This is a genomic window from Jannaschia seosinensis (genome assembly GCF_001408515.1).
Lineage (GTDB): Bacteria > Pseudomonadota > Alphaproteobacteria > Rhodobacterales > Rhodobacteraceae > Jannaschia > Jannaschia seosinensis.
In genome coordinates, this window is record NZ_CYPR01000001.1 from 1 (window position 1) to 43458 (window position 43458).

At 65.7% G+C, this 43458-nt stretch carries 37 protein-coding genes, 1 other RNA gene and 1 pseudogene; 23 read left to right on the forward strand and 16 right to left on the reverse strand.

The window, feature by feature from the left end:
- The first annotated feature begins 71 nt into the window (after positions 1 to 71).
- The 7 genes from gatC (at position 72) to rpmG (ending at position 4523) form a co-directional block, all read left to right on the forward strand.
- On the forward strand, positions 72 to 359 hold the full coding sequence (gene gatC / locus JSE7799_RS00005; RefSeq protein WP_055661762.1) for an Asp-tRNA(Asn)/Glu-tRNA(Gln) amidotransferase subunit GatC: 288 nt from the start codon (positions 72 to 74) through the stop codon (positions 357 to 359).
- Complete coding sequence (gatA, locus tag JSE7799_RS00010; RefSeq protein WP_055661763.1) at positions 356 to 1840, forward strand: Asp-tRNA(Asn)/Glu-tRNA(Gln) amidotransferase subunit GatA; 1485 nt, start codon at positions 356 to 358, stop codon at positions 1838 to 1840. Before gatC ends, gatA begins: the two co-directional genes overlap by 4 nt.
- 26 nt (positions 1841 to 1866) lie before the next feature.
- Positions 1867 to 2604 carry a hypothetical protein gene (locus tag JSE7799_RS00015; RefSeq protein ID WP_055661764.1) on the forward strand — a complete coding sequence of 246 codons (738 nt, stop codon included), beginning with the start codon at positions 1867 to 1869 and terminating at the stop codon, positions 2602 to 2604.
- A 3-nt stretch (positions 2605 to 2607) separates the two neighbouring features.
- Positions 2608 to 3273, forward strand: coding sequence for an N-acetylmuramoyl-L-alanine amidase (locus JSE7799_RS00020; protein ID WP_144431491.1), 666 nt, complete (start codon positions 2608 to 2610; stop codon positions 3271 to 3273).
- Between the two features lie 100 nt (positions 3274 to 3373).
- Positions 3374 to 3751: RNase P RNA component class A (rnpB, locus tag JSE7799_RS00195), an RNA gene on the forward strand.
- Between the two features lie 106 nt (positions 3752 to 3857).
- Positions 3858 to 4241 carry a hypothetical protein gene (locus JSE7799_RS00025; RefSeq protein ID WP_055661765.1) on the forward strand — a complete coding sequence of 128 codons (384 nt, stop codon included), beginning with the start codon at positions 3858 to 3860 and terminating at the stop codon, positions 4239 to 4241.
- A gap of 114 nt (positions 4242 to 4355) precedes the next feature.
- Positions 4356 to 4523 carry a 50S ribosomal protein L33 gene (gene rpmG / locus JSE7799_RS00030; RefSeq protein WP_055661766.1) on the forward strand — a complete coding sequence of 56 codons (168 nt, stop codon included), beginning with the start codon at positions 4356 to 4358 and terminating at the stop codon, positions 4521 to 4523.
- A gap of 119 nt (positions 4524 to 4642) precedes the next feature.
- Here the strand turns inward: rpmG and JSE7799_RS00035 are convergent, their stop codons facing one another.
- Positions 4643 to 5794, reverse strand: a complete 1152-nt coding sequence (locus JSE7799_RS00035) for a DUF1501 domain-containing protein (RefSeq protein WP_055661767.1) — start codon at positions 5792 to 5794, stop codon at positions 4643 to 4645.
- Positions 5795 to 5797: 3 nt separating this feature from the next.
- Positions 5798 to 7144, reverse strand: a complete 1347-nt coding sequence (locus JSE7799_RS00040) for a DUF1800 domain-containing protein (protein ID WP_055661768.1) — start codon at positions 7142 to 7144, stop codon at positions 5798 to 5800.
- 128 nt (positions 7145 to 7272) lie between these two features.
- Here JSE7799_RS00040 and JSE7799_RS00045 point away from each other — a divergent pair, with 128 nt between their 5' ends.
- The gene (locus JSE7799_RS00045) at positions 7273 to 7899 is read left to right on the forward strand and encodes an MT-A70 family methyltransferase (protein ID WP_055661769.1); all 627 of its coding nucleotides are present in this window, start codon (positions 7273 to 7275) and stop codon (positions 7897 to 7899) included.
- A gap of 198 nt (positions 7900 to 8097) precedes the next feature.
- Here JSE7799_RS00045 and aspS read toward each other — a convergent pair whose 3' ends face one another.
- Together aspS and JSE7799_RS00055 are read right to left on the reverse strand one after the other, a co-directional pair.
- Complete coding sequence (aspS, locus tag JSE7799_RS00050) at positions 8098 to 9870, reverse strand: aspartate--tRNA ligase (protein ID WP_055661770.1); 1773 nt, start codon at positions 9868 to 9870, stop codon at positions 8098 to 8100.
- A gap of 75 nt (positions 9871 to 9945) precedes the next feature.
- Complete coding sequence (locus JSE7799_RS00055; RefSeq protein ID WP_055661771.1) at positions 9946 to 10626, reverse strand: HAD family hydrolase; 681 nt, start codon at positions 10624 to 10626, stop codon at positions 9946 to 9948.
- A 166-nt stretch (positions 10627 to 10792) separates the two neighbouring features.
- On the opposite strand from JSE7799_RS00055, the gene carB reads away from it, so the two are divergent.
- The 4 genes from carB (at position 10793) to JSE7799_RS00075 (ending at position 16984) form a co-directional block, all read left to right on the forward strand.
- Complete coding sequence (carB, locus tag JSE7799_RS00060) at positions 10793 to 14128, forward strand: carbamoyl-phosphate synthase large subunit (protein WP_055661772.1); 3336 nt, start codon at positions 10793 to 10795, stop codon at positions 14126 to 14128.
- A gap of 535 nt (positions 14129 to 14663) precedes the next feature.
- Entirely contained in the window at positions 14664 to 15194 is a 531-nt protein-coding gene (locus tag JSE7799_RS00065; RefSeq protein WP_055661773.1) for a DUF2726 domain-containing protein, read from the forward strand.
- Between the two features lie 69 nt (positions 15195 to 15263).
- Entirely contained in the window at positions 15264 to 16382 is a 1119-nt protein-coding gene (locus JSE7799_RS00070; RefSeq protein ID WP_055661774.1) for a beta-ketoacyl-ACP synthase III, read from the forward strand.
- Positions 16382 to 16984, forward strand: a complete 603-nt coding sequence (locus JSE7799_RS00075) for a thymidine kinase (RefSeq protein ID WP_055661775.1) — start codon at positions 16382 to 16384, stop codon at positions 16982 to 16984. The genes JSE7799_RS00070 and JSE7799_RS00075 overlap by 1 nt, the downstream gene beginning before the upstream one ends.
- 137 nt (positions 16985 to 17121) lie before the next feature.
- Here JSE7799_RS00075 and hisN read toward each other — a convergent pair whose 3' ends face one another.
- Both hisN and JSE7799_RS00085 read right to left on the reverse strand, forming a co-directional pair.
- Complete coding sequence (hisN, locus tag JSE7799_RS00080) at positions 17122 to 17910, reverse strand: histidinol-phosphatase (RefSeq protein ID WP_055661776.1); 789 nt, start codon at positions 17908 to 17910, stop codon at positions 17122 to 17124.
- Between the two features lie 43 nt (positions 17911 to 17953).
- Positions 17954 to 18313, reverse strand: coding sequence for a helix-turn-helix domain-containing protein (locus JSE7799_RS00085; protein WP_055661777.1), 360 nt, complete (start codon positions 18311 to 18313; stop codon positions 17954 to 17956).
- A gap of 346 nt (positions 18314 to 18659) precedes the next feature.
- Between JSE7799_RS00085 and JSE7799_RS00090 the strand changes: the two genes are divergently transcribed.
- A complete protein-coding gene (locus tag JSE7799_RS00090; protein WP_055661778.1) occupies positions 18660 to 19436 on the forward strand; it encodes a Bax inhibitor-1/YccA family protein in 777 nt (258 codons plus the stop codon).
- Positions 19437 to 19494: 58 nt separating this feature from the next.
- Here JSE7799_RS00090 and JSE7799_RS00095 read toward each other — a convergent pair whose 3' ends face one another.
- The 8 genes from JSE7799_RS00095 to JSE7799_RS00130 all read right to left on the reverse strand — a co-directional run bounded on the left by JSE7799_RS00095 (position 19495) and on the right by JSE7799_RS00130 (position 28561).
- Positions 19495 to 19899 carry a hypothetical protein gene (locus tag JSE7799_RS00095; RefSeq protein WP_222101681.1) on the reverse strand — a complete coding sequence of 135 codons (405 nt, stop codon included), beginning with the start codon at positions 19897 to 19899 and terminating at the stop codon, positions 19495 to 19497.
- Between the two features lie 153 nt (positions 19900 to 20052).
- Positions 20053 to 21219 carry a rod shape-determining protein RodA gene (gene rodA, locus JSE7799_RS00100; protein ID WP_055661780.1) on the reverse strand — a complete coding sequence of 389 codons (1167 nt, stop codon included), beginning with the start codon at positions 21217 to 21219 and terminating at the stop codon, positions 20053 to 20055.
- Complete coding sequence (gene mrdA, locus JSE7799_RS00105; protein ID WP_083480103.1) at positions 21216 to 23156, reverse strand: penicillin-binding protein 2; 1941 nt, start codon at positions 23154 to 23156, stop codon at positions 21216 to 21218. The genes rodA and mrdA overlap by 4 nt, the downstream gene beginning before the upstream one ends.
- Before the next feature lie 28 nt (positions 23157 to 23184).
- Positions 23185 to 23712, reverse strand: a complete 528-nt coding sequence (locus tag JSE7799_RS00110; RefSeq protein WP_055661781.1) for a hypothetical protein — start codon at positions 23710 to 23712, stop codon at positions 23185 to 23187.
- 1 nt (position 23713) lies between these two features.
- Positions 23714 to 24640 carry a rod shape-determining protein MreC gene (gene mreC, locus JSE7799_RS00115; RefSeq protein WP_055661782.1) on the reverse strand — a complete coding sequence of 309 codons (927 nt, stop codon included), beginning with the start codon at positions 24638 to 24640 and terminating at the stop codon, positions 23714 to 23716.
- A gap of 4 nt (positions 24641 to 24644) precedes the next feature.
- Positions 24645 to 25682, reverse strand: coding sequence for a rod shape-determining protein (locus JSE7799_RS00120; RefSeq protein WP_055661783.1), 1038 nt, complete (start codon positions 25680 to 25682; stop codon positions 24645 to 24647).
- Between the two features lie 175 nt (positions 25683 to 25857).
- On the reverse strand, positions 25858 to 26850 hold the full coding sequence (locus tag JSE7799_RS00125) for a polysaccharide pyruvyl transferase family protein (protein ID WP_055661784.1): 993 nt from the start codon (positions 26848 to 26850) through the stop codon (positions 25858 to 25860).
- Positions 26851 to 26989: 139 nt separating this feature from the next.
- Positions 26990 to 28561 carry a 2-isopropylmalate synthase gene (locus tag JSE7799_RS00130; protein ID WP_055661785.1) on the reverse strand — a complete coding sequence of 524 codons (1572 nt, stop codon included), beginning with the start codon at positions 28559 to 28561 and terminating at the stop codon, positions 26990 to 26992.
- A gap of 428 nt (positions 28562 to 28989) precedes the next feature.
- On the opposite strand from JSE7799_RS00130, the gene JSE7799_RS00135 reads away from it, so the two are divergent.
- The 10 genes from JSE7799_RS00135 (at position 28990) to JSE7799_RS00180 (ending at position 41658) form a co-directional block, all read left to right on the forward strand.
- Entirely contained in the window at positions 28990 to 30084 is a 1095-nt protein-coding gene (locus JSE7799_RS00135; protein ID WP_055661786.1) for an IS4 family transposase, read from the forward strand.
- Positions 30085 to 30097: 13 nt separating this feature from the next.
- Entirely contained in the window at positions 30098 to 30448 is a 351-nt protein-coding gene (locus JSE7799_RS00140) for a MerR family DNA-binding protein (protein ID WP_055661787.1), read from the forward strand.
- Positions 30449 to 30591: 143 nt separating this feature from the next.
- Positions 30592 to 31296, forward strand: coding sequence for an IS6 family transposase (locus JSE7799_RS00145; protein WP_055661788.1), 705 nt, complete (start codon positions 30592 to 30594; stop codon positions 31294 to 31296).
- 346 nt (positions 31297 to 31642) lie between these two features.
- Positions 31643 to 34990: a DEAD/DEAH box helicase gene (locus tag JSE7799_RS00150; protein WP_055661789.1), complete on the forward strand. Its 3348-nt coding sequence runs from the start codon at positions 31643 to 31645 to the stop codon at positions 34988 to 34990.
- A 62-nt stretch (positions 34991 to 35052) separates the two neighbouring features.
- Positions 35053 to 35757, forward strand: a complete 705-nt coding sequence (locus JSE7799_RS00155; protein WP_055661790.1) for an IS6 family transposase — start codon at positions 35053 to 35055, stop codon at positions 35755 to 35757.
- A gap of 375 nt (positions 35758 to 36132) precedes the next feature.
- Complete coding sequence (locus tag JSE7799_RS00160; RefSeq protein WP_055661791.1) at positions 36133 to 37746, forward strand: peptide ABC transporter substrate-binding protein; 1614 nt, start codon at positions 36133 to 36135, stop codon at positions 37744 to 37746.
- Positions 37747 to 37852: 106 nt separating this feature from the next.
- Positions 37853 to 38770, forward strand: coding sequence for an oligopeptide ABC transporter permease OppB (gene oppB / locus JSE7799_RS00165; RefSeq protein ID WP_055661792.1), 918 nt, complete (start codon positions 37853 to 37855; stop codon positions 38768 to 38770).
- Between the two features lies 1 nt (position 38771).
- Positions 38772 to 39686 (forward strand): ABC transporter permease subunit, encoded by a 915-nt coding sequence (locus JSE7799_RS00170; RefSeq protein ID WP_055661793.1) that lies wholly within the window; start codon positions 38772 to 38774, stop codon positions 39684 to 39686.
- Entirely contained in the window at positions 39686 to 40654 is a 969-nt protein-coding gene (locus JSE7799_RS00175) for an oligopeptide/dipeptide ABC transporter ATP-binding protein (RefSeq protein WP_055661794.1), read from the forward strand. The genes JSE7799_RS00170 and JSE7799_RS00175 overlap by 1 nt, the downstream gene beginning before the upstream one ends.
- Complete coding sequence (locus tag JSE7799_RS00180; protein WP_055661795.1) at positions 40651 to 41658, forward strand: oligopeptide/dipeptide ABC transporter ATP-binding protein; 1008 nt, start codon at positions 40651 to 40653, stop codon at positions 41656 to 41658. Before JSE7799_RS00175 ends, JSE7799_RS00180 begins: the two co-directional genes overlap by 4 nt.
- Before the next feature lie 67 nt (positions 41659 to 41725).
- On the opposite strand, the pseudogene JSE7799_RS20235 reads toward JSE7799_RS00180, so the two are convergent.
- Together JSE7799_RS20235 and JSE7799_RS00190 are read right to left on the reverse strand one after the other, a co-directional pair.
- Positions 41726 to 41881, reverse strand: a pseudogene (locus JSE7799_RS20235) (IS5/IS1182 family transposase); the annotation flags it as partial.
- 249 nt (positions 41882 to 42130) lie between these two features.
- Positions 42131 to 43159, reverse strand: a complete 1029-nt coding sequence (locus JSE7799_RS00190; protein ID WP_055661798.1) for an IS110 family RNA-guided transposase — start codon at positions 43157 to 43159, stop codon at positions 42131 to 42133.
- Positions 43160 to 43458 lie beyond the last annotated feature (299 nt).

The following is a 43458-nucleotide window of genomic DNA, read 5'->3' on the forward strand; positions in this document are numbered from 1 at the left end:
CGAGGGTGCGGCCCGTATTGAACCCGCCCGCACCGGACTATAGACCCCGCGGGAACCGCGACGGAGGCCCCATGTCCATCGATCTCGAAACCGCGCGCCGGGTGGCAAAGCTCGCCCGGATCGCCGTGCCCGACGACCGCCTCGAAGGGCTCGCGGGTGAGTTCAACGCCATTCTCGGCTTCATCGAGCAGCTCGGCGAGGTCGATGTCGAAGGCGTCGAACCCATGGTCTCCGTCACGCCGCAGCGGCTGAAGCGGCGCGAGGATGTGGTCGCCGACGGCAATCAGCAGAAAGCCGTTCTCGCCAATGCGCCCGATGCGCGCGAGGGATTTTTCGCCGTTCCGAAGGTGGTCGAATGAGCCTTACAGATTTGACTATTGCCGAAGCCCGCGACGCGCTGCGCTCTGGCGAAACCACGGCGCAGGCCCTGACCGAGGCGCACCTGCAGGCGGCCGAAGCCTCCGGTGCGCTCAACGCCTTCGTGCACCACACGCCCGACATCGCCCGCGCACAGGCCAAGGCCGCCGACGACCGGATCGCCCGCGGCGACGCGCCCGCGATGTGCGGCATTCCGATCGGCGTGAAGGATCTGTTCTGCACCCGGGGCGTGCCGAGCCAGGCCGGATCGCGCATCCTTCAGGGGTTTCGCCCCGAATATGAGAGCACCGTCACCGACAAGCTCTTCGGCGCCGGGGCGGTCATGCTGGGCAAGCTCAACATGGACGAATTCGCCATGGGCTCGTCGAACGAGACGTCGACCTATGGCGACGTGGTGAACCCGTGGCGCGCGCAGGGTTCCGATGCGAAGCTCACGCCCGGCGGCTCCTCCGGGGGCTCGGCGGCGGCGGTCGCGGCGCGGCTCTGCCTCGGGGCGCTCGGCACCGATACCGGCGGCTCCATCCGGCAGCCGGCGGCCTTCACGGGCACCACGGGGATCAAGCCAACCTACGGACGCTGCTCGCGCTGGGGCATCGTAGCCTTCGCCTCCTCCCTCGACCAGGCGGGGCCGATGACGCGCTCGGTGCGCGACGCGGCGATCATGCTTCAGGCAATGTCCGGCCACGACCCGAAGGATTCGACCTCCGCCGACCTGCCGGTTCCGGACTTCGAGGCGATGCTTACCGGTGACGTGCGCGGCAAGGTCATCGGCATCCCGCGTGAATATCGCATGGACGGCATGCCGGAGGAAATCGACACGCTCTGGCAGCAGGGCATCGATATGCTGCGCGATGCGGGGGCGGAAATCCGCGATATCTCTCTGCCCCACACGAAATACGCCCTGCCCGCCTATTACGTCATCGCGCCCGCCGAGGCGTCGAGCAATCTGGCCCGCTACGACGGGGTCCGGTTCGGCCACCGCGCGAAGTTGAGCCAAGGCGACGGCATAACCGAGATGTACGAGAAGACGCGCGCCGAAGGCTTCGGCGACGAGGTCCAGCGCCGCGTCATGGTCGGCACCTACGTCTTGTCCGCCGGCTTCTACGACGCCTATTACAACCGCGCCCGCAAGGTGCGCACGCTGATCAAGCGCGACTTCGAGACGGTGTTCGCCGAGGGCGTGGACGCAATCCTGACCCCGGCCACGCCCTCCGCCGCCTTCGAACTTGGCGAAATGGCCGATGCCGATCCGATCAAGATGTATCTCAACGACGTCTTCACCGTGACGGTGAACCTCGCCGGCCTGCCCGGCGTTGCCGTTCCGACAGGACAGAACGACGCGGGCCTGCCGATGGGGCTGCAACTTATCGGACGTCCGTTCGAAGAGGGCGCCTTGCTCGACGTTGCACAATCTCTTGAAGAACGCGCGGGCTTCGTGGCCCGGCCGGAGAAATGGTGGTAGGTTCGTCTAAAACGGGTGAGGCTGCGATGCGAACGATGCGAACGATCCTGGCCGCTACGGCGGCGCTCTCCCTCGCCGCCTGCGAACCGCCACTGCCCAACAGCACCATGGCCGGTCCCGTCGTCACGACGCCCGCTCAGGCCGCCGCCGCCCGCGAGGCGCAATTGACCGGCCGCATGACGGAGTTGGAGAATGGGGCGATGCCGCGGCCGAGACCGATCGACACCTCCGGCCCCTCCAGCACGCAGAACGAGGCCGAACGGCTTGCGGAGGAAACCCGCGCCGCCTTGGGCATAGGCGGCACCCCTCCCCCCCTGCCGACCCCGCTCGAAACCAGCCCACCGGAGCTTGACCGCAACAACCCGTCGATCAGTCAGGAACAGGACTTCGCCGCGGTTTCGGCCGAACGCGACATCGAGGCCGATGCCGAGCGCCTGCGCGCCGCACGCGAGCGCTACCGCGTTGTGCGCCCCGAGGAGCTGGAACTGGAGCGTCCGGCGGATACCGGTCCCAACATCTTCGCCTACGCCCTCAACGACGCGCGCCCCGTGGGAACCGAGGGCGCGTTCCGCCGGGGCTTCGGCGCCTCCGCCGGGCGCGCGGAGCAACGTTGCGCCGCCTACACGAGCGAGGACAAGGCGCAGGAGGCCTTCCTCGGCGGCGGCGGCCCCGAGCGCGACCGTCTGGGCCTCGACCCGGATGGCGACGGAAATGCCTGCGGCTGGGATCCGGCGGTGGTGCGAAATTTGGTCCGAAGCCAGTAAATCATGCGGATCACCGAGCGGCCGAGCCCCAATCACGGGCCGCGCAGGGACGGGACCACCCGGCCCGACCTGATCGTCCTGCATTACACCGCGATGCGTGGCGGGCCGGGCCCCGCGATCAAGCGGCTCTGCGATCCCGCAACCGAGGTTTCGTGCCACTACGTCATCGGCGAGGCGGGTGATGTCACGCGGCTCGTCCCCGACCATTTGCGCGCATGGCATGCGGGCGCGGGGCGGTGGCGCGGCCGGGATGACGTAAACTCCCGCTCCATCGGAATCGAATTGTCGAACGATGGGGCCTCGCCCTTTCCCGCACCGCAAATGGATGCGCTGGAAACGCTGCTGGCTGACCTGATCGCGCGCCATGGGATCCTGCCCGTGAACGTTATCGGCCATTCCGACTGCGCCCCCGGCCGCAAGATCGATCCTGGCCCGCGGTTCGATTGGTGCCGCCTCGCACGGGGCGGCCTGTCCGTCTGGCCCGAACGGCGCGCGGGGGACCCGGCCGCATTCCACGATCATGCCCGATCCTTCGGCTACGACGCGGCGGTATCCGACGAGACCCGCCTCGCCGCGTTCCGCCTCCGCTTCCGCCCCGGCGCGGACGGGCCGCCGGACGCCACGGATGCCGCGCTCGCCGCCGATCTCGCCGCACGCTTCCCGGCCTGAAGGTCACGCGGGTAAGGGCGCCGCATCGCGGGCCGCCTTTTGGTCCGACGACATCGCCCGACATTGACGCCCCTGCCCGCGCCGCATACCTCGGCGCTGTGCGGGGGGCCGGGCGGCCGCGGAAGGCGACTTCCGAGGAAAGTCCGGACTCCACGAAGCGACGGTGCCGGGTAACGCCCGGACGGCGAAAGCCGATGGAAAGCGCCACAGAAAACAAACCACCGGGGATCCGTCCCCGGCCAGGGTGAAACGGTGGGGTAAGAGCCCACCGGGGAGGCGGCAACGTCTCCCGCACGGCAAGCCCCACCGGGAGCAATGCCGAATAGGGACCGCGCGCGTCTGCGACGGCGCAGGGACGCTTCGTCCCGGCGGTCCGGGTTGGCAGCTCGAGGCCGCGAAGCAATTCGCGGTCCAGATGAATGGTCGCCACCGAAGGGAACCTTCGGGACAAAATCCGGCTTACAGGCCCCCCGCACATCTCTGAGACGGAACCATTCGGCCCGTAAGGGCTTGTTCTTCTGTACGACTGGTCTCCCGATCGGGTTCGGACGACCGATGTCGAACTGACCGAGGGGGAATCCACGATGCGCGATACGCCGCCGCCACTGACATCCAGCAACCAATCGAAGGCGCTGCCGATGCTCGCCCGCGAGGCGATGGAAGATGGGCTTGGCCGACGGGGGCTCATATTCGACGACGGACGCGTCGCGGCCATGGGCGAGCCGCTTCTGGATCTTCTGGGCTTCGACCGCGACACGGATCTGACGGGCCTGCACATCACGCAACTGTGGAGGCACTGCAACCGTGCCAAGGTGACCGCAGCGGTGCAGGAGGCGCGTCGGCATGGCCGCGCGGAACTCACCCTCGACATGGGCTATATCGACGGCGCGCGGGGTCTGGCTTGCGTGATCCTGACACGGGCCCCGGCCGGCGACCTGCTCTTGCTGCGCGTACGCCCCGCAAACTGACCCGCGATCGACCGAAGCGCGGTTGACACCCGCCCCGCACCGGCTAGAAGGCAACTTCCCGGATTTCACGGGAGGCGCACCCCTCGCGCCCCCGACCGACGCAGGAGACACCCGATGGCGAAGCCCACCACGATCAAGATCCGGCTGAACAGCTCCGCCGGGACCGGCCATTTCTATGTGACCAAGAAGAACGCGCGCACCATGACCGAAAAGATGGTCGTACGGAAGTTCGATCCCGTTGCGCGCAAGCACGTCGAATACAAGGAAGGCAAGATCAAGTAACGATCGCCGACCGCCAGGTTTTTGAAGGGCCGCGCCGGGACATCCCCGCCGCGGCCCTTTCCCGTCAGAGGATGAGAAAGCGTGCTCCTGTCGCTCCCTCCGCCGGAGTTTTCGCAACGTCAGGCCAGCAGCCCCGGATTGGCCCCCATCTCCAGCCCCGGAAACACCACCGACGCGAGAGCCGCGTGCGGCGTCCCGAACAGGCCGTGCAAGGCCCAGGCTGCATAAGCGCGCACATCGCGCGTCGGCATCAGGTCACGCCGATCGAGCAGCGCCGCCTCGCCCAAGCCGGGCCAGTCGCCCCAGACGCGCCCACCCCTCAAGGCTCCGCCCGCCAGGATCATCGTCCCGCCCGTGCCGTGATCCGTTCCCGCCGTGCCATTCTGCGCCGCCGTGCGCCCGAACTCCGTCAGGCAAAGCACCGTCGTCCGGTCCCAGGCAGGCCCCAGATCGGTGCGCAGCCGCAGCAGCCCCTCCGACAGCGATTGGAGACTGCGGGCGATCTGGCGGGGCTGGTTGCGGTGCGAATCCCAGCCGCCGAGCGAAAGCGCCGCGATCCGCGCATCGGCTCGCAATTGCGCGGCGGCAAAGGCGAAAAGCGGCTCCGCCCGCCGCCCTCCCACACCTTCCGTCGACGCAGCGAGACCCAGCGCCACCTCCGCCGCATTCCGGAACAGCGGGTCGTCGTGATAGGCGTGCAGGAGCAGATCCGCCGTCGCCGGGGCAAGGTCGAGCCGCGCATCGGGCGCCCATGCGGCGTGATCGGCGGCACCGCGCAGGATCAGCATCTCATCGCGCCCGACGGCAAAGGCCGTCCTTCCATGCGCCCCCGGCAGCAGCGGCAGCAGCCGGTTCAGCCAGCCGTCGCGACGCGCCAGTGGCGGCACCTCGCCGGCCGTGCCCGCCTCGAGGATGTCCTGCCCGTCGAAATGGCTGCGCTTGCCGCGATAGGGCGTGCTGACCGCCTGCGCAAATCCAAGCTGCCCCGCACGCCAAAGCGGCAGGAGAGGCGCCAGCGCCGGGTGCAGCGCATGAAACCCCGTCAGGTCGATCGCCTCGCCGCCCGCCGGCCCCGCACCGAAGTCAGGGCGCAGACGCGCGAGATTCGGATCGCCGTAAGGGCGCAGCGCGTCAAGCCCGTCCATCGCGCCGCGCAAAATCACGACGACCAGCCGGTTCTCGCCGCCCGTTGCGGCGAAAGTCATCGGCGTCATTGCGGGAAAGGCCGCGGCGGAACAGCCCAGGAGTGACAGAACGCGGCGGCGATCCATGGCCTACCTCCTCTGAAATTCGGGCGCGGAGAGGATCAGGCCGAGCCCCGCCTGCCGGTCCTCGGCCGCCTGCGCGGCGAACCGCGTGCGCGGTCCCGCAAGATCCCCGAGAGCGACGTCGACGAAATCGCGCGGGTCGGGCGCAGGGTCGAGACCGCCGACCCACTGCGCGATCCATTCGAGCCGCGCGGCCAGACCATGCGGCGTGATCCAGGCATCCGCCTCCTCCGGCCAGCCATGCGGCCCCGGCGGGCGCAGCCAGACCTGCCCCATCCGTGCAAGCGGCGTTGTCAGACGGTCGCTCAGAACCTGCGGGCGCGCCTCGATCAATGCCGCCCCCGCACCTGACACGCGCAGGGCGGCCGCCATGAAATCGATCGGCCGGCGCACCTTGCGCAATTCGGGCGACGCGGCGTCGGGGTGGTCGAGCATGGCCGCGTAGACCTTCATCAGGTCGCCGTCACTGCATCTCCACACTTCGATCATCGCGTCGATCATCGACGGCTCGGGCGTATCGGCCACGAAATGCGTCGCAAGCTTCCGGCTGACATGCCGGGCGGTGGCCGGATGAACCGCCAGATCGTCGAGCACCGCGCGGATCGCGTGCCGGTTGGGCCGCGCCCCGCCATAGCTCCGCCCCAGCACCACCTCCGCACCTGGCTCGACGAAACGAGGGCGGAACGCGAAAGCGCCCTTTCTGTCCACGCCGAGCCCGGTGAGAAGCTCCGCCAGTTCCCGAATGTCCGTCTGACCGTAAGGCGCCCCGATCCCGAGCGTGTGCAATTCCAGCACCTCGCGGGCCAGATTCTCGTTCAAACCCACACCGCCATTGCGCCCGCGCGGAGAATTCGGCCCGGCGGAACGGTCCTGATCGAGAAAGTTCAGCATCGCCGGATGCGCCACCGCCGCATGGAGCAGATCGGCAAAACGTCCCGTCATATGCGGGCGAATCGCATCCTCGTGATAGGCCGTAATCGTGCGTCGCCGAATCCCGTTCGCATCGACGACCGAAAAATGGTCCGCCCAGAACCAGTGCAGCCGCTCCCGCATCCCGTCCCGCGTAACCGCCGCACGGATCAGCGTGCGGGCGAGATCGCGGTGATACTCCGCGTTCAGGCGGTCCCTCAACCGGCGAAACGGCGCTTTTCCGCCCGACTCATCCCGGGCGCGGCGCAGGGCGCGGAACCGTAGCGCACGCGCGACGGCGGCCTCCCACCCATCGATCGGGATCCGGGCCGCGGCCTCGTCGGGACCGGCAAGGCGGGCCAAGACCTCCGCCCCGTCGGCCGGTGGCGAGATCTCGGGCGCGAGGCCCGTGCCGAAGCGAATGGCCGCAAGGGTCGGTGTCATGATCCCCTCATAAGAGATCCCGCGCGCCACTCACAGGGGCACGGGCGATGGCCAGCGAAGATTGCCGGAGGAACGCAGCGCGGCAGGATTTTCGTGACGCTCCGCCTTCCCCTCGCTAGACATGGTCCATGATCAAGGATCCCGCCCAAGACCTGACGCAATTTCTCGGCCGGGACCGCTTCGGCTGCGTGCTGGCCGATCCGCCTTGGCGGTTTACCAACCGAACGGGCAAGGTCGCGCCCGAACACAAGCGGCTGGCGCGGTACCCGACCATGACGCTTGGGGAAATCTGCGCCCTGCCGGTCGCGGATCACCTTGCGGACCGGTCGCATTGCTACATGTGGGTTCCGAACGCGCTTCTGCCTGAAGGGCTTCAGGTTCTGTCGGCTTGGGGGTTCGAGTACAGATCGAACATCGTCTGGCACAAAATCCGAAGGGATGGCGGCTCCGACGGGCGGGGTGTCGGATTCTACTTCCGCAACGTGACGGAGCTTCTGCTGTTCGGCATCCGCGGCAAGAATGTCCGGACCGAGGCGCCCGGCCGGTCACAGGTCAACATGATCCAGACCCGAAAGCGCGAACATTCCCGCAAACCCGACGAGCAATACGACCTGATCGAATCCTGCTCCTGGGGCCCGTATCTGGAGATGTTCGGCCGTGGCGTGCGGCAAGGCTGGACGGTCTGGGGCAATCAGGCGGATGCGGACTGGAAGCCTGACTGGAAGACCTATGCGTATAATTCCGCAGCGGAATGACCGGCCGAGATTGCCCGATGCAGACCCGGACAAACCCGCCCCGGAAATGAAAGCGGGCGGCCAACACGCCGCCCGCACATGACCGTCACCGACGGCGAAGCTTCTTGAACATTTTCCAGATCGCGAAATACTTGATGAGCTTGCGCATGTGAGCCTCCGTTTGGATGATCTGACTCAACGCGCACGCCCGGGCCTGGTTCACTCCTTGGGCATGAGCCGCAGCCCCAATTCCCCCAATTGTCCCGGCAGCGGATCGGACGGGGCGCCCATCATCAAATCCTCGGCACGCTGGTTCATCGGGAACAGGATGACCTCGCGGATGTTCGCCTCATCCGCCAAGAGCATCACGATCCGGTCGATCCCGGCCGCGCAGCCACCATGCGGCGGGGCGCCGTACTGGAACGCCTTGACCATGCCGCCGAACCGCTTGCGCACCTCGCTCTCGTCATAGCCGGCCAGCTCGAATGCCTTGAACATGATCTCGGGGCGGTGGTTCCGGATCGCGCCGGAGACCAGCTCATAGCCGTTGCAGGCGAGGTCGTACTGATAGCCCAGCACATCGAGTGGATCCCCGTCCAGCGCCTCCATCCCGCCCTGCGGCATCGAGAAGGGGTTGTGCGAGAAGTCGATCTTCCCGTCATCGTCACGCTCGTACATCGGGAAATCGACGATCCAGGCGAAGGCGAACCGGTCCTTGTCGGTCAGGCCCAGCTCATCGCCGATGACGACCCGCGCCCGGCCCGCGACGGCCTCGAATTCCGACGCGCGGCCGCCAAGGAAGAACGCCGCATCGCCCATCCCGAGGCCAAGCTGCTGACGGATCGCCTCGGTCCGCTCGGGCCCGATATTCTTGGCGAGGGGGCCTGCGGCTTCCAGACCGTCGTCGCCCTTTCGCCAGAAGATGTATCCCATCCCCGGCAGACCCTGCTCCTGCGCGAACTTGTTCATCCGGTCGCAGAACTTGCGCGAGCCCCCCGTCTGCGCGGGGATGGCACGGATTTCCGTCCCGTCCTTCTCCAGCATGGAGGCGAAGATCGCGAAGCCGGACCCGCGGAAATGCTCCGACACGTCCTCCATCTCGATCGGGTTGCGCAGATCGGGCTTGTCCGTCCCGTATTTCAGCGCCGCATCCCGGTAGGAGATCTGCGGCCAGACGGTATCGACCGCGCGGCCGTCGCCGAATTCCTCGAACAGGCCCGCGACCACCGGCTGGATGGTTTCGAAGACGTCTTCCTGCGAAACGAAGCTCATCTCCATGTCGAGTTGGTAGAAGTCGGTCGGGCTGCGGTCGGCGCGCGGATCCTCGTCGCGGAAGCAGGGCGCGATCTGGAAATACTTGTCGAAGCCCGACACCATAAGAAGCTGCTTGAACTGCTGCGGCGCCTGCGGCAGCGCATAGACCTTGCCGGGATGCAGGCGCGACGGCACGATGAAGTCGCGGGCGCCCTCAGGGCTGCTGGCGGTGATGATCGGGGTCTGGAACTCGTTGAAGCTTTTGGCCCACATCCGCTCGCGGATCGACTTCACCACGTTGGAGCGCAGCACCATGTTGCGCTGCATCGCCTCGCGCCGCAGGTCGAGGAAGCGATAGCGCAGGCGCGTCTCCTCGGGATATTCCTGATCGCCGAATACCATCAGCGGCAACTCGTCCGCCTTCCCGAGAACCTCGATGTCGCGCACGAACACCTCCACCTCGCCGGTGGGGATCTTGGGGTTCACCAATTCCGGATCGCGCGCCTTCACCACACCGTCGATGCGAATGCACCATTCGGCGCGGACCTTCTCGACCTCGGCGAAGACCGGGCTGTCCGGGTCGGCCAGAACCTGCGTCATCCCGTAATGGTCGCGCAGGTCGATGAAGAGGATGCCGCCGTGGTCGCGGATGCGGTGGACCCAGCCGGAAAGGCGGACGGTTTCGCCCACGTCCGCTTTGGTCAAACCGGCGCAGGTATGGGTGCGATAGGCGTGCATGGATGGTCTCCGGGCGGGGTTGTCACGGGTCGGCCCCATGGACACGCCCCCCCGCCCGGTGTCAACCGGATGCCCCTATTCGGCGGCTTGTGACGCGACGCCGCCCTCGAGCAGGGTTCTCGGCTCCAGCCGCTCCACGAGGGGGACGCCCTTTGGGAAGGACCGGTCCCGCGCCGCCGCGCCGGGAAATCCGACCGTCGGCAGACCGGCGGCCAAGGCGGCGGCCGCGCTGTCGGGCGTGTCCTCGATGGCAACCACCTCCGATGCATCCAGCCCGAGGTCGCGCAGCGCGGCGAGGTGGAGATCCGGCGACGGCTTCGCGGGCGCATCCTCCTCCGGACTGCCGACCCAGTCGAAATCCTCCACCCGCAGGTCGAGACCTTGCAGGATCGTGTCGATCTGCCTCTGCCCGGTGCCGGTCACGAAAACGACCGCGACATCCCGCGCACGCGCCTCGTCCATCAATTCCCGCACGCCGGGACGCGCCTCGACCCCCTCGCGGGTGACGATGGCGTCGAAGGCCCGTTCCTGCGAGGCGTCGACGGCGCGCGCGTCGACATCCTCGCCCGCCGCCTCGGCGTAGCGGCGCACGCGCGCCTCCTTGCCCGGATGCCGCAGCATCCGCAGATAGCTCTCCCGGTCCCAGATCCATTCCAGATCGTGTTCCGCGAAAGCTATATTGAAGGCCCGGCGCTGGATTTCGGACGTCTCGGCAAGCGTTCCGATCGTGCCGAAAAAGACGGCTTTGACGGTCATCTGGATACTCCCTTGTCCGTCACCAATCCGGATGCAACGGAAAGACGCGGGCGGGCGTTCCATGGATTCGGTCGATCTTTTCCCATCCGGCGGATCACCGCCACCTTGCGCCCTCCGCCCCCCTTCCCTAGACGACGGCGACTTTGCCGCATGAGGGGGACCGGCCATGCCCAGGCGCACCGACATCAAGTCAATCATGATCATTGGCGCGGGGCCCATCGTCATCGGCCAGGCCTGCGAATTCGACTATTCCGGCGCACAGGCCTGCAAGGCCCTGCGCGAGGAAGGCTACCGCGTCGTCCTGGTCAATTCGAATCCGGCCACGATCATGACCGATCCGGGCCTGGCGGACGCAACCTATATCGAGCCGATCACGCCGGACGTCGTCGCCCGGATCATCGAGAAGGAGCGGCCGGACGCGCTGCTGCCGACGATGGGCGGCCAGACGGGTCTGAACACCGCGCTCGCCCTCGACGATCTGGGCGTCTTGGAGAAATACGGGGTCGAACTGATCGGTGCCAAGCGTGCCGCCATCGAGATGGCGGAAGACCGCAAGCTGTTCCGCGAGGCGATGGACCGGCTGGGCATCGAAAACCCGAAGGCCACGATCGTAGCCGCTCCCAAGCGCGAAAACGGCAAGTTCGACATTGCCGAGGGCATGAAAAGCGCGATGGACGCGCTGGAGCATGTCGGCCTGCCGGCGATCATCCGCCCCGCCTTCACGCTGGGCGGCACCGGCGGCGGCGTGGCCTATAACCGCGCCGATTACGAACGCATCTGCCGCAGTGGCCTCGAAGCCTCTCCCGTGGCCCAGATCCTCGTCGACGAATCTCTTCTGGGCTGGAAGGAGTTCGAGATGGAGGTCGTGCGCGACCGCGCAGACAACGCCATCATCGTCTGCGCCATCGAGAACGTGGACCCGATGGGCGTCCATACCGGTGATTCGATCACCGTCGCGCCGGCGCTGACGCTGACCGACAAGGAATACCAGATCATGCGCACGCACAGCATCAACGTGCTGCGCGAGATCGGCGTCGAGACCGGCGGATCGAACGTGCAATGGGCGGTGAACCCCGAAGACGGCCGCATGGTCGTGATCGAGATGAACCCCCGGGTGTCGCGCTCCTCCGCGCTGGCATCCAAGGCGACGGGCTTCCCGATCGCCAAGATCGCCGCGAAACTGGCCGTGGGCTATACGCTCGACGAGCTCGACAACGACATCACCCGCGTCACCCCGGCCTCGTTCGAGCCCTCCATCGATTACGTCGTCACCAAGATCCCCCGCTTTGCCTTCGAGAAGTTCCCGGGCGCGGAGCCCGATCTGACCACCGCGATGAAATCGGTGGGCGAGGTGATGGCCATCGGCCGGACCTTCCAGGAATCGATGCAGAAGGCGCTCGCGGGTCTCGAGACCGGCCTGACCGGCTTCGACGAGATCGACCTGCCCGACGACCCCGCCGCCATCCGCGCGGCCCTCGGACGCCAGACGCCCGACCGGATCCGCGTCATCGCGCAGGCCATGCGCCAAGGCCTGTCGGATGACGACATCAACGCCATCACCCATTTCGATCCGTGGTTCCTGTCGCGCATCCGCGAGGTCGTCATCCTCGAGAACGAGATCCGCGAAAGCGGCCTGCCCGACGATGCCGAAGGTCTGCGCCGCCTGAAGTCCCACGGCTTCACCGATGCCCGCCTCGCGCACCTGACCGGCCGGACCGAGGATAACGTTCGCCGCACCCGCCTCAACCTCGGCGTGATCGCCCAGTTCAAGCGCATCGACACCTGCGCCGCCGAGTTCGAGGCGCAGACGCCGTACATGTACTCGACCTACGAGACGCCGATCATGATGGACGAGGCGGAATGCGAGAGCCGCCCGACCGATGCGAAGAAGGTCGTGATCCTCGGCGGCGGCCCCAACCGCATCGGCCAGGGGATCGAGTTCGATTATTGCTGCTGTCACGCCTGCTTCGCGCTCAGCGATCAGGGCTACGAGACCATCATGATCAACTGCAATCCGGAGACGGTCTCCACCGATTACGACACCTCCGACCGCCTCTACTTCGAGCCGCTGACCTACGAGCATGTGATGGAGATCCTGCGCGTCGAGCAGGAGAACGGCACGCTCCACGGCGTGATCGTCCAGTTCGGCGGCCAGACGCCGCTCAAGCTCGCCAACGCGCTGCACGATGCAGGGATCCCGATCCTCGGGACCACGCCCGATGCCATCGACCTCGCCGAGGACCGGGAGCGATTCTCGGCGCTCGTCCGCCGGCTCGGCCTGAAGCAGCCCGAAAACGCCATCGCCCATAGCGACGAGGAGGCGCGGCTGCGCGCGGAGGAACTCGGCTTTCCCCTCGTCATCCGCCCCTCCTACGTCCTCGGCGGCCGCGCGATGGAAGTCGTGCGCGATGCCGGTCAGCTCGAGCGCTACATCCGCGACGCCGTCGTCGTGTCGGGCGATTCGCCGGTCCTTCTCGACAGCTACCTGTCGGGCGCGATCGAAGTGGATGTCGATGCGCTGTCCGATGGCGAAGCGGTCCATGTCGCCGGCATCATGCAACATATCGAGGAGGCGGGCGTGCATTCGGGCGATTCCGCCTGCTGCCTGCCGCCGCACACCCTGCCCCGCACGGTCATCGACACGATCCACGAACAGACCGAGGCGCTGGCCCGCGCGCTCGGCGTCGTCGGCCTGATGAACATCCAGTTCGCGGTGAAGGACGGCCCCGACGGGCCGGACGTATACCTGATCGAGGTGAACCCCCGCGCCTCCCGGACCGTGCCGTTCGTCGCCAAGGCCGTCGATTCGGCCATTGCCGCCATCGCCGCGCGCCTGATGGCGGGCGAGAAGCTGTCGACCTTCCCGCTCCGCGAACCCTACGCGGATGACGCCGACGCCGACCACATCCCGATCGGCGACCTGATGACGCTGGGCTCCCCCGACACGCCGTGGTTCTCGGTCAAGGAAGCCGTGCTGCCCTTCGCCCGCTTTCCCGGCGTCGACACGCTGCTCGGCCCCGAGATGCGCTCCACCGGAGAGGTCATGGGCTGGGACCGGTCCTTCGCGCGCGCCTTCCTCAAGGCGCAGATGGGCGCCGGCACCGTCCTGCCCGACGAGGGACAGGTCTTCCTGTCGATCAAGGATACTGACAAGAACGATCAGCTTGTCGAAACGGCCAAGCTCCTCAAGGAGATGGGCTTTGGCATCCTCGCCACTGCCGGCACGGCGCGCTTCCTCGCCGGACACGACGTCGAGACGACGCCCGTGGCCAAGGCCTATGAGGGCGGGCGCACGGTCGTGGACGTGATGAAGGATGGCGGCGTGGCCCTGGTGATGAACACCACCGAGGGCGCGCAGACGGTCGAGGACAGCCGCTCGCTGCGTCGCGTGGCCCTGGCGGATCGCATCCCCTACTTCACCACGCTGGCGGGCGCGCATGCTGCCGCACTGGCCATGAAGGCGCGCGGCGAGGGACCGGTGGAGGTCCGTTCGCTGCAATAGCGCTGCCCGGTCCCGGGTCATGTTTCCGGTCGGCCGGGAACATGACCCGGGATGTTCGCTAGCCCGCGCGACCGCCGCCGGAACCGGATGCCTCCCCGGCCCGCATCCCGGCCAGTGGGTGTTGTGACGCCAAACGTCGCTACTCGGGGGATCGGGATGAGTACAGGTATGGCGGACGCCAACTCTCCCCGCCCTCGCGCCCCCCGGATCTGACCATGAGGTCCGGGAAGCCTTCAGGCCACCGCCACACCTTAAGCCATGACTGAGCGCGATGATCTGCGCACGCCACGGCACGCCCTTTCTCGAAATGGCCCGCGCGGGTCCGGAAGGGGCACCAACAGGAAACGCAGTCGACAGGCCGAACTGCGGATGACGTGACGATATGGCAAATGAACATGCTGATGATTTCCGCATCCGAGACCCAAAAGACCGCAAGTCTTCTTTTGCAAAAGCGCTTTTCAACCGCTACGCCCGATTGCCGCCCCATTTGGCGCACATATCTCGAAGGACTTCCCGCCGCCGAGAGACCTACCAGATGTTCTCCTTTCCAGCTCTCCTCCACCGCGCATTCGGCCGTGCCCGAACCTATCCCGCGCACCGGATCGAGGGGCTCGACGCGCTCGAGGCTTCAACGCTCGCCACGCGCCCGATCCTGGAATCCACACGGCAATACATGTTTCTCCGCCTCCGCGAGATCGCGCACCGCCACGAGCTGCACGTGGCGCCCGAGGTCTCCCTCGCCGCGATCTTCACCGTTTGCGCCGATGCTCCCGAACTGGGCGCCGAGGCGGTGCGCGCCCTGCGCAACAAACGGGTGGATTTCCTCCTGATCGACGGGGCGGCGAATGCCGTACTTGCCATCGATTGCCCTGCCACGGGCATGACCGGCGCCCGCGCGATGCGCGACGGCATCAAGCTCCGCGCCTTCGAGAAGGCCTGCCTGCCGCTCCTCGAGTTGATGGGCGGCCCGACGCTCGATGCCGACATGGCGCGCGTGGAGGACGTGTTGGCTTCTCGCGCGTTGCACGCCTCCGCCGGTGGCACCGCCGACCGCCGCGCGGCCTGACGTCGTGTCCCGCCCTTGACCCGCGCGCGCGGCGGGGCCAAACCCGTGCAGCCAAACGGGAGAGGCCGCATGTCCAGCGTCGCAATCACCGGATCGGGCGTCTTCACCCCCGGTGAGGTCATCACCAACGACGAGCTGGTGGCGGCTTTCAACGAATATGCCGACCGCCAGAACGCGCGGCACGCCGCCGCCATCGGCGCCGGCGAACGCCCGCCCGTCCCTCATTCCAGCTCCGAATTCATCCTGTCGGCCAGTGGGATCGAGCGGCGCTACGTGCTCGACAAATCCGGCGTGCTCGACCCCGACCGGCTCTATCCCCGCCTCGCGCCCCGCCCCGACGACGCCCCCGGCCAGATGGCCGAGATGGCGATCGCCGCCTGCACCGACGCGTTGGCGCAGGCCGGCATCGAACCGGGCGAGGTGGACACCGTGATCTGCGCCGCCTCCAACCACGAGCGCGCCTACCCGGCCGTCGCCATCGAGATCCAGCAATTGCTCGGCACCGGCGGCTTCGCCTTCGACATGAACGTCGCCTGCTCCTCGGCGACCTTTGGGATCCAGGCCGCGGCCGACATGATCCGCGCCGGGTCCATCGCCCGCGCCTTGGTGGTGAACCCGGAGATCTGTTCCGCGCACCTCGAATGGCGCGACCGCGACTGCCACTTCATCTTCGGCGATGTCTGCACCGCCGTTCTGCTGGAGCGTGAGGACTTGGCGAAGGGCGACCGCTTCGTCATCGAATCGACCCGCTGCGCGACGCAATTCTCCAACAACATCCGCAACAACGACGGTTTCCTGCGCCGCACCCGCGACCAGATGGAGGATCGGCGGGACATGCAGTTCATGCAGAACGGCCGCAAGGTCTTCAAGGAGGTCCTGCCGCTGGTTTCGCAGCACATCGCCGACCACATGGCCGATGCGGGCGTCGCGCCCGACGACCTCAAGCGCCTGTGGCTGCATCAGGCGAACAAGTCGATGAACGATTACATCGGCCGCAAGGTTCTGGGCCGCACGCCCGCGCCGGAGGAACAGCCGAACATCCTGCAGGATTATGCCAACACCTCATCGGCCGGGTCGATCATCGCCTTTGCGCAGCATTCGGACGATCTGGTGCCCGGCGACCGCGGCCTCATCTGCTCCTTCGGAGCGGGCTATTCCGTCGGATCGGTTCTGGTGACCCGCGCCTGATGGCCAAACTGCATTTCAGCTATTCGACGATGAATGCCGGCAAGAGCACACTGCTCCTGCAGGCGTCCTACAACTACATCGAACGGGGGATGCAGACCTATCTGCTGACCGCGAATTTCGACGTCCGCGCGGGCAAGGGCCGGATCGCCAGCCGGATCGGGATCGAGGCGGAGGCGGACACCTATGCCGCCACGTCCGACCTTTACGACATGATCGCCCGGCGGCTCGAAACCGGACCCTGCGCCTGTGTTCTGGTGGACGAGGCGCAGTGGCTGTCGCGCGAACAGGTGTGGCAATTGGCGCGTGCGGTGGACGATCTGGGCGTGCCGGTCATGGCCTACGGGCTGCGCGTCGATTTCCGGGGCGAGTTGTTTCCCGGATCGGCCGCGCTGCTGGCACTGGCCGACGAGATGCGGGAGGTGCGCACGATCTGCCATTGCGGGCGAAAGGCGACGATGGTGACCCGTGTCGATGCCGCTGGCCGCGCCGTGACCGAAGGCGCGCAGGTCGAGGTCGGCGGCAATGACCGTTATGTCAGCTTGTGTCGCGTGCATTATCGTGAGGCGACCGGAGACAGGGTTCCGCCGGAGCCTCCGATCTGAAAGATACTCATATCAGCTGGTTGCAAGAATTACCCATGGGTAATTGAGAACTCGGCGCCCCTGAACGGGAGCGGCACCTCAGCAGAGACAACAAGGCGAAACTTTAGAAGCGACGCCACCGCCCTCGGATCAGCCCCTCACCCATTGAGCAGTTTCAGCGCCGCTTGATGGAGCGCAGGCGTGGCCGCGGCGACGATGCGCCCGCCCTCATGCGCCGGTGCGCCGGTCCAGTCGGTCACCACGCCGCCCGCCGCCTGGATAAGCGCGATCGGAGCGGCCACGTCGTAGGGCTGCAACCCGGCCTCGATCACGAGGTCCACATGTCCCGCGGCGACCAGTGCATAGCCGTAGCAGTCCAGCCCGTAGCGCGTCAGCCGGCACGCGGCGGAGACGCGCGCGAAGGACGCGCCTTCCTCCCGCGTGCCGACCTCGGGGAAGGTCGTCAGCAGCGTCGCATCGGACAGACGCGCGGTTTCGCGCACGCCGATCGGGCGGGTCACCCCACCCCGCGACCATGTCGCACCGTGCGGCCCGCCCTCGAACCGTTCGCCGGTGAACGGCTGGTCCACGATGCCGTAGCGTGGGCCGTCAGCGTCGCTCAGCCCGATCAGCACACCCCAGGTCGGCATGCCCGAGATGAAGGCGCGCGTCCCGTCGATCGGGTCGAGCACCCAGGTCAGGCCGCTCGTCCCCGTCGTCGCGCCGGTTTCCTCGCCCAGAATGGCGTCGTCCGGGCGTCGCTCCGCAAGGATCGCCCGCATCGCCGCCTCCGCCTCGCGGTCGGCCCGCGTCACGGGATCGAAGGCGGTGCCCTTGCTCTCGATGCTCAGGGGCGTCCGGAAATGCGCGAGCGTGGCGGCACGGGCGGCATCCGCCAGCGCATGTGCCACCTCGCGGATCGTGTCGAAATCGGAAAGGTCGGTCATCCCGTCGCCGTCGCAAAGACGCGCGGCTCGGTCAAGCACGCCGTCAGGCAACACCCTCCGACAGAACGCGCGCGAGGTCGAACAGGCGCCGCCGCTGGTTCTCCGGCATGGCGTAATAAGCGCGGACCAGTTCCATCGCCTCCTTGTCGCCAAGAATGTCCTGCGCCTCTTCCGGCGGAGCATCGCCGGCGCAGCCTTCGAAGAAATGACCAACCGGAACCTCCATCGCCTGCGCGATCTCGAACAGGCGCGAGGCGGAGACGCGGTTCATCCCGGTCTCGTACTTCTGGATCTGCTGGAACTTGATCCCCACCCGTTCGGCCAGTTGCTGCTGCGTCATTCCGACCATCCAGCGACGATGACGGATGCGCTTTCCCACATGGGCATCGACGGGATGTTTCATCGAACTTCCTTCCGGCGGCCGCGACCGGATACGTCCCGGGCACGTCAGGCCACCATGCCCGCCCGCGCGATGTTTGGCTAGTCGGCTCGCGCAACCGGCGGGGATGGTTCGGGCGGTCAATGTCGCATGGTCCTCGTCCGGTCGATGGCCATCTTGGTGCGCGCGCAAGGATGTCGCACGCGGCAATGTCGCAACATGCGGAACTCTCAACGTTAAAGATAGAGATTATCGATCGAACTTCCGCGAAATGACTGTGATGGCCGCTTGAAAATCAGGGCCCGCCCGCCGATATTCATCCACGGAGGGGTCCGTTACGGAACCCGCACAGTCCTTCTGGAGGAGCCACATGGCACAATTCGACGCCTTGCGGACCGGCTCGGTCTCCGGCGCACGCGCCGCCGAGATCGATCAGGGTCTCCGCGCACACATGAACAAGGTCTACGGCACGATGTCCGTGGGCATGCTCATCACCTTTGCGGCCGCGTGGGCCATCTCGGGTCTCGCGGTGTCGGACGTGGCCACGCCCTATCAGATCGCGGCCGATCAGTACCTCACGTCGTTCGGCTACGCGCTCTATGCCTCGCCGCTCAAGTGGCTGGTGATGTTCGCGCCCCTGATCTTCGTGTTCGGCTTCTCGGCGATGATCAACCGGATGTCGGCGGCCACGGCACAGATCGTGTTCTATGCCTTCGCCGCGACCATGGGCGTCTCGCTCAGCTCGATCTTCCTCGTCTTCACGGGCGTGTCGATCGCGCAGACGTTCCTCGTGACGGCGATCGCCTTCGCGTCGCTCAGCCTTTACGGCTACACCACGAAGAAGGACCTGTCCGCGATGGGCACGTTCCTCATCATGGGCGTGATCGGCCTGATCGTCGCGATGATCGTGAATCTGTTCCTGCAATCCGGCCCGCTCGGCATGGCGATCTCCGCCATCGGTGTGCTGATTTTCGCGGGGCTGACGGCCTACGATACGCAGAAGATCAAGACCGAGTACGTGGCCCACGCCGCGCATGGCGATCAGGAATGGCTGGGCAAGGCTGCGATCATGGGCGCGCTGAGCCTGTATCTCGACTTCATCAACATGTTCATGTTCCTGCTTCAATTCATGGGACAGCGCGAGTGATCGCGACAGCATGACTGGATCGGGGCCGTCCTTCGGGGCGGCCCTTTTCTTTTGCGGATCACTCCAGCCTGATGCGGATCGCCTCGAGGATAAGTTCCGGCGGCACCCCGTCATGAGCGAGGCGGAGCACCATCAGCGACGCCACAACCGCCCCCGCCACGGCCAGAAGCCGCCACAGGCACAGTGTCACGAGGCCCGCGAGCGCGGCGAGGACGACCGGCTGCCAGATCGGAACATCGGGGCCCGCACCGGCCGCAAGCTGCGCGTGGACCAGAAGCGCCGCGCCCCCGCCGATCACCAGCTTGAGCGCCTGACGCCAGAACCCGCCGGCCAGGAGGCTCACGCAAGCGGTCAGCACGACCGGCTGCCAGATCGCCTCGAACAGATAATGCGTGACGATCCATGGATAGAAGATCGTGGCCGCCAGCGCGGCGGCCAAGGTGCTTCCCGATGTCCAGCGCATGCCTGCAGCAGGGCCGGAAGGCGCGGGGCGCCCGCCTCGTTCGCTGTCCGGCGTCTTGCCCATGGGCGCCTCTCATCCGGGTCGGGTCTCTGGACCTAGCCCGACGCCGTGCACAATCACGGGGCTTGGGCGATCCTCCCTCATCACCCCCCGCTACCGGCGCAGGAGCCGCCCTTCGCCCTTGGCACGCGGCCGGTGGACGCAGGCGCTCTGCACGAGGCCGAAGCCCACCATCAGAACGACCATGGCGGACCCGCCATAGCTGACCAGCGGCAGCGGCACGCCGACCACCGGCGCCATGCCCATCACCATCGACATGTTGATCGCGAAGTACAAAAAGAACGCGATCGCGATACCGATGCAGACGAGGGCCGAGAACCGGTCCTTCATGCGAAGCGCCGCGGCCACGCAGAACGCCACGATCAGCAGGTAGAGGATCAGCAGCGACAGACCGCCCATCAGCCCGAACTCTTCGGCCAAGGTGGTGAAGATGAAGTCGGTATGCTTTTCGGGCAGGAAGTTCAGCCGCGCCTGCGTGCCCTGCAGGAAACCCTTTCCGGTCCAGCCGCCGGAGCCGAGCGCGATCTTGGATTGCGTGATGTTGTAGCCCGCGCCCAGCGGATCGGCATCGGGATTGAGGAAGATGTCGATGCGGCGGAACTGGTAATCCTTGAGGAGCTGCCAGTCAGTGCCGCGCGATTTCAGCACCGCCGTCACCCCCGCCCCGGCCGAGCCGAAGACGGCGACGAAATAGCCCCAGTGCACGCCCGCCGCGAAAAGAACCCCCGCCCCGCCCGTCATCAGGAGAAGCGCCGTGCCGAGATCGGGCTGCTTGAGCACCAGCGCGGCGGGGATCAGGATGATCGCCGCGGGGACCAGAACCCAGAACGGGTGCGAAACCTTGTTGGCGGGAAGCCAGTCGTAATAGGCCGCCAGCATCATCACCAAGGTGATTTTCATCAGCTCCGACGGCTGGAGCAGAACCGGGCCGAGATCGATCCAGCGCGTCGCCCCGCCGCCCGTCGTTCCGAACAGTTCCACCGCCACCAGAAGCACCAGCGCCACCGCATAGGCCAGCGCCGAGATATTGCGCCAGAACCAGATCGGCACCATCGCGACGATGAACATCACGCCCAGCCCGAGAATGAACCGCTTCATCTGCGGCTCCGCCCAGCGCCAATCGCCGCCCGCCACGGAGTAAAGCACCAAGAATCCGAGCGACGCCACCGCCGAGATCAGCAGGATGAGCGCCCAATTCAGCGCCAGCACCTTGTGCAGCCCGGCGGGCGTGCGGGCGACGTTGTATTCAAGATAGCTCATGCCTCGGTCGACCGCGGCTTGCGGCGGAGCGCCGGGTTGAGCGGAAGCCCGGCCAGGAACTGCTCCATCTGCTCGCGCTGGCCCGCGGGATAGGCCTTGGCCGGAGGAAGGCCGCCGGCCAGCGCATAGAGCATGATATCGCGCGCCACCGGCGCCGCCGCCGCCGATCCGCCGCCGCCATGTTCGACCACGACCGAAACGGCGTATCGCGGATCGTCGTAGGGTGCATAGCCGACGAACAGCGCGTGGTCGCGCCGCTCCCAAGGCAGATCCTCGTTACGGAAGACGCCGCGCGCGCGCTCCGCCGCGGTGATGTTGCGGACTTGGCTGGTGCCGGTCTTGCCGGCCCATTTGATCCCGTCGAGTTCGAATGCCGACCGCCCCGCCGTGCCGCCGCGGGCGTTGATGACCTGATACATGCCGTCGCGGGCCTGCTCCAGAAGGCTTCGGTTCAGGTCCAGCGGGCCGGTCACGCCGGGCGGCTGCGCCACGCCATCGACGCTGCGCACCATGCGGGGGGAGACGTCGAGGCCCGATGCAATTCGCGCGGTCATCACGGCAAGCTGCATCGGGGAGGCCAGCACGAAGCCCTGCCCGATCGAGGCGTTGATGCTGTCTCCGACCTGCCAGGATTCGTTGTAGCGCGCGCGCTTCCAGTCGCGGGTGGGAATCAGGCCCTCGCTGACGGAGGTCATGTGCAGGTCATGCGCCACGCCGAGGCCCAGCCGGTTCGCCATCGCCCCCATCCGGTCGATACCGGCCCGCTGCGCCACCTCGTAGTAATAGACGTCGCAGCTTTCGCGCAGGGATTTGGCCGCGTCGACATGTCCGTGCCCGCCCCGCTTCCAGCAATGGAAGCGGCGACCAGAGACGGTGGTGTAGCCGGGGCAATAGACCGTCTCGTTCGGGGACATCACACCGGCTTCCAGCGCGGCGAGCAGCGGGACCATCTTGAAGGTGGAGCCGGGCGGATAGAGCCCCTGGACGATCTTGTTGTGAAGCGGCCGGTGATCGTTGTCGCGCAGCTTGGAATAGTTCGCGGAGCTGATGCCCTGGACGAAGAGGTTCGGATCGTAGGAGGGCGAGGAGACGGCGGCCAGCACATCGCCGTTCCGCACGTCGAGCACCACGGCGGAGGCGCTCTCGGTGCCAAGCCGCGCCTGCGTGAAATTCTGCAATCCGGCGTCGAGGGTCAGCTGGACATCGCTGCCCGGCGTGCTCTCGGTGCGGCCGAGTTCGCGCATGACGCGGCCGGCGGCGTTCTGCTCCACCCGCCGGGCGCCGGCACGGCCGCGCAAAAGATCCTCCAGCTTCTTCTCCGCGCCGATCTTTCCGATCTGGAATTGCGGCGTCTGCAGGAGGGGGTCCGGCGTCTCGGCCTCCTCGATGTCGCGTTCGCTGACGCGGCCGACATAGCCGATGACATGCGCGTAATCCGGGCCCAGCGGATAGACCCGGCTGAGCCCCACTTCCGGCGTGATGCCCGACAGGGAGGGCATGTTCACGGCGACAGTGGAAAGCTCCTCCCAGGTGAGGCGGTCGGCGATGGTGACGGCTTGGTGCGGGCGGCCGTCCATTTCGCGCAGGGCACGCTGCAGCGCGTCTTCATCGAGCTTCACGAGACCGCGCAGGCGGGTGATGACCGCGCCCACGTCGTCGGCATCCTCGCGGATCATCGAGACGCGGTAGACCTGCTCATTGCCGGCGACGACGACGCCGTTGCGGTCGTAGATCAGTCCGCGCGCGGGAGCGATCAGCCGCACCTTGATGCGGTTCTCCTCGGCCAGCAGCAGGAATTCGTCGGCCTGCTCGACCTGAAGATGCTGCATCCGCGCGAGGATCGCCCCACCGACCGACAGCTTCAGGCCGCCGAGCATCAGCGCCCGCCGCGTGATGCGACGCGACGAAAGCGACATCTCCTGTGCATCGCGTTTCATGAGAGGCCTCCTTGCGGGCGCTCAGGCGTCAGGCGCGGGTTCCGAGGCTGTCCATCTCTCCGGGAGCGAGACGGCGCACCCCGATAAGTTGTGAGAATATGGCAACCGGGGGGTAGAATACAATCGTCGCCAAAGCATGCAGCGCCTGCCCGAGGAAGGGCGGCCGCTCCGCCAGAAGGAGCACCAGCGCCAGATGGTCGGCAAGGAAGGCGACCGCGATGCAGGCGGCGACCAGCCCCACCTCGGACCAGAACGGCAGCACCTCGGCGTGATCGACCCGGCGGCGCAGATATTCGGACATCAGCAGCACGATCAGCGTCCAGAGCCCCAAGGGCCGCATCAGAAGCACGTCGTCGAGCAGCAGAAGCGGCAGAAGCAGCCAGACCGGCACGTAATCGGGCCGGCGCAGCACCCAGGCGGCGATCAGGCAGACCGTCAGCTCCGGCCCCGGCACAGAGCCGGTCCCCGCCCCGAAGGGCAGAAGCTGGAAGAAGAGAACCGTCACCGCCAGCACGACAAACAACAGGCGGTAGAGCCAGACCGAGCGGGATGCCATCTCAGCCCTCGTTGGCCGCGACCGGATCCTGCCAGTCGAGCGGCGGGGGCGGCCCCTGCATCGGGCCGGCCTCGGGCGGAAGGAGCGTGCCGCTATTGGCGATCTCCTCCGGGGTGCGGGTGCGCAGGACCCGCAGGAATTCCAGCCGCGACGTATCGGCCGCGAGGCGCACGCGCAGCCGTCCGTCCTTGCCACGCACGACCTGCCCGACGGCGAGATCGGCGGGAAAGACCCCGCCATCGCCCGAGGTCACGATCCGGTCGCCGGCGCGCACGTCCTGCGGGTTCTCGACAAATTCGAGCGCGGGCGCGGCGGTGGTGTCGCCGGCAAGGATCGCGCGCTTGCCCGAGGGTCGGATCGTGACGGGCACCCGGCTGTTGCCGTCCGTCAGCAGAAGCACCCGGGCAGTGCGTGGCCCGACCCCCGCGATCCGGCCCACGAGCCCCAGCCCGTCCATCGCCGCCCAGCCGTCGCGGATGCCGTCATCCGATCCGATGTTGAGCAGAACCGACCGCCGGAAGGGCGAGCCGGAATCGGTCAGGACCACGCCCGTCACGTAGGTCAGATCCGGCGACAGCCGCACCTTGTTGAGGTCGAGCAGGCGGGCATTCTCCTGCTCGAGCTGGATCGCCGCCTCGCGCCAGGCCTTCATCTGCTGCAGCTCGCGGCGCAACTCACGGTTCTGTTCGTAGACGCGGGCATAGCCCTCGAAATCCTGGATCAGCCGCCCGGTCCAGGTGACGGGGGCCAGCGCCCATTCGAAGTTCGGCACGACGCGGTCAGTGACCGCCGCGCGGATCCGTTCGGCCCGCGGGTTGTCGATGCGCCACAGAAGCGTCAGCAGCACCAGCACGACGCAGACGATCGCAAGCAATAGCCGCCGCAGCGGCCGGCCATAGATCTCCGCGCCGGGCCGGGTGCGCGCCATGGTGCTAGCTGTCGTAGTCGATGACGTGGCTGAGCTGGCGTTCGTATTCCAGCGCCTTGCCGGTACCCAGCGCCACGCAGTTCAGGCTCTCGTCGGCGACGGAGATATTGAGGCCGGTCTGCTCGCGCAGCGCGAGGTCCAGCTCGCCCAGAAGCGCCCCGCCCCCGGTCAGCATCACGCCCCGGTCGACGATGTCGGCGGCGAGATCGGGCGGCGTCGATTCGAGCGCCGTCATCACCGCCTCGCAGATCTGCTGCACCGGCTCGGCCAGCGCCTCGGCGACCTGCGCCTGGCTGACCTCGGTTTCCTTGGGCACGCCATTGAGCAGATCGCGCCCGCGGATCGTCAGCACCTCGCCGCGCCCGTCCTCGGGCATCCGGGCGGTGCCGATCTCCTTCTTGATCCGTTCCGCCGTGGCCTCGCCGACCAGAAGGTTCTGGTGACGCCGCAAGTAGGAAATCAGCGCCTCGTCCATCCGGTCGCCGCCGACGCGGACGGAGCGGGCATAGACGATGTCGGCCAGGCTGAGCACCGCCACCTCGGTCGTGCCACCGCCGATATCGACCACCATGGAGCCGGTCGGATCGGTGATCGGCATCCCGGCACCGATGGCCGCGGCGATCGGCTCGGCGATGAGACCGGCCCGGCGCGCGCCGGCGCCCAGCACCGACTGCCGGATCGCCCGCTTTTCCACCGGGGTGGCGCCGTGGGGAACGCAGACGATGATCTTGGGCTTGGTGAACGTGCTCCGCCGATGCACCTTGCGGATGAAATGCTTGATCATCTCCTCGGCGGTGTCGAAATCCGCGATGACGCCCTCGCGCATCGGGCGGATCGCCTCGATCGAGCCCGGCGTACGCCCCAGCATCAGCTTGGCGTCCTCGCCGACGGCAAGCACTTCCTTGCGGCCGTTCTTGATGTGGTAGGCAACGACCGAGGGCTCGTTGAGGACGATTCCCCGCCCCTTTACGTAGACCAGCGTGTTTGCCGTGCCGAGATCGATGGCCATGTCCTTGCTGAACAGGCTGCCGAAGATTGACATTTTCGTCCCCTAACCCAACGCGCCCCGACGTGCGCACCCCGGGGTATATCCGGAACCTACTATCGGCCCATGGGGGTCAAGGTCCAGTGCGGCACGACAACGATTCTCGGGTCGGCCACTTCTGGGTCACAGCAGGTGCGATCTCATGCGGGGCCAGTTCCGCCTGTCGGCGCGATCAGGTCCGCGTGCCCGCATTCTCCGCCAGCGCGGCACGCAGCGCATCCATATCGGATACACGCCGCGCAAGACCGAAATCGCTCCAGGCGTCGATGTGGCGGCCGATTTTGCCATAGCTGTTGTCGAGGAGAATCTGCGGCCGCCGCATCAGCGATGCGATCAGGTGCGCGTGCAGGCGGTCACTGACAATGCACGCGCCCTCCTCCAAGGCGGCCACCCCGGTATCGAGGCGCGTCTGGGCGTGAAGGCGGAACATCGCCTGACGGTGCCGCATTGACGTGAGGCGGGTCAAAGGCCCGAGCGAAAGCAGCTTCCTCGCGATCCGGTCCGACAGGTTCCGGGGCCAGTCGATCACCTCCCCATACTCCGCCACAACATCATGCGCCCCCTTCCACACCGATTCCTTATCTTTGCGCAAAAGGCTTTTTATCGGTTTCGTCGGGGGGCGCGATCCGATGTGATGGATGTTAACCGCCGCATCGGGCGCCATCTTCACATCGCAATCGAAATGCTCGCGGGCGAAGTCGTAGCTGAAGCGGTCGCGGACCAGCAAGGTGAAGGCCCCGTGCCGCGCGATTGCCCGCGCGGTCTCATCCCGCGCCGCATCTGAGCGAAAGTGCAAAGATTGGGGAAGTTGCACGATGGGACGCCCCCGGAGCCGTTCCAGGGCACGCAGTCGAAATCTGTGGTGGTGCGGCCAGAGATCACCGAAGTTTCCGCCGCCTTGAAGAAAGACGGGGCCCTCCGGCAAGTAATCACGGGTCGCCGCAGGATCTTCCTTGTCGGTGCACACGACCCGCGGCCGTCGTCCAACGTGCCGATCGAAGAAGGCCAGTTGGCCTATCCAGATTGCGCTGTCACCGATGTTGTCGTGGTCGGGAAAATCCAGAAGCGCGAAATCCTGGCCCGGTTCGATGTACGGCTTCACAGCTTCGGCGAAGAGCGCGCCGAGACGCGTGAACTCCCGATCGGCTTCGGTCGTGGCGTTCATGTCCAGCACCTTCCTCGCTTGTGAAACGCAGCACCAACCAAAAGCGATCGGACCGCCACAGCTCTACGCGAGATATGCGACATCATCCCGGGATCGGCAGGCCCGTCGATTCATGGACCTGCCCCGCCACAAATGCGGCCTAGCCTGCATCCTTGTAGCTGATTTCCCGCGCGTCCTTGCCGCCCTTTTCGCGCCGCACGAGCAGGCGGTTGAGCGCGTTCACATAGGCCCGCACGCTCGCCACCACCGTATCCGTATCCGCCGACTGGCCCGAGACGATGCGGCCGTCCTCCTCCATCCGCACGGTCACGGTCGCCTGCGCGTCGGTGCCTTCGGTCACGGCCGACACCTGATAGAGCTGCAGCCGCGCCGAATGGGAGACCAGTGCCTTGACCGCATTGAACGCCGCATCCACCGGCCCGTCGCCGGTCGCCTCGGAGGAGCGGGCCTCGCCGTCGATATCGAGCGTTACGGCAGCTTCCTGCGGGCCGTCGGTGCCGCAGACCACGCGCACGCGCTCAACCTTGATGCGGTCTTCGCCGGTGCGCTCCTCGTCCTGCATCAGGGCGATCAGGTCTTCGTCGTAGATCTCCTTCTTGCGGTCGGCCAGCGCCTTGAACCGCACGAAGACATCCGCCAGCTGATTGTCGGCCAGCGAGTAGCCCAGCTCCTTGAGCTTCGAGCGCAGGGCGGCGCGGCCCGAATGCTTCCCCATCACCAGCGAGGTCTCGGTCAGGCCCACATCCTCGGGGCGCATGATCTCGAAGGTTTCGGCGTTCTTGAGCATCCCGTCCTGATGGATGCCCGATTCGTGGGCAAAGGCGTTCTTGCCGACGATGGCCTTGTTGAACTGCACCGGGAAACCGGAGACCGAGGCCACGCGGCGCGAAATGGCCATGAGCTTCGTCGAATCCACCCGCGTCTCGTAGGGCATGATGTCGTGACGCACCTTCAGCGCCATCACGACCTCCTCCAGCGCGGTGTTGCCCGCCCGCTCGCCCAAGCCGTTGATCGTGCATTCGATCTGACGCGCGCCGCCCTCGACCGCCGCCAGCGCGTTGGCCGTCGCCATGCCGAGGTCGTTGTGGCAATGCGTGGCGAAGACGACATCGCGTGCGCCCGGCACTTCGGCGATCAGGCGCCGGATCAGGTCCGCGCTTTCGACCGGGGCGGTATAGCCGACCGTGTCGGGGATGTTGATCGTCGTGGCCCCGGCGCGGATCGCGATCTCGACCACGCGGGCGAGGTAATCCCACTCCGTCCGCGTCGCGTCCATCGGCGACCATTGCACGTCGTCGCACAGGTCGCGCGCATGGCTGACGGTGTCGTGGATGCGGTCGGCCATCTCATCCATCGTCAGGTTCGGGATGGCGCGGTGCAAGGGCGAAGTGCCGATGAAGGTGTGGATGCGCGGCTTGCCGGCATGCCGCACCGCTTCCCAGCAGCGGTCGATATCTTTGAGATTGGCGCGCGCCAGACCGCAGATCGTGGAGTCGCGACTGCGCTCCGCTATGGCCTTCACGGCAGCGAAGTCGCCCTCGGACGCGATCGGGAAGCCCGCCTCAATCACATCCACGCCCATCTCGTCGAGCATCGCGGCGATCTCGAGCTTTTCGTCATGCGTCATGGTCGCGCCGGGCGATTGTTCGCCGTCACGCAGCGTGGTGTCGAAGATGATGACGCGGTTTTCGGGGCGGGTCGGGGAGCTCATGGGCTGGTCCTGTCTGTCTGGAGGTTTCTTCCGGCGCTGATCACTCCCGAGCGGTCGCGCCGAGTGGCACGCTCAGGAGCGGCTAAGAAGAAGGTCCAGGATCAGGTTCGCCGTCATGAGAGGAATGATACGCAAAGATGCGGTGATGTGAACCCCGAAAATCGCGTTGATTTTCCCCGGCGTTGGCATCCGCCGAAGACACTGCAATCCGCTCGCCCTGACGTGTCCGGTGCTAAGCTGCAGCTAGCGTTTGGCGGCTCAAACCTTTATCCCGGATAATTCACGAGAAGGCGGCGGAGGTGGCGTAACCGTCTGAAACTCTGTATTTTTTGGTTATCGACGCCAAAGATTCCACACTACACGACACAGTGCTGGCTGAGGGCGGCTGGATGGATTCAACTGGACGACTCCGACCAAGGAAACATCCGATGCTTCACCACGCCATCTCCGCCCTCACGAATATCCTGCGTCCAGATCTCGACTTGAGCAAGAGCCGTCTGGAGACGCTTTGCATGATCGTCATCGGCATGGTCAGCGCGCGCAGCGTGAACCTCGGCCATCTTGCCTGCGAACGACCGGGATCGGCCCTGACCTCGTCAACATACCGTCGGTTGCAACGCTTCTTCCAGCACGTCCATCTCGACGAGGACTGGTCGCTCCCGCTTCTGGTCCGGCTGTTGGGCCTGAACAAATCGTGGCTGCTCGCGCTCGACCGCACCAACTGGCAGATCGGCAAGACCGAGGTGAACTTTCTCGTGCTCGCAGTCGTCACCCGTCGTTTCCGCGTCCCCCTGGTCTGGAGCCTGATCGAAGGCCGCGGGTGTTCCGACACCGACATGCGCATCGCCCTGATGGAGCGATATCTCGCGAATTTTCCCGCGACGACCATCCGTCTGCTGCTTGCCGATCGCGAGTTTGTCGGCGCAGGCTGGATGGAATTTCTTAGTAAAAACAATATCCCCTTTGCTATCCGCGTAAGGGGAAATCTTCGCATTACGACCGAGGACGGTCACGACCTTACCTTGCGCGCAAGGCTGCGCCTGGCCCGCCGTGGCCGGGCTTTTCGCGCCCGCCTCGGCACACGCGAGGACGCAGCCGCCAGCAATACGCCGCTCCTGAACGTCGCGGCCAAGCCGCTCAAGGGAGAGTGGTTGATCGTGGTTACCAACGTCGCGCCGCGCACCGCGCTCGAAACCTACCGCAAACGTTGGGCGATCGAATGTCTGTTCGGCGATGCCAAGACGCGTGGCCTCAACCTCGAGGACACACGTCTCACCGATCCACGCAAACTCGCTCTGCTCATGTCCCTTGTCGCGCTTGCCCTTGCCTGGGCCGGTCGCGCCGCCGCAGACCTTCTCGGCAAGCGCGCGCCGCCGCGCAAAAGCCACGGCCACTACGCCAGATCCTGGTTTCGAACCGGCTTCGACCACATCCGAAGCCGCCTCAGAGCCGATCCCCTCGACGCCATCGCGTCGTGGCAGAGGATCAACCCAGAAGCACGAAAGCCCTGCGGAGTCGTGTAGTGTGCGCCATGATATGCCGCCCCTCAGGGCATCACCAACTTTCGCGCGTTTCTCGGCGGAGAATGGGTATCGCGACTATTCCAACGAGGACGTCCACCGGCTCCGCTTCGTCCAGCGTTCCCGCAGCCTCGGCTTCTCGGTCGAGGAATGCAGGCAACTGCTCTCCCTCTACACCGACCGCGATCGCGCCAGCGCGGATGTGAAGGCGATCGCGACCGAGAAGCTCGGCGAGATCGACCGCAAGATCGCGGAATTGACCGGGTTGCGGGAGATGCTCGGGCATCTCGTCGAGACCTGTCACGGAGACGCCCGGCCGGACTGCCCGATCATCGACGGGCTCTCCGGCAAGTCGCGCGACCACTAGGAGCCAAGGGATTGGAACAATGATGGGCGTGAAATACGTCTTCTTTCGATGAACACCTCGTATTGGCTCACGCGAGCGCACCGATGGGCCTTGTCAAAAGAACTTCGCTTGAGGCGGAGCGGGCGGCTGGATAGCTTCGTCGCATGACCAAGCGCAGCCCCTTCAAGTACTTCAAGACCAGCTCCGAGATCATCCGGCTGGCGGTGATGATGTACGTCCGTTTCCCGCTGTCGCTGCGGAACGTCGAGGATCTGCTGCACGAGCGCGGCGTCGACGTCAGCCACGAGACGGTGCGCTTCTGGTGGCATCGCTTCGGGCCGCTATTCGCGGGCGAGATCCGGAAGCGACGCATTGAGGGCATGAAGTCGAGCCGCTGGCGCTGGCACCTCGACGAGATGTTCGTGAAGATCAACGGCGAGCAGCACTACCTCTGGCGGGCGGTCGATCATGAGGGCGAGGTGCTGGAAAGCTTGGTCACGAAGACGCGGGACAAGAAGGCCGCGCTGAAATTCCTCAGAAAAGCAATGAAGAAGCACGGGCGAGCAGATGTCCTCGTGACGGACAAGCTTCGCTCCTACGGCGCGGCCCTGAAGGACCTCGGCATGGCGGACCGGCAGGAGACCGGTCGATGGCTGAACAACCGCGCGGAGAATTCGCACCTGCCGTTCCGACGACGCGAGAGGGCCATGCAGCGCTTTCGGCGAATGCGAAGTCTGCAGAAGTTTGCCGCCGTCCACGCCTCCGTCTCGAACCACTTCAACCAGGAACGCAGCCTCTCCAGCCGAGACATCTTCAAGACCAACCGCACCGCCGCTCTCGCCGAGCGGCGCGGTCTTTGCGCAGGATAATGGCCAGGCCCCCTGCCCTTCCTGAGACTGATTCAATTTAGTCTGCCAGCACCCCCCGAGGTACTGTCAGGGCGTCACAGCTCGATAGTCTGATTGGGCCCCGGCAAGCGGACTTCATCAGGGCCAGCGGTCACATGCACCGCGCGCACAGGCCGGACAAATGACCGCAACCTGCTTTGATCCACGTCACTCGACAAAACCCTTGCAAAACAGGAGCCGTCCACAAATGACACCACCCGCCATGGAACTGCGCTTCCGAGATCGTGCAGTGCGTCTCGGCAGGCCCGATCACGACACCCCGGAGCGGGTCCTTTCCGGCGACCGGCGGGCGCGTTAGGAACGGCCCATGGACATCCGGCTGAGTGATCATTTCGACGGGGCGGCGCTGCAGCGCGGGCTTGACTATGCGCGGCGCGGTCTCGTCGTCTCGGTTGATGAATCGGCGGACGGTGCGCTCGCGTCGCAGGTGTCGAACGGACGCGGAACCACGTATCATCAACGGATCGCCCTCGGCGATGGATGGCTGGACGGGGACTGCTCCTGCCCGATTGGCCACAATTGCAAGCATGTGGCCGCGGTGCTGATGACATGGGCCGCACAGCAAAACGAGCGCCCCGGCCTTGCGGCCCCGGTGCAGGGCTGGCTCAGACGGGTCACGGAGGCCGCGCAGCCGCGACACCTGCCGGAGGCGCGGCCCGAAGATTACCCGGACAATGTCAAGGATCGCCTGCTCTACGTGCTGTCGCCGCATGGCGCGCAGGTGCGGATCGACATCTGCAAGGGGCGGATCAACGCGGCGGGCACCGGGCTCAACAAGTCCATCCGGCGCTATGACGCGGCGCACGCCCTGCGCAGCACCGGCCCGGCGAAGTTCATTCGCCCGCTGGACCTGGAACTGCTGTCGGCGCTGGCACAGGCGCGGCTCTGGGATGCGAGCTACAGTTACGGGCTGCCCGATCTGCTGCGCCCCAAGGGGCAGGACGCCATCGCGCTGATCCGCCGGCTCTGCGACACCGGCAGATTTCTGCACGACACTGTTCCGGGCGCGCAACTGAACTGGTCCGAGGACCGGCCCGCAGCGCGCCTCGCGTGGCGAATGGCGGCAGATGGCCGCCAGCGGCTGAGCTTCGTCGAGGCCGACGGACAGCCTTTGCATCTGCGCAGCCTCGATGGCGCGGCGCTCTGGGTGGATCCTGCGAAAGGACGGATAGGGGCGCTGGAGGGGGCCGTCGATGCCGACGCGCTGCAACTGGTGGAGGCCAGCCCCGATATCGCTCCGAACGAAACCGAGGCCCTGGGTGTTTCGTTGCCCGATACGCTCGCGGGGCTGGACCTGCCGCGCCCGCGCACGGTCCGGCAGACCCGGCGCAAGGCGAAGCAGCGGGTCGCCCGGCTGATCCTCGGCCGCGAGTCCGCCCGTGACGGGCCGCGGTTTTACGGCACGGCCATGCAGTTGCCCACGCTCACCCTGCGTTTCGTCTATGACGGACAGGAGGTCGCAGAGGGGGGCGCCGATCCGCAGATGGTCGGGGACGGCGAGATCGTGACCCTCACACGCGATTCCCGCTGGGAGGCCGCCTGTGCCACGCGGCTGATGGAGGCCGGCGCGCTGCCCGTGGAGGAACTGGAAATCCATTGGCCCGGCGAGCGCATGATGGACTGCGATTTCGTCTTCGCCGATGGCGAGATGAACCTGCAAACGCTGGAGGTCTCGGACGAACGCGCGGCGCTGGATTTCGCCTTTCACGTGGTGCCCGAATTGCGCCGCGACGGTTGGGAGGTGATCGAGACGCCGACATGGCCCTATCGCCTGAGCGAGGAGGCGGCCGAGCTGACGGTCACGACCGAGGCCGAGGCCGGCGAGGCGTTTCAGGGCAACGACTGGTTCTCGCTGGGATTTCAGGCCGAGATCGGCGGCAAGCCGGTGGATGTGGCACCGCTGGTTGCGGCCTTCCTGGAACAGATCCGCGAGGACTGGGACGAGGTGCCGGATGTCGATACGCTCAGGCAGCACCTGATCGACCGGCCCGTCTATCTGGACCGTGGCAAGGCGGGATATGTCGCGCTGGATCTCAGCCCGCTGGCGCCCCTGCTGCACCTGTTCCTGACCCACCACACCGAACTCGGCGCGCTGCACCCGTCCGATGCCAACGTCGCAAGGCTGGCCGAGGAGGCGCTGGCAGGCAGCGGCATCCGCTTTGCAGACAATGTCGGGATCCTGCCGCTGGCGCGCAGCCTGCAGGCGTTGGCCGAGGCCGACAGCTTCGAACCGCCCGAGGGCCTGACAGCGCAACTTCGAAGCTATCAGGCCTACGGCGCCGCCTGGATGGGCACTCTGCTGGAGGCCGGGTTCGGCGGCGTGCTGGCCGATGACATGGGGTTGGGCAAGACTGTGCAGACGCTGGCGCTGTTGCAGGCGCGGCGGGAGGCCGGCGCGGCTGGTCCGGCGCTGCTGATCGTGCCGACCAGCCTGCTCTACGGCTGGCAGGCGCAGGCCATGCAGTTCACCCCGGATCTGCGTCTCGTGGTTCTGCACGGCCCCGACCGCGCGGCCCTGCGCGACGCCGCGTTGCAGGCCGATCTGGTGATGACGACCTATCCGCTGCTGGCGCGCGACCGTGACTGGCTGGCGGCGCAGGACTGGCCGCTGGTCATCCTGGACGAGGCGCAGACGCTGAAGAACCCCGCCTCGCAGATGGCGAAAACCCTGCGCGAGATCCCAGCACGCGGGCGGCTGGCCCTGACGGGCACGCCGCTGGAAAACTCGCTGCAGGATCTCTGGACGCTGATAGACTGGGTCAACCCGGGCCTGCTGGGAGATCGCAAGCGATTCCAGGCGCTGTTCCGCACGCCGATCGAGAAACACGGCGATGCCGCCGCGCAGGCCCGGCTGAACCGTCGCCTGCGCCCGTTCATGCTGCGCCGCACAAAAGAGGCGGTCGCCACCGAACTGCCGCCCCGGACCGAGATCCTCGATCGCGTCGACCTGCCGAAGCCGCAGCAGGCGCTTTACGAGACAGTGCGCAGCGCGATGGATGCCCGCGTACGAGAGGCCATTGCCAAACGGGGGGCGGCGGCGGCCCGGATCACGGTCCTCGACGCGCTCCTGAAGTTGCGGCAGGTTTGCTGCGACCCCGCGCTGGTCAAGACCGAGGCCGCCCGCTCCGTCACCGACAGCGCCAAGCGTGCCCGGCTGCGCGACCTTCTGGGCGAGCTGGTCGCTGAGGGGCGCCGCGTACTGGTCTTCTCGCAATTCGTCGAGATGCTGCGCTTGATCGAGGCCGATCTGGCCGCAGCGGGGATTTCCCATTTGACCCTGACGGGGCAGACGCAGAACCGCGCGCAGGTCCTCGACAGCTTCGCGCAAGGCGAAGCGGCGGTGTTCCTGCTCAGCCTCAAGGCGGGCGGCGTCGGCCTGACCCTGACCGAAGCCGACACGGTGATCCTTTACGATCCGTGGTGGAATCCGGCAGTCGAGCGTCAGGCGATGGACCGCACCCACCGCATCGGGCAGGACAAGCCGGTCTTCGTCCATCGGCTCGTGGCAGCCGGCACCGTCGAGGAAAAGATCCTCGACATGCAGGCCCGCAAACAGGCGCTTGCCGATGCGTTGTTCGACGAAGACGGCGGCGCGACCGAGACGCTGCTGGACGAAGCCACCCTGCAGGATCTCTTCGCCCCGCTGAACGGATGACCAGAGGGCTTGTCAGAAGAACTTCGCTTGAGGCGGAGCAGGCGGCTGGCTAGGCTCCCCGCATGACCAAGCGCAGCCCCTTCAAGTACTTCAAGACGATCTCCGAGATCATCCGGCTGGCGGTGATGATGTATGTCCGCTTCCCGCTGTCGCTTCGGAACGTCGAGGATCTGCTCCATGAGCGCGGCGTCGACGTCAGCCACGAGACGGTGCGCTTCTGGAGGCATCGCTTCGGGCCGCTATTCGCGGGCGAGATCCGCAAGCGACGCATCGAGGGCCTGAAATCGAGCCGCTGGCGCTGGCACCTCGACGAGATGTTCGTGAAGATCAACGGCGAGCAGCACTACCTCTGGCGGGCGGTCGATCATGAGGGCGAAGTGCTGGAAAGCTTCGTCACGAAGACGCGGGACAAGAAGGCTGCGCTGAAATTCCTCAGAAAAGCAATGAAGAAGCACGGCCGAGCAGATGTCCTCGTGACGGACAAGCTTCGCTCCTACGGCGCGGCTCTGAAGGACCTCGGCATGACGGACCGGCAGGAGACCGGTCGGTGGCTGAACAACCGCGCGGAGAATTTGCACCTGCCGTTCCGACGACGCGAGAGGGCCATGCAGCGCTTCCGGCGGATGCGAAGTCTGCAGAAGTTCGCCGCCGTCCACGCCTCCGTCTCGAACCACTTCAACCAGGAACGCAGCCTCTCCAGCCGAGACATCTTCAAGACCAACCGCACCGCCGCTCTCGCCGAGTGGCGCGGTCTTTGCGCAGGATAATAGTCAGGCCCCCTGCCCTTCCTGAGACTGGTTCGAATTAGTCTGCCAGCACCTATCAGAGGGCTTTGGACCCTGTTCGGATGACAAAACTTACAACTGGTTGAAAGTGGTCAAGGTGCCTATCGCATCCCACACGGGCCGATGAGGAAGGTCGCTCTTGTTCGGTGCAGGATAGAGCCGGCTGAAACGGGAAATATTAGTGCGGCTGGGCCACCATGATCGTTCCCGCCGCCCCGTTTCATCCCATCCGCTCGCAGCAACACTTCACGTTGCACGATGACGCCGGGAAAGCGCTTGCAACCTGGGGGTTGGTTTGTCTGTGTTGCACGGATTGCGGTGCGATCAGACACCGGATTCAACCAAAGGGAGTTCGCCGTGAAGTTTTCCAAATTCCTTGCCTCGACGGCCCTGGTCGCCGGACTGACCCTCCAAGCTCACGCGGCGGACGTGCCCGACGATGTGACCCTTGCCGACGATCAGACCTTCACGTTCTGGCTTCTGGACGCGATCAAGTCGATGGACCCGCAGATCAACACCGATGTCGAAGGCTCGGATGTGCTGCGCAACCTGTTCGAGGGGTTGTACAATGAGGACAGCGACGGCCAACTGGTGCCCGGTGTGGCGCTCGATCACATCGTGTCGGACGACGGCCTGACCTATACCTTCAATCTGCGGGACGACGCGCGCTGGTCGAACGGTGAGCCGGTGACGGCGAACGACTTTGTCTATTCCTGGCGCCGCCTTGCCGACCCGGCCACCGCATCGGAATACGCTTGGTACATGGAGCTGATGCAGGTTGAGAATGCCAGCGCCGTCATCGCGGGCGACATGGCCCCCGACGAATTGGGCGTGCGGGCCGTCGACGATCACACCTTCGAGGTGACGATCTCCACGCCCCTGCCCTACTTTCCGCAAATGCTGGTCCATGCTTCGACCTTTCCGGTGCTGGAATCGGTCGTGGCCGAGCACGGCGACGACTGGACCGACGCCGGCACGCTGGTCGGCAACGGCGCCTACACCTTGACCCAGCATACGCTGGGCGAGCGCGTCGTGATGGAGAAGAACGACACCTACTGGGATTCCGACAACACGGTGATGACCGAGTTGGTGGCGCTGACGATCAACGATGTGAACCAGGGCCTGACCCGCTATCTCGCCGGCGAACTGGACCGCGTCGATGTTCCCGCCGGTCAATATCCGCGACTGAAGGCGGAATATCCCGCTCAGGCCAGCTCAACCCCCTACAACTGCTCCTACATCTACATGCTGAACGTCGGCGAAAAGGGCCCGGAGGCGCTGAAGGACGCGCGGGTACGTCAGGCGCTCGCCTACGGCATCGACCGTGACATCATTGTCGAGCGCATCCTGCAGGGCGGCCAGCGTCCGTCCTATAACTGGACGCACTGGGCCATCGCCGGGTTCGAGCGCCCTCAGCTTGAATGGGCGAACATGACACAGCCCGAGCGGATGGAGCGTGCGCACGAGCTTCTGGACGAGGCCGGCTACGGCCCCGACAACCCGCTCGAGCTGACGCTGCAATACAACACGTCGGAAGATCACAAGAAGATCGCCATCGCGGTGTCGCAGATGCTCAAGCCTCTGGGCGTGAACCTCACGCTCGACAACTACGAGTGGAAGGTCCACACGGATCGGATGCAGTCGCAAGACTTCGACATGGCGCGCTACGCTTGGTGCGGCGACTACAACGAGGCGTCTACTTACCTCGACCTGTTCACCTCCTATTCGGGTCACAACAGCGGTGAGTTCTACAACGTCGAGTACGATCGCGTGATGGGCGAGTCCAAGACCGCCGAGAACCCGCTGCCGCTATACCAAGAGGCCGAGGAAATCCTGGGCGAAGAGATGCCGATCATTCCGATCTATCACTACGCCAATGTCGACATGGTCCGGGATGACATCCGCGGCCTGCCGCAGAACAACGTCAACCAGACATGGTATGGCAAGGACCTGTACCGCGTCGCGGATTGATCATCACGCGAGGGGCTGAACTTCATGCCGAGGTTCGGCCCCTCGTCCTCTCCTCTGCTTCACTCGTAGCGGGGCGCATGACGCCTCGACAGGCTTTGTTCGTCCCATGTTGACCTATATCTTGAAACGCATCGCCATCGCGATCCCGACACTCCTGGTGTTGATCGTGGTGTCCTACGTTCTGATGTATATGGCCCCTGGCGGGCCGTTCACATCCGAGCGCGAGCTGCCCCCCCAGGTTCTGGCCAATCTCAACGCGAAATACGGACTGGACCAACCGTTGTGGCGGCAGATCGCGACCTATGTGTGGAACATCGTGACAGATTTCGATTTCGGACCCTCCTTCGTCTATAAGGACCGGTCGGTGAACGAGATCATCGCCCAAGGCTTTCCGATCACCCTGACCTACGGCGTGCTGTCGTTCCTTCTGGCGGTGATCGTCGGCGTCAGCCTCGGAGTCGCGGCCGCCGTTCGTCACAACTCGGCCCTGGACTATGCCGCCGTCGGCGTGTCGATCGGCGCGCAGGTACTGCCGAACTTCGTCATGGCTCCAATCCTCGTTCTTGTCTTCACGCTGTGGCTGGGCTGGCTCCCGGGTGGCGGATGGCAGGGCCCGGAATATTGGATCCTGCCGGTCATCGCGCTGTCGACGTCCTTCATGGCCTCGATCGCCCGGATCACGCGGTCCTCGATGCTGGAGGTTCTGACCCAGAACCATATCCGCACGGCCCGAGCCAAGGGCCTGCCGGAGCGTCGCATCATCCTTCGTCATGCCCTGAAGCCGGCGATGCTGCCGGTGATCTCCTATCTCGGGCCCGCCTTCGTCGGCATGATCACCGGTTCGGTCGTGGTGGATATCTATTTCTCGACCGGGGGCATCGGGAAGGCCTTCGTCGATAGCGCCCTGAACCGCGACTATGCCGTGATGATGGGGGTGACGATCCTCATGGGCACCCTGACCATCCTGTTCAATCTGATCGTGGACATCCTTTATGGGTGGATCGATCCCAAGATCCGGTTCTGACATGGTAAGCACCACTGAGCAGCGCACCGCTACACAGGTCGGCCCCAGGAAGGGCCGATCCCCTTGGGCGGACGCGCGCCGCCGCTTCCTGCGCAACAAGGCGGCCATGGGCGGCCTGATCCTCCTTCTGTTCGTTGCGGCTTTCGCGCTTTTCGGCGACGTGCTGGCGCAGTACTCGAACGAGGAGCTGGACTACATGGTGATGGGCCAGATCGTCGAACTCGGCGGTCCGTCCATCGCATCGGGCCACTATTTTGGCACCGACGATCTGGGCCGCGACCTGTATGCCCGGACGGTTCAGGGGACACAGATCAGTCTCGCGGTCGGCGTCGTCGGCGCCCTGATCGCAGTGATCGTCGGCACGATCTACGGTGCGACGGCGGGGTATGTCGGCGGCCGTACCGACAGCATCATGATGCGGCTCGTCGACATCTTCATGGCTGTCCCCTACATGTTCGTCCTGATCCTGCTTCTGGTCATGTACGGCCGCTCGATCACGATCCTGTTCGTCGGCGTCGGCCTGATCTCTTGGATGGAGATGGCCCGCATCGTTCGCGGGCAGACGCTGAGCCTCAAGGGCCGCGAATTCATCGAGGCGGCGCAGGCGACCGGCGTCGCGGCTCCCGTCATCATTGCCCGTCACATCGTACCGAACCTGCTCGGCGTCATCGCCGTCTATACCACGCTGCTGGTGCCGCTGATGATCCTGACGGAATCGTTCATCTCGTTCCTCGGCCTGGGCGTGCAGGAACCGATGACGTCGCTCGGCGCGCTCATCTCCGAGGGCGCGGGCACCATCGCCTACGGGACGACGTGGCAGTTGGGCTTCCCGCTTCTGTTCTTCGTCCTGACGCTGTTCGGCTTCTTCTTCGTAGGCGACGGCCTGCGCGACGCACTCGATCCCAAGGACCGCTGATGGCCCTACTCGATATCGACAACCTCTCCGTCACGTTCGACACCGATGATGGTCCTGTTTACGCGGTCAGCGAGTTGTCCCTGTCCATCGACAGAGGTCAGACGTTGGGCATCGTTGGCGAATCCGGCTCCGGCAAGTCGCAAACGGCCTTCGCGATCATGGGCCTGTTGGCCGGAAACGGACGCACGGCGGGCTCGGTGCGCTTTGACGGGCAGGAACTGCTGACCGCGTCGAAGAAGCAGATGAACGCTTTGCGGGCGCATCGCATCGCGATGATCTTCCAAGACCCGATGACTTCGCTGAACCCATACATGCGGATTTCGGACCAGATGGCCGAGGTGCTCACGCTGCACCAGGGCATGTCCAAGCGCGATGCGGTCGCCGAGGCGACCCATATGCTCGACGCCGTCCGCATCCCGTCCGCCGCCGAACGCATCCGCCTGTTTCCGCACGAATTCTCCGGCGGGATGCGGCAACGGGTAATGATCGCAATGTCATTGCTGTGCAAACCCGACCTGCTGATCGCGGACGAGCCCACGACCGCGCTAGACGTGACCGTTCAGGCCCAGATCATGAACCTGCTGGCCGACCTGCAACGCGAATTCGACATGGCCACTATCCTGATCACCCACGACCTCGGCGTCGTGGCGGGCTTCTGCGAGCGTGTCACGGTCATGTACGGCAGCCGCGTGATGGAGGAAGGACCAACCGATCCGCTGTTCGCGAAGCCGACGCACCCCTATACGCTCGGCCTGCTGGGGGCGGTGCCGCGCATCGACGACGAAGATGCACAGATGACAGCGATCGTGGGCAATCCGCCGAACATGGCCGATCCCCCCTCTGGCTGCCCATTCCATCCGCGCTGCGATTTCGCCGGCGACGATTGCCTGACGATGCCGCCGCTTGAACCTTTTGCCGAAGGCCGCGCCCGCGCTTGTCGCCGCCCCGTCGAGAAGATCGCCCCATGAGCTCGCTGCTGTCCGTTCGCGATCTGCGCGTCACCTTTCCGATCACCCGCGCAGGCGACATGCCGTGGACCGCACCGCGTCAGCTTCGGGCTGTGAATGGTATCGACTTCGATCTGGAGGCGGGAAAGACCCTTGGCGTCGTCGGCGAATCCGGTTGCGGAAAGTCCACTCTCGCCCGCGGATTGATCCAGATGGTGCCCGCCTCCGGACAGGTCGTCTGGCGCGGAGAGACCGACCTGCTGTCCCTGTCCCGGCGGCAGATGAAGCGCTACCGATCCGAGATCCAGATGGTATTTCAGGACCCGCTTGCGTCCCTCAACCCGCGTATGACCTTGGGCCAGATCATCGCCGAGCCGCTGAAGACGCACCGCTCTGATCTCTCGTCGGAAGAACGCCGGCGCCGCGTCGCTGCGATGATGGAACGTGTCGGGCTGCTGCCGCAGATGATAAACCGCTATCCCCACGAGTTTTCCGGCGGCCAGTGTCAACGTATCGGCATCGCCCGCGCCCTGGTGATGGAGCCGAAGCTCTTGATCTGCGACGAGCCGGTTTCGGCGCTGGACGTCTCGATCCAGGCGCAAGTGGTCGATCTTCTCAAGGATCTCCAACGCGATCTCGGGCTCGCAATGATCTTCATTGCGCACGATCTGAGCGTGGTAAAGCACATCTCGGAGGAGGTGATGGTGCTGTATCTCGGTCGGGTGATGGAAAAAGCGCCGAAATCCGCGCTTTTTGCGGATCCTCAGCATCCCTATACGCAGGCGCTGATGTCGGCGGTTCCCATTCCGGATCCCGTTGCGGAACGTGCGAAGAAAGTCATCGCGCTGGATGGAGATCTCCCGTCGCCAATGGCTCCGCCGTCGGGCTGCGTGTTCCGGACCAGATGCCCGCGCGCCCAGTCCGAATGTGCGCAGACGGTACCGCAGCCCGGCACCGACGCACATCGTACTGCTTGCCTATTTCCGGGACCTACGAAGCAGTCGGAACTTGGCCACGAGATGTAAAGGGAGGCGGTAGGACTCTGCTTCACAAATCGGCTGATGGCCAAGCCACGCCTTTCGCCGGACGGACTTATCCTACGGCTTCCGGGACGGGTTTCCCAAGCGCTGTGTAGCCGTTCATGACGGCGATACGGGCTTGGACCTCCGCGACCTGTCGGTCGAAGCCCCGCGCCATCAGACGCTGCCCGAGCAGTTTCATCCCGGCTTCTGTGGTTGCCGCCCGTGATGCAAGAGCTTTTTGAACCTGTTGACGTGTGATCGAGGCGGTCTTCTGTCAGGCCTCGGTATGCGGCAGTTACAGAAGCCGCGGGCCGGTATGGTGATCTGCGGATCAGGTCCAAATCTTATTCCCGAGCTTTTCAGCTCCAAGCCGGGAGCTGGTTTTCCCGATCCAGATCTGTTCGATCGTTGCGCCCATTCAGGTCATCGGCTTCTCACACCTTGGCACCGACACTGGTTGGCTACGACATGATATTCATGCCGCCGCCGCCAGCGCCGGATCTCTGTAATTCTCGTTCTTCGTCAGCATCGCCCAGAGTTGCCGCGCCATCTTGTTCGCAAGCGCAATCGCGACCAACATCTTCGGCTTTCTGGCCAGCATCCGCCCGAGCCAGTTCTCCACCGGAAGCTTTTGACGTGCGCGTCCCATAATCCGTGTCATCGCCCCGATGATCAGAAGCCGTCGGATGTCGCTCTGGCCGGCCTTCGAGATGCGCCCAAGCCGCTCCTTGCCGCCCGAAGAATGCTGGCGTGGCACGAGCTCCAGCCAAGCTGCAAAGTCTCGGCCACACTTGAACTGCGCCATGTCGGGCGCGAAGGCCTCGACCGCCAGCGCCGTCAGGGGCCCGACCCCCGGCATCGTCTGCAGTCGACGCGCCGTGTCCGTCTCGGCCGCGAGGGCCTTCAGCCCTTTGGTCTTCGCGTCGATCCTTTCCGTCTTCTCAGCAATCTGCGCCAGCAAGTCCTGGCATTCCGCAATGATCAGCGACGGCAGATCGGACGCGGGATCATCCATCAGCGCCTCGATCCGCTTCAGATGAACAAGGCCGGTCGGGAATACATGGCCGTATTCGTAGAGAACGGCCCGCAGCGCGTTCACGAGCTCGGTGCGCTGATGGACCAGGCGCTCTCGGCTCCGGAACATTACCGCCTTTGCCTGCTGCTCCGCCGTCTTCGGCGCGACGAAGCGCATCTCCGGCTGGCGCGCGGCGATCACGATCGCCTCGGCATCAGCCGCGTCGTTTTTCTGACGCTTGACGAAGGGCCTGACGTATTGCGGCGCGATAAGTTTCGCTTCATGGCCGAGCGATTCCATCTCCCGCGCCCAGTAACTGGCGCTACCGCAAGCCTCGAACACGACAATGCACGCGGGCTGCTCGAACATGAACCGCCGGAACTGCTCCCGCGTCAGCTTCTTCCGGAACTTCACCTGCCCCGTCATCGAAGCTCCGTGCACTTGGAAAACTCGCTTTGCCAAGTCCACCCCGATCATCGTATCCTTCATCTCGCCGTCCTCCTCGCTGCGTGGCGTTGAACACCACGACCATGGCACATTGCGATGCCGTCTGGGGAGGGCGGCAACCATCCCATCTCCAAAGATGTAGGCCCAGGCGTAGCGGCAGTCCTTCGGTGCCCGCCGGCGCGTCCCCTTGCGGGCCCAGAGACGCGCGAGCGTCCCCTGTTGGCCAACGCGCGCCTCATCTTGGAACCAGACCTCCAGAGGCTTTTCCTTTGCCTCCTCAGGCAGGGCCGTGCGCACCAGTTCTGGAAAGTTTTTTATATAGCTCCTGGGCGTCTGGATCG

Bases quoted from the DNA above. Each gene is read 5' to 3' on its own strand.
- JSE7799_RS00040 (WP_055661768.1), bottom strand. From the start codon at position 7,144: ATGACACCGACCCTTGCGGCCATTCGCTTCGGCACGGGCCTCGCGCCC.
- JSE7799_RS00150 (WP_055661789.1), top strand. From the start codon at position 31,643: ATGGACATCCGGCTGAGTGATCATTTCGACGGGGCGGCGCTGCAGCGC.
- JSE7799_RS00180 (WP_055661795.1), top strand. From the start codon at position 40,651: ATGAGCTCGCTGCTGTCCGTTCGCGATCTGCGCGTCACCTTTCCGATC.
- JSE7799_RS00075 (WP_055661775.1), top strand. From the start codon at position 16,382: ATGGCCAAACTGCATTTCAGCTATTCGACGATGAATGCCGGCAAGAGC.
- JSE7799_RS00085 (WP_055661777.1), bottom strand. From the start codon at position 18,313: ATGAAACATCCCGTCGATGCCCATGTGGGAAAGCGCATCCGTCATCGT.
- JSE7799_RS00135 (WP_055661786.1), top strand. From the start codon at position 28,990: ATGCTTCACCACGCCATCTCCGCCCTCACGAATATCCTGCGTCCAGAT.
- JSE7799_RS00045 (WP_055661769.1), top strand. From the start codon at position 7,273: ATGATCAAGGATCCCGCCCAAGACCTGACGCAATTTCTCGGCCGGGAC.
- JSE7799_RS00020 (WP_144431491.1), top strand. From the start codon at position 2,608: ATGCGGATCACCGAGCGGCCGAGCCCCAATCACGGGCCGCGCAGGGAC.
- mrdA (WP_083480103.1), bottom strand. From the start codon at position 23,156: ATGAAACGCGATGCACAGGAGATGTCGCTTTCGTCGCGTCGCATCACG.
- rodA (WP_055661780.1), bottom strand. From the start codon at position 21,219: ATGAGCTATCTTGAATACAACGTCGCCCGCACGCCCGCCGGGCTGCAC.
- JSE7799_RS00065 (WP_055661773.1), top strand. From the start codon at position 14,664: ATGTTCTCCTTTCCAGCTCTCCTCCACCGCGCATTCGGCCGTGCCCGA.
- hisN (WP_055661776.1), bottom strand. From the start codon at position 17,910: ATGACCGACCTTTCCGATTTCGACACGATCCGCGAGGTGGCACATGCG.
- JSE7799_RS00155 (WP_055661790.1), top strand. From the start codon at position 35,053: ATGACCAAGCGCAGCCCCTTCAAGTACTTCAAGACGATCTCCGAGATC.
- JSE7799_RS00145 (WP_055661788.1), top strand. From the start codon at position 30,592: ATGACCAAGCGCAGCCCCTTCAAGTACTTCAAGACCAGCTCCGAGATC.
- mreC (WP_055661782.1), bottom strand. From the start codon at position 24,640: ATGGCGCGCACCCGGCCCGGCGCGGAGATCTATGGCCGGCCGCTGCGG.
- JSE7799_RS00095 (WP_222101681.1), bottom strand. From the start codon at position 19,899: ATGCGCTGGACATCGGGAAGCACCTTGGCCGCCGCGCTGGCGGCCACG.
- JSE7799_RS00070 (WP_055661774.1), top strand. From the start codon at position 15,264: ATGTCCAGCGTCGCAATCACCGGATCGGGCGTCTTCACCCCCGGTGAG.
- oppB (WP_055661792.1), top strand. From the start codon at position 37,853: ATGTTGACCTATATCTTGAAACGCATCGCCATCGCGATCCCGACACTC.
- aspS (WP_055661770.1), bottom strand. From the start codon at position 9,870: ATGCACGCCTATCGCACCCATACCTGCGCCGGTTTGACCAAAGCGGAC.
- JSE7799_RS00015 (WP_055661764.1), top strand. From the start codon at position 1,867: ATGCGAACGATGCGAACGATCCTGGCCGCTACGGCGGCGCTCTCCCTC.
- gatA (WP_055661763.1), top strand. From the start codon at position 356: ATGAGCCTTACAGATTTGACTATTGCCGAAGCCCGCGACGCGCTGCGC.
- rpmG (WP_055661766.1), top strand. From the start codon at position 4,356: ATGGCGAAGCCCACCACGATCAAGATCCGGCTGAACAGCTCCGCCGGG.
- JSE7799_RS00125 (WP_055661784.1), bottom strand. From the start codon at position 26,850: ATGAACGCCACGACCGAAGCCGATCGGGAGTTCACGCGTCTCGGCGCG.
- carB (WP_055661772.1), top strand. From the start codon at position 10,793: ATGCCCAGGCGCACCGACATCAAGTCAATCATGATCATTGGCGCGGGG.
- JSE7799_RS00035 (WP_055661767.1), bottom strand. From the start codon at position 5,794: ATGGATCGCCGCCGCGTTCTGTCACTCCTGGGCTGTTCCGCCGCGGCC.
- JSE7799_RS00110 (WP_055661781.1), bottom strand. From the start codon at position 23,712: ATGGCATCCCGCTCGGTCTGGCTCTACCGCCTGTTGTTTGTCGTGCTG.
- JSE7799_RS00055 (WP_055661771.1), bottom strand. From the start codon at position 10,626: ATGACCGTCAAAGCCGTCTTTTTCGGCACGATCGGAACGCTTGCCGAG.
- JSE7799_RS00175 (WP_055661794.1), top strand. From the start codon at position 39,686: ATGGCCCTACTCGATATCGACAACCTCTCCGTCACGTTCGACACCGAT.
- JSE7799_RS00120 (WP_055661783.1), bottom strand. From the start codon at position 25,682: ATGTCAATCTTCGGCAGCCTGTTCAGCAAGGACATGGCCATCGATCTC.
- gatC (WP_055661762.1), top strand. From the start codon at position 72: ATGTCCATCGATCTCGAAACCGCGCGCCGGGTGGCAAAGCTCGCCCGG.
- JSE7799_RS00090 (WP_055661778.1), top strand. From the start codon at position 18,660: ATGGCACAATTCGACGCCTTGCGGACCGGCTCGGTCTCCGGCGCACGC.
- JSE7799_RS00130 (WP_055661785.1), bottom strand. From the start codon at position 28,561: ATGAGCTCCCCGACCCGCCCCGAAAACCGCGTCATCATCTTCGACACC.
- JSE7799_RS00025 (WP_055661765.1), top strand. From the start codon at position 3,858: ATGCGCGATACGCCGCCGCCACTGACATCCAGCAACCAATCGAAGGCG.
- JSE7799_RS00140 (WP_055661787.1), top strand. From the start codon at position 30,098: ATGCCGCCCCTCAGGGCATCACCAACTTTCGCGCGTTTCTCGGCGGAG.
- JSE7799_RS00190 (WP_055661798.1), bottom strand. From the start codon at position 43,159: ATGAAGGATACGATGATCGGGGTGGACTTGGCAAAGCGAGTTTTCCAA.
- JSE7799_RS00170 (WP_055661793.1), top strand. From the start codon at position 38,772: ATGGTAAGCACCACTGAGCAGCGCACCGCTACACAGGTCGGCCCCAGG.